The organism is Bradyrhizobium sp. HKCCYLS3013, assembly GCF_051167615.1.
GTDB lineage: Bacteria > Pseudomonadota > Alphaproteobacteria > Rhizobiales > Xanthobacteraceae > Bradyrhizobium.
The window spans coordinates 55766-112183 of the sequence record NZ_JBNPTK010000012.1 but is presented as its reverse complement, the minus strand read 5'-3'; the positions used below and the strand labels follow the sequence as shown (position 1 = coordinate 112183).

The 56418-nt window shown below is 65.6% G+C and carries 51 protein-coding genes and 1 tRNA gene (2 of these 52 only partly in view); 15 read left to right on the top strand and 37 right to left on the bottom strand.

Features of this window, described 5'->3' with window-relative positions:
• The 16 genes from ACQR1F_RS21645 to ACQR1F_RS21570 all read right to left on the bottom strand — a co-directional run.
• Positions 1-598, bottom strand: partial view of an aromatic/alkene monooxygenase hydroxylase subunit beta gene (locus ACQR1F_RS21645; RefSeq protein ID WP_434913827.1) — the 5' portion only. 428 nt of this gene lie to the left of the window's left edge; only the first 598 of its 1026 coding nucleotides appear in the window; its start codon is at positions 596-598; its stop codon lies beyond the left edge, outside the window.
• A gap of 21 nt (positions 599-619) precedes the next feature.
• A complete protein-coding gene (locus tag ACQR1F_RS21640; protein WP_315716254.1) occupies positions 620-919 on the bottom strand; it encodes an MmoB/DmpM family protein in 300 nt (99 codons plus the stop codon).
• A 9-nt stretch (positions 920-928) separates the two neighbouring features.
• Positions 929-1309 (bottom strand): Rieske 2Fe-2S domain-containing protein, encoded by a 381-nt coding sequence (locus tag ACQR1F_RS21635; protein WP_316181163.1) that lies wholly within the window; start codon positions 1307-1309, stop codon positions 929-931.
• Positions 1302-1547: a toluene-4-monooxygenase system B family protein gene (locus ACQR1F_RS21630; RefSeq protein ID WP_316237158.1), complete on the bottom strand. Its 246-nt coding sequence runs from the start codon at positions 1545-1547 to the stop codon at positions 1302-1304. The genes ACQR1F_RS21635 and ACQR1F_RS21630 overlap by 8 nt, the downstream gene beginning before the upstream one ends.
• A 100-nt stretch (positions 1548-1647) precedes the next feature.
• The gene (locus ACQR1F_RS21625) at positions 1648-3132 is read right to left on the bottom strand and encodes an aromatic/alkene/methane monooxygenase hydroxylase/oxygenase subunit alpha (protein ID WP_316181166.1); all 1485 of its coding nucleotides are present in this window, start codon (positions 3130-3132) and stop codon (positions 1648-1650) included.
• A 426-nt stretch (positions 3133-3558) separates the two neighbouring features.
• On the bottom strand, positions 3559-3882 hold the full coding sequence (locus tag ACQR1F_RS21620) for a 2Fe-2S iron-sulfur cluster-binding protein (protein WP_434838024.1): 324 nt from the start codon (positions 3880-3882) through the stop codon (positions 3559-3561).
• Between the two features lie 14 nt (positions 3883-3896).
• Positions 3897-4658 carry an SDR family NAD(P)-dependent oxidoreductase gene (locus ACQR1F_RS21615; protein WP_315804572.1) on the bottom strand — a complete coding sequence of 254 codons (762 nt, stop codon included), beginning with the start codon at positions 4656-4658 and terminating at the stop codon, positions 3897-3899.
• Positions 4655-5269 (bottom strand): HD domain-containing protein, encoded by a 615-nt coding sequence (locus ACQR1F_RS21610; RefSeq protein ID WP_316181168.1) that lies wholly within the window; start codon positions 5267-5269, stop codon positions 4655-4657. The genes ACQR1F_RS21615 and ACQR1F_RS21610 overlap by 4 nt, the downstream gene beginning before the upstream one ends.
• Complete coding sequence (locus ACQR1F_RS21605) at positions 5269-6714, bottom strand: aldehyde dehydrogenase family protein (RefSeq protein WP_434913826.1); 1446 nt, start codon at positions 6712-6714, stop codon at positions 5269-5271. Before ACQR1F_RS21605 ends, ACQR1F_RS21610 begins: the two co-directional genes overlap by 1 nt.
• 15 nt (positions 6715-6729) lie before the next feature.
• Positions 6730-7332: an HD domain-containing protein gene (locus tag ACQR1F_RS21600; protein ID WP_316181170.1), complete on the bottom strand. Its 603-nt coding sequence runs from the start codon at positions 7330-7332 to the stop codon at positions 6730-6732.
• 54 nt (positions 7333-7386) lie between these two features.
• Positions 7387-9195 (bottom strand): PEP-utilizing enzyme, encoded by a 1809-nt coding sequence (locus ACQR1F_RS21595; protein ID WP_434913825.1) that lies wholly within the window; start codon positions 9193-9195, stop codon positions 7387-7389.
• Positions 9196-9237: 42 nt separating this feature from the next.
• Positions 9238-10317, bottom strand: a complete 1080-nt coding sequence (locus ACQR1F_RS21590; RefSeq protein WP_316237153.1) for a PEP/pyruvate-binding domain-containing protein — start codon at positions 10315-10317, stop codon at positions 9238-9240.
• Between the two features lie 82 nt (positions 10318-10399).
• Positions 10400-11656, bottom strand: a complete 1257-nt coding sequence (locus tag ACQR1F_RS21585) for a cytochrome P450 (RefSeq protein ID WP_434847141.1) — start codon at positions 11654-11656, stop codon at positions 10400-10402.
• 196 nt (positions 11657-11852) lie between these two features.
• Entirely contained in the window at positions 11853-13352 is a 1500-nt protein-coding gene (locus ACQR1F_RS21580; protein ID WP_315804565.1) for an AfsR/SARP family transcriptional regulator, read from the bottom strand.
• 298 nt (positions 13353-13650) lie between these two features.
• On the bottom strand, positions 13651-14094 hold the full coding sequence (locus tag ACQR1F_RS21575; protein WP_434913824.1) for a hypothetical protein: 444 nt from the start codon (positions 14092-14094) through the stop codon (positions 13651-13653).
• Between the two features lie 610 nt (positions 14095-14704).
• The gene (locus ACQR1F_RS21570) at positions 14705-16372 is read right to left on the bottom strand and encodes a hypothetical protein (protein ID WP_434847143.1); all 1668 of its coding nucleotides are present in this window, start codon (positions 16370-16372) and stop codon (positions 14705-14707) included.
• 228 nt (positions 16373-16600) lie between these two features.
• Here ACQR1F_RS21570 and ACQR1F_RS21565 point away from each other — a divergent pair, with 228 nt between their 5' ends.
• The 4 genes from ACQR1F_RS21565 (at position 16601) to ACQR1F_RS21550 (ending at position 21735) form a co-directional block, all read left to right on the top strand.
• A complete protein-coding gene (locus tag ACQR1F_RS21565) occupies positions 16601-17731 on the top strand; it encodes a phosphatase PAP2 family protein (protein ID WP_316237150.1) in 1131 nt (376 codons plus the stop codon).
• Positions 17728-19857 (top strand): hypothetical protein, encoded by a 2130-nt coding sequence (locus ACQR1F_RS21560; RefSeq protein ID WP_434913823.1) that lies wholly within the window; start codon positions 17728-17730, stop codon positions 19855-19857. Before ACQR1F_RS21565 ends, ACQR1F_RS21560 begins: the two co-directional genes overlap by 4 nt.
• A 215-nt stretch (positions 19858-20072) precedes the next feature.
• A complete protein-coding gene (locus tag ACQR1F_RS21555; RefSeq protein WP_434893144.1) occupies positions 20073-20501 on the top strand; it encodes a hypothetical protein in 429 nt (142 codons plus the stop codon).
• 115 nt (positions 20502-20616) lie between these two features.
• Complete coding sequence (locus tag ACQR1F_RS21550; protein ID WP_434913822.1) at positions 20617-21735, top strand: alpha/beta hydrolase; 1119 nt, start codon at positions 20617-20619, stop codon at positions 21733-21735.
• A 752-nt stretch (positions 21736-22487) separates the two neighbouring features.
• Here ACQR1F_RS21550 and ACQR1F_RS21545 read toward each other — a convergent pair.
• Positions 22488-22572, bottom strand: a tRNA-Leu gene (locus ACQR1F_RS21545).
• 173 nt (positions 22573-22745) lie between these two features.
• Here ACQR1F_RS21545 and ACQR1F_RS21540 point away from each other — a divergent pair.
• On the top strand, positions 22746-23279 hold the full coding sequence (locus tag ACQR1F_RS21540; RefSeq protein ID WP_315804559.1) for a disulfide bond formation protein B: 534 nt from the start codon (positions 22746-22748) through the stop codon (positions 23277-23279).
• Here the strand turns inward: ACQR1F_RS21540 and ACQR1F_RS21535 are convergent.
• On the bottom strand, positions 23276-24361 hold the full coding sequence (locus ACQR1F_RS21535; RefSeq protein WP_434913821.1) for an AbrB family transcriptional regulator: 1086 nt from the start codon (positions 24359-24361) through the stop codon (positions 23276-23278). The genes ACQR1F_RS21540 and ACQR1F_RS21535 overlap by 4 nt on opposite strands.
• An 83-nt stretch (positions 24362-24444) precedes the next feature.
• The gene (locus tag ACQR1F_RS21530; protein WP_316181207.1) at positions 24445-24756 is read right to left on the bottom strand and encodes a PsiF family protein; all 312 of its coding nucleotides are present in this window, start codon (positions 24754-24756) and stop codon (positions 24445-24447) included.
• A 190-nt stretch (positions 24757-24946) separates the two neighbouring features.
• Here ACQR1F_RS21530 and ACQR1F_RS21525 point away from each other — a divergent pair, with 190 nt between their 5' ends.
• The 3 genes from ACQR1F_RS21525 to ACQR1F_RS21515 all read left to right on the top strand — a co-directional run bounded on the left by ACQR1F_RS21525 (position 24947) and on the right by ACQR1F_RS21515 (position 27095).
• Positions 24947-25441: a hypothetical protein gene (locus ACQR1F_RS21525; RefSeq protein WP_315804556.1), complete on the top strand. Its 495-nt coding sequence runs from the start codon at positions 24947-24949 to the stop codon at positions 25439-25441.
• Positions 25442-25641: 200 nt separating this feature from the next.
• Complete coding sequence (locus ACQR1F_RS21520; RefSeq protein WP_316218004.1) at positions 25642-26427, top strand: sulfite exporter TauE/SafE family protein; 786 nt, start codon at positions 25642-25644, stop codon at positions 26425-26427.
• A gap of 5 nt (positions 26428-26432) precedes the next feature.
• Entirely contained in the window at positions 26433-27095 is a 663-nt protein-coding gene (locus ACQR1F_RS21515; RefSeq protein WP_316218003.1) for a DsbA family protein, read from the top strand.
• Between the two features lie 75 nt (positions 27096-27170).
• On the opposite strand, the gene ACQR1F_RS21510 is transcribed toward ACQR1F_RS21515, so the two are convergent.
• From ACQR1F_RS21510 to ACQR1F_RS21495, 4 genes are all read right to left on the bottom strand, one after another.
• Entirely contained in the window at positions 27171-27377 is a 207-nt protein-coding gene (locus ACQR1F_RS21510) for a hypothetical protein (protein WP_315804553.1), read from the bottom strand.
• Positions 27378-27468: 91 nt separating this feature from the next.
• The gene (locus ACQR1F_RS21505; RefSeq protein WP_434913820.1) at positions 27469-28290 is read right to left on the bottom strand and encodes a hypothetical protein; all 822 of its coding nucleotides are present in this window, start codon (positions 28288-28290) and stop codon (positions 27469-27471) included.
• A 4-nt stretch (positions 28291-28294) separates the two neighbouring features.
• Positions 28295-29659, bottom strand: coding sequence for a hypothetical protein (locus ACQR1F_RS21500; RefSeq protein WP_434887557.1), 1365 nt, complete (start codon positions 29657-29659; stop codon positions 28295-28297).
• Between the two features lie 138 nt (positions 29660-29797).
• A complete protein-coding gene (locus ACQR1F_RS21495; protein WP_434913819.1) occupies positions 29798-30865 on the bottom strand; it encodes a phospholipase in 1068 nt (355 codons plus the stop codon).
• A 352-nt stretch (positions 30866-31217) separates the two neighbouring features.
• Between ACQR1F_RS21495 and ACQR1F_RS21490 the strand changes: the two genes are divergently transcribed.
• Positions 31218-33149, top strand: coding sequence for a calcium-binding protein (locus tag ACQR1F_RS21490; RefSeq protein WP_434913818.1), 1932 nt, complete (start codon positions 31218-31220; stop codon positions 33147-33149).
• 19 nt (positions 33150-33168) lie between these two features.
• On the opposite strand, the gene ACQR1F_RS21485 is transcribed toward ACQR1F_RS21490, so the two are convergent.
• The 6 genes from ACQR1F_RS21485 to ACQR1F_RS21460 all read right to left on the bottom strand — a co-directional run bounded on the left by ACQR1F_RS21485 (position 33169) and on the right by ACQR1F_RS21460 (position 39160).
• Positions 33169-34140, bottom strand: coding sequence for a S1C family serine protease (locus ACQR1F_RS21485; RefSeq protein WP_315804549.1), 972 nt, complete (start codon positions 34138-34140; stop codon positions 33169-33171).
• Positions 34141-34298: 158 nt separating this feature from the next.
• Entirely contained in the window at positions 34299-34604 is a 306-nt protein-coding gene (locus ACQR1F_RS21480) for a hypothetical protein (RefSeq protein WP_315804548.1), read from the bottom strand.
• Complete coding sequence (locus ACQR1F_RS21475) at positions 34588-35691, bottom strand: hypothetical protein (RefSeq protein ID WP_316181214.1); 1104 nt, start codon at positions 35689-35691, stop codon at positions 34588-34590. Before ACQR1F_RS21475 ends, ACQR1F_RS21480 begins: the two co-directional genes overlap by 17 nt.
• The gene (locus ACQR1F_RS21470) at positions 35688-36131 is read right to left on the bottom strand and encodes a DUF4383 domain-containing protein (RefSeq protein WP_315804546.1); all 444 of its coding nucleotides are present in this window, start codon (positions 36129-36131) and stop codon (positions 35688-35690) included. Before ACQR1F_RS21470 ends, ACQR1F_RS21475 begins: the two co-directional genes overlap by 4 nt.
• Positions 36128-37573: an FAD-binding oxidoreductase gene (locus ACQR1F_RS21465; protein WP_315804545.1), complete on the bottom strand. Its 1446-nt coding sequence runs from the start codon at positions 37571-37573 to the stop codon at positions 36128-36130. The genes ACQR1F_RS21470 and ACQR1F_RS21465 overlap by 4 nt, the downstream gene beginning before the upstream one ends.
• Positions 37574-37642: 69 nt before the next feature.
• Positions 37643-39160: an AMP-binding protein gene (locus ACQR1F_RS21460; RefSeq protein ID WP_434913817.1), complete on the bottom strand. Its 1518-nt coding sequence runs from the start codon at positions 39158-39160 to the stop codon at positions 37643-37645.
• Positions 39161-39515: 355 nt separating this feature from the next.
• Here ACQR1F_RS21460 and ACQR1F_RS21455 point away from each other — a divergent pair, with 355 nt between their 5' ends.
• Positions 39516-39920, top strand: coding sequence for a four-helix bundle copper-binding protein (locus ACQR1F_RS21455; RefSeq protein ID WP_315804543.1), 405 nt, complete (start codon positions 39516-39518; stop codon positions 39918-39920).
• A gap of 138 nt (positions 39921-40058) precedes the next feature.
• Here ACQR1F_RS21455 and ACQR1F_RS21450 read toward each other — a convergent pair whose 3' ends face one another.
• A complete protein-coding gene (locus ACQR1F_RS21450; protein WP_315736183.1) occupies positions 40059-40229 on the bottom strand; it encodes a Flp family type IVb pilin in 171 nt (56 codons plus the stop codon).
• 160 nt (positions 40230-40389) lie between these two features.
• Positions 40390-41937 (bottom strand): winged helix-turn-helix domain-containing protein, encoded by a 1548-nt coding sequence (locus ACQR1F_RS21445; RefSeq protein WP_434913816.1) that lies wholly within the window; start codon positions 41935-41937, stop codon positions 40390-40392.
• Between the two features lie 146 nt (positions 41938-42083).
• On the opposite strand from ACQR1F_RS21445, the gene ACQR1F_RS21440 reads away from it, so the two are divergent.
• Positions 42084-43133, top strand: coding sequence for an alpha/beta fold hydrolase (locus tag ACQR1F_RS21440; RefSeq protein ID WP_434913815.1), 1050 nt, complete (start codon positions 42084-42086; stop codon positions 43131-43133).
• An 11-nt stretch (positions 43134-43144) separates the two neighbouring features.
• Here the strand turns inward: ACQR1F_RS21440 and ACQR1F_RS21435 are convergent, their stop codons facing one another.
• Positions 43145-43717 (bottom strand): GNAT family N-acetyltransferase, encoded by a 573-nt coding sequence (locus tag ACQR1F_RS21435; protein WP_434913814.1) that lies wholly within the window; start codon positions 43715-43717, stop codon positions 43145-43147.
• A 325-nt stretch (positions 43718-44042) separates the two neighbouring features.
• Between ACQR1F_RS21435 and ACQR1F_RS21430 the strand changes: the two genes are divergently transcribed.
• Positions 44043-45557 (top strand): hypothetical protein, encoded by a 1515-nt coding sequence (locus ACQR1F_RS21430; RefSeq protein WP_434913813.1) that lies wholly within the window; start codon positions 44043-44045, stop codon positions 45555-45557.
• A 245-nt stretch (positions 45558-45802) separates the two neighbouring features.
• Complete coding sequence (locus ACQR1F_RS21425) at positions 45803-47368, top strand: hypothetical protein (RefSeq protein WP_315804538.1); 1566 nt, start codon at positions 45803-45805, stop codon at positions 47366-47368.
• Positions 47369-47387: 19 nt separating this feature from the next.
• Here the strand turns inward: ACQR1F_RS21425 and ACQR1F_RS21420 are convergent, their stop codons facing one another.
• The 4 genes from ACQR1F_RS21420 to ACQR1F_RS21405 all read right to left on the bottom strand — a co-directional run bounded on the left by ACQR1F_RS21420 (position 47388) and on the right by ACQR1F_RS21405 (position 52041).
• Positions 47388-48647 carry an Hsp70 family protein gene (locus tag ACQR1F_RS21420; RefSeq protein WP_434913812.1) on the bottom strand — a complete coding sequence of 420 codons (1260 nt, stop codon included), beginning with the start codon at positions 48645-48647 and terminating at the stop codon, positions 47388-47390.
• Positions 48648-48818: 171 nt separating this feature from the next.
• Positions 48819-49442 carry a peptide chain release factor H gene (prfH, locus tag ACQR1F_RS21415; protein ID WP_434913811.1) on the bottom strand — a complete coding sequence of 208 codons (624 nt, stop codon included), beginning with the start codon at positions 49440-49442 and terminating at the stop codon, positions 48819-48821.
• Entirely contained in the window at positions 49439-50578 is a 1140-nt protein-coding gene (locus tag ACQR1F_RS21410; protein WP_434913810.1) for an RNA ligase RtcB family protein, read from the bottom strand. Before ACQR1F_RS21410 ends, prfH begins: the two co-directional genes overlap by 4 nt.
• A 479-nt stretch (positions 50579-51057) precedes the next feature.
• The gene (locus tag ACQR1F_RS21405; protein ID WP_434913809.1) at positions 51058-52041 is read right to left on the bottom strand and encodes a phosphotransferase enzyme family protein; all 984 of its coding nucleotides are present in this window, start codon (positions 52039-52041) and stop codon (positions 51058-51060) included.
• An 845-nt stretch (positions 52042-52886) separates the two neighbouring features.
• Here ACQR1F_RS21405 and ACQR1F_RS21400 point away from each other — a divergent pair.
• A complete protein-coding gene (locus tag ACQR1F_RS21400) occupies positions 52887-54116 on the top strand; it encodes an APC family permease (protein WP_434913808.1) in 1230 nt (409 codons plus the stop codon).
• Between the two features lie 25 nt (positions 54117-54141).
• A complete protein-coding gene (locus tag ACQR1F_RS21395; protein ID WP_434913807.1) occupies positions 54142-55419 on the top strand; it encodes an MgtC/SapB family protein in 1278 nt (425 codons plus the stop codon).
• Positions 55420-55430: 11 nt separating this feature from the next.
• Here the strand turns inward: ACQR1F_RS21395 and ACQR1F_RS21390 are convergent, their stop codons facing one another.
• Positions 55431-56418: the 3' portion of a putative bifunctional diguanylate cyclase/phosphodiesterase gene (locus ACQR1F_RS21390; RefSeq protein ID WP_434913806.1), read on the bottom strand. The gene runs 974 nt beyond the window's last position; only the last 988 of its 1962 coding nucleotides appear in the window; its start codon lies off the right edge, out of view; it ends in the stop codon at positions 55431-55433.

Below are 56418 nucleotides of genomic sequence, written 5' to 3'. Positions count from 1 at the left end.
GCGCCTGCGTCCAGACGGTACGGGCAATTCCGCTGTCGGCGAGCTCCTCGCGTCCGGTGTCGAGCGCGAGCGCCTTGGCCAGATAGGCCTGGCGCTGCACCCGGCGCATCTCATTGCCCATCTGGAAGTAGAAAGTGTTGGTCACGAACGCCGACGGCGCCATCTGCGCGACATAGGCCGCGCTCATCTGCATCGCGTGTCCCGGGAAGCGCACCGGCAGATAGGCCTGGCCGAGGAAGTCGAGCCACGGTGCAGACAGCTTACGATAGCTGTCCTGGCGCTCGAACTCGTCGATCAGGTTGTCGCAATACACCTCGCGGTCCTTCTGATCGCCGACGTAGCGGCGATAGGTGTAGGTGAGGGGATCGCGATAGCCCTCCCAGTCGTCCAGCGCGAATTTCGAGCCTTCGCGATTCCTGAGGTAGAACTGGTTGATCGACCAGTTCTCGGACAGCTCGAATGGCGCCGGCGCGCGGCGAAAGTGGCTGTGGAACTTGTAGGTGACGGCCTCGTATTCCGACGGCAGCCGGCGCTCGGTCCACAGGCTCCAAGTTTTCTTCTGCTTGCGCGCAGCCGGCTTCGCGGTCATTGCGGTCATGACGTGTCCTCCCGGGATTTGCTATGTGTGGATGGTCCAGACCCACTCGTCGTCCATCGATTCGAGTCGCCCGCCGAACGACACCAGGCTCGGCTCGATCTCGGCGAGCCGGAACGGCCGCCCCAGCGCCGCCTGCATGCTCTTCTGCGTCAGGCGGAAGTTGCGGTCGGCCTGGACGCGGACGTAGCCGCCGCGGTCCTCGATGACGATCTCGACGTCCGGATTGTCCTGCTCGCTCGCCGCGATCACGGCGTCGATGATGTCCTCGTCGACACCCCTGATGACGGGGCCGACCAGTTTCGGAGCTGCTGTCGTGGTCATGGGCTTGTCCTATGCGTCCTGCTCGGTCTTGTGACGGAGGCGGCGCAGCCGGCCGTCATTCGGCACGCCAACCAGAATGGCTTCACCGTCTTTCTTCACGGCGTAGCGAAAGAGGCGGCAGTCGCGCGGGTTGAGGCCGCGGCCGTCATCCATGCTGAATTCCCATTCATGGGCCGAACATGTGATGGTGCCGGATTCGAAATCGACCTTGCCGTCCGCCAGCAGGATCTCCTGGTGCGGACACATGCCCTGGAAGCAGCGCAAGTCGCCGCCGGGCAGATGCATCACGATCACTTCCTCGCCGTCGACCTCGACGCCGATGAAATCGCCTTCCCAAAGATCGTCCAGCGTTGCGACCTGCGTCCATGTCACGTCGGCATCGTCAGACATAGGCCACCTCGATCCAATCCATCGGCTGGATGCCGGATTGCGCCACCGTCATCGCCGACGGCAGCTCGCGACCGTTGTAGTAGACGCATTTTGGTGCCTTCTGCTCGGCGACGCGAAGTCCGACCGCGTGCTGTGCGACCTTGTCTGCCACGATGCTCATGTCGTCGCCGTCGTCGACAGGGATCAGCAGGACGACGAAGTCGCCGCGGAAATTGGCTTGGAGCGGAAACAGGGCCATGTGTGCCTCCCGGATTGTTGTTATGTCGGTGGTCTTTTCGATTGGAGACGTCGCTCGCGAGCGGCGCCCCTTTCCGTGCTGGCCGTCCGTCGCGGCCGGGTCACTCCGCCGCGAGCCGCGACGCGCCATCCCAGGCATAGGCTTGGGCATCGTTGCCGGCGACATCGGGGGTGATGCCCATATATTGCAGGGCGCCTTCCAGCGTCGGTGGCTGGATATGGCCGGCCAGGAAGCGGTCAACGACCGAGAGATGGGTGTCGTAACGTTCGGGCTGGCTCTTCCACACCCATTCGCAGACTTCGCAGCAGAAGTTCAGCTTGCGTCCATTATGCGTGGTGATCCGCGGCGCCTGGCCGATGCTCGGGCTGCAGATCGGAATGTGGCAGCAGTTGCAGACGATCGGCAGCGTCGCCGGATAGGTCTTCTCGATCCGGCCGGTGCGGACATTGTCGCCGATCACGTCCCACAGCTTGCCGAATCGATCGTTCCAGCCGGGATACTTCTGCTCGAGCCAGTCGCGCTCGGCGGCGGACACGCCGGCGTCGGGATTCCACCACACCGTCGGCCGCCAGAACCAGACGCCCATGTGATAGGCGTGATGGACCCAGTCCAGCTCCGGCAGGAAGTGCTCCTCCCAGTACCATGGCACGTTCATGCCGAGGTCCTTGAACTGGTCCATGAACTGCCGGCAGATCCAGTCCTGCATGAACTCCTTGAACGACATCGTCCGGCTTTCCAGCGGCGTGTAGTAATCCATGGAGATGCCGGTCAGCAGCGCGAACAGCTTCCACGACCGCCAGAACATCTGGTCGACCATTTTCTGCGCCTCGGCCTTCTTGCCGTTCTGGATCATGATCTTCAGCGTCGGCTCACCCTGCTGCGAATGCCGCGCCTCGTCGGTCTGGATCGAGGAGATCAGCGCACCGAACTCGATGTCGCCGACATGCAGCGCGTCGGAGGCCATGCCGAGGAACTGCAGATTGGTGAAGCCGGTCTCGAACGTAAATGTGAGCTGGATGGCCGTCGACACCGCATCATTGGCGGTGAACATGTCATCGAACAGGCTGCGCGCCGCGATCACGCCCCATTCGTTGGTGTGCATCGCCTTGTGAGCCCAGTCGAATTGCGGGTCCTTTCCGAGCAGGCAATAGGGGAAGTAGATCTGCGCCTGGCCGTGGCGGCATTCGTCGAGCGTCCCGAACGCGGCCATGTTGCGCCAGGCTGCGGCGCGGCCGAACCGTGCCATGCGCGCCTCGCCGATCGAGGCGAAATATTCCGGAACCGGGATCGCGCCGTAATGCGCCTTGATCGCCGACTTCCAGCCGGCGTCGAGATTGTCGTACAGATTGGAGCGCGCGATCGTCGAGCGGATCGAGTAGATGCCGTCGTCCTTGCCGGCCTGGTTGTGGACGTATTCGCGATAGGTCAGCTTGTACGGCTCGTCCCAGACCCACCATTCCTCGCCGTGGATGCCGAAGCTCTTGGATAGCTCCTCTGGAAAGACCTCGTCCTCGCTGACGTAGGAGAAAGCCCAGTTCATGTCGCGGGCCGTGTCGTAATAGTCCCGCCGCTGCAGCTTCGGCATGCGTTGCTCCTCCCGAGCTATGTGATCGCGTTCGTTGCTCTTCGTTGCGGTCCGCTGCCGCCCTTGATGGGCGAACGTTGTGCGGCGCGTGGCGATGGCGTACGAGTCAGGCGGTTGGACCTGATAGATCGTCGCGCGATGTTGTACGATCCAGTGTAGGACGCATTCTTTGGTTTTTCTTTAGGCCGCGGATGCGCACGAACATCGAGCGTATTCGGGCGCGATCGGGAGCGCAGGCGACCGCATTCCTGCTGCTACGCAGGTGACGAGATGATGCAATGCGAAGGGAAGGCGGCGGCGAGGATCGGCGCGGCCGTATCGACCAAGCGGGCCGATCTGTTCAAGCGAGCAGCTCGATGCCCGTCATCGTCCCGCTGCCGATGATGCGTGCGGCGGGATCAAAGACCGGTGCAACTCTCCGGCCGTTCAACGGCCGGGGCCGACGACCTGAAGCACCAGACCGTCGAGCTTATCGGTGATCGAAATCTGGCACGCCAGGCGGCTTTCCGGGCGCACGTCGGCGGCCTCGAATTCGAGCAGGTCGGCCTCGATGTCACCGGCGGGGCCGACACGGTCGATCCAGGCCTTGTCGACGTGACAATGGCAGGTGGCACAGATGCAGGAGCCGCCGCATTCGCCGATGATGCCGTCGACGCCGTTGCGTTTCGCCGCCTGCATGGCGCTTTCGGTGAGCTCTGCATCGACTGTCCGTACGGTGCCGTCGGGCTCGATGAAGGTGATCCTGGGCATGAATCTTCGGGTCCCTAGATGAACTGCCGGCCGCCGTCGACGATCAGGGTCTGGCCGGTGATGAAGGCCGCGGCGTGTGACGCGAAGAACAGTGCACCGCCGACCATGTCGTCGACATCGGCCGCGCGCTTCAGGGCGCCGCGGGACACGCCATATTCGGCGGCGTTCTCGATCAGGCCGAGGCTGGCCTCGGTGAGCGTGAAGCCCGGCGCGATGACGTTGACAGTGATCTTGTCGTCGCCGAGCTCGCGCGCCAGCGCACGGGTCATCGCGATGACGGCGCCTTTCGATGAGACGTAGTGAAGCCACATCGGTGATCCGCTCATGACGGTCGCCGACGACACGTTGACGATCGCGCCGCCGCCGGCGCGCCGCATGAGCGGCGCGGCCGCCTTGCTCATCATCCACACGCCCTTGATGTTGACGCGCATGACCTGGTCCCACTCGGCTTCGGGGATCGCCTCGAAGCCGCGACGCGCGAGCCCGGCATAGATCGCGGCATTGTTGACCAGCACGTCGAGGCCGCCCATGCGCGCAAGCGCGAATTGCGCCAGCGCCGCGGTGGACGTCTCGTTGGCAACGTCGACCTCGGCGGCGTGCGCCTTGTGGCCGCGGTCGCGGATCAGCCGCGCGGTGTCCTCGGCGCCGCCGAGACGGATGTCGGCGGCCACGACCTCGGCGCCGGCCGCAGCGAAGGCGAGCGCGAAGCCGCGGCCCAGCCCACCGGCGGCGCCGGTGACGACCACACGTTTCCCATGCAGCTGGAACGCACTCATGCTGAAGCCTCGATGTGCAGCAGATCCGTCATGAAGGCAGACGCTGTGCCCTCGGCGATCAGTGCCTGGGCCATGGTGGTGCCGGCCTCGGTCAGCATCGACGGCAGCACGAAGCTTTCCAGCATCGCGAGCGTCTCCTTCGGCGGCGTATCGAACCAGCCGCCGATCGTCGCGACCCCATGGCCGGTGAAGCGCCACAGCTTGTCGGCGTCCTTCATCAGCGCATCCTCGTGCGAGATCGCCTTCTTGCGGGTGTCGTGGCCGTCGATGATCGCCAGGATGGTCTCCACCTGCAGCCCTGGAATCGCCAGCCGTGCGAACGATTCGGCCGCGATCTTCACGCCCTCGATCTCGTGGGCGCGCTGCAGCTCGGGATATCTGGGATTGGGACCGACGGCGGCGGCGAGCTGCTCGGGCGGGAATTTCTTCCAGCCGACGTCGTGCATGAGGATCGCCGGCAGCACCACGGAGGCGTCCGCTTCGGGATGGATCCGCAACAGCGCCTGACCGAGACGATAGGAGATCAGCGTATGCTCGTCGTTGGAGCGCACGTCCAGCCACGGCCGCGCCGCAAGCCAGACCGGCAAGTCCTGGTCGCGCAGAAAATGCATCACCGCAGCTCCGCGTCGTAGGTGAGATAGATGGTCTTGTATTCGAGATAGTCCTCGATGCCGTAGCGGCCCTTCTCGCGGCCGATCCCGCTCTGCTTCATGCCGCCGAACGGCGCGCGCTGATTCGAGCGCTGGATGTCGTTGACCCACACGGAGCCGGCTTCGAGGCGCTCGGCCAGGGTCAGTCCTGTTGCCAGGTTGCGCGAGAACACGAAGGCGGCCAGTCCATAGACTGTCGCATTTGCGAGCCGCAGCGCCTCGCTGCGTTCGTCGAACGGGGCGACACCAAGCACAGGACCGAACGTTTCCTCGGTCATGACGAGCGCGGAGGGGGACGCATCGGCGATCACGGTCGGCGGCAGGAACCAGCCCTTGTCGTAGAGTCCGCCCGTCAACCGGGCACCGCCGGTCAGCACGGTTGCGCCATTGGCACGGGCATCGGCGATCTGCCGCTCGCTGTTGCGGTAGATCTTCTCGTTGACAACAGGTCCGAGTGCGCAATTCGAGGTCAGCCCGTTGCCGACGTCGAGCTGCGCGACCTTGTCGGCGAGCGCAGCGAGAAAGGCCGCGTAGATGGGGCGCTCGACATAGACGCGATTGACGCGGTAGCAGAACTGGCCGGAATTGGCGAACGCGTGACGGGCGATCGCAGCGGCCGCTGCGCCGATATCGGCGTCGGCGCAGACGATGGCCGGGCACTGGCCGCCGAGCTCGAGCGTGATCCGCTTCATCGTTCCTGCGGCTGCAGCGGCAATCGCCTTGCCAGCTCGGGTGCCGCCGGTGAACGCAATCTTGCGCGGTGTCGGATGCGCGATCATCTGCATGCCGAGGTCGGGGCCGCGGCCGGTGACGACATTGAAGCAGCCCTCGGCAAAGCCGGCGGCATGGAAGATCTCGGCGAGCCGCAGTGTCGACAGCGGCGTGTCCTCGGCAGGCTTGGCGACGACGGTGCAGCCGGCCATCAGTGCGGCGCCGAGCTTGAAGCAGAGCAGCGTCACCGGATAGTTGAAGGGCGTGATCGCGACGACGACGCCGACCGGCTCGCGGGTGATGACGATCTTTTCGCCGGCCACACCCGTCAGCGGCATCTCGGCGTGCAGGCGCAGGCCTTCCTCGGCGTAGACGTCGAGCAGTTCGGCCGAGCGCTGAATTTCGCTGATGGCTCCCGCCAGCGGACGGCCAAGCTCCCTGGTCAGCAGGCGGCCGACCTCACCGGCACTCTCGCGCATCAGCCGCGCCGCGTTCTTCTGCAGGCGGGCGCGCTCTGCCACGGGCGTCGTTTTCCACGATTGGAATGCGATCTCGGCTGCGTGGATCGCGGCATCGACATCCGCGGGCCCGGCCTCCGGAACGCTGTCGATCGTCTCGCCCGTTGCCGGATCGACGACGTCGAAGGTCGCGCCGCCTTGGGCTGCAACCCAGCGGCCGCCGATGAACATGTCCATGTCCGCGTCCCTCGCTCAGATCAGGTCGAGCATCAGCGCGGCCCGGGTCTCGCCCAACGCCGCCTCGGCCATCAGCCGTCCGGCTTCGGTCTCGAGCACGCCGAGCTGGGTCGTCAGGCGCGACGCATATTGACGTGGCGTCATCTTGAACCAGTCGCAGGCCACCGCGACGCCGGTGGTCGTGTAGCGCCACAGCTTGTCGGCGTCGCGCACGATCCGGTCGTTCAGCGAGCGCGGGTAGGGGCGGGTGTCGTGGCCGTCGATGATCTCGCCGACCGCGACGATGATGTCCTCCGGCCAATCGGCCTGTTCGAGGACTTCGCGCGACATGCGGACGCCTTCGCTTTCGTGGAGAAAGCGCACATCGGACTGCATCATGTTGGGGCCGAAGCCCTTCTCGATGATGTCCTTCATGTCGATCGCGTACCAGCCGATGTCGTGCAGGATGATTGCGAGCGAAACGATGTCCTCGTCCGCGTCCGGATAGTGCACGAGCAGCTTGCGCGCGTAGGCATAGGACAGGGGAATGTGGACGTCGTTCTTGCGCGCGCGCATGTACGGCTCGCTGATGCGCCAGACCTCGTCATAGCGGTTGCCGACATCGGACCTATCGAGCATTGCAATGTTCCATATGCGGAGAGAGGCCGGCGCTGCCGGCCTCTCTCGATTGGGTCAGGACAGGATGGTCACTTCGCCGGTCGAGCCGTTGACGCGCAGCATCTGTCCGTTCTTGATCGAGGAGCTGGCGCGTCCCGTGCCGGTGACGGCGGGCAGGCCGTATTCGCGGCACACGATCGCGGCGTGGGACATCATGCCGCCGATGTCGGTGACGATCGCGTTGATCTTGCCGAAGATCGGCGCCCAGCTCGGCGCGGTGACCGGCGCGACCAGGATCTCGCCCTGCTGGATCTGGCCGAGCTCGTCAGCGGAGCGCACCACGCGGGCGCGGCCCTCGACGAGGCCGGGGGAGGCGGCCATGCCGGACAGCTTGGTGGTGTTGGCAGCGCCATCGAGCCATCGGCCGATGCTCTCCGTGGTGATGCCCCACAGCATGATCGTGAACGGCTCGGTGATGACGTCGGGCGGATTGTTGAGCGCGGGCTGCGGCGGTGTCGTCGCGAGCGCAGCCAGGATCTTCTTCCGCCGCTCGATCTCCGGCGGCCAATAGGTCGGACCGATCGCCGGTGCGCCGACGGCCCAGCCATTGCCGTAGTCGAACAGCGCGTCGCGGACCTCCTGACGATTCAGATAGAATAGGTCGTCGGCGTCCTTCCAGAAGCCGGCATCGCGGAAGATGGCGCCGAGCTCGCGCATCTTGCGCCAGAATACGCTCATCGACCAATGCTCGATGTAGAAATTGTGGTTCTCGACATAGGGAAACACGGTCCGGGCCAGGCCCAGCTTGCCCTCGAAGGCGGCGCGTGCATCGGCGTCCAGCATCTCGGCATATTCGGACGTGATGCGGTCGCGCTCCTTAGCGATGGCCTCCGTCGGCCGGTCGATCTCCTCGCCCTGCTGCACGCGGACGACGTAATCCCTGACATAGCCGAGCGGGATGTCGAGATGCTCGATCCAGTACTTGTCGGTTGAGTAGAAGCCGTTGCCGGAGGTGAAGTTGAACCAGGGATCCTGCGCCTCGCTCCAGGCCTTCAGCCATTCGCCGCCGTTCGGCGCACGGCCGACCGCGGCCAGCGCCTCGTCGACCGATCCGCTCTTCAGGGCATCGGCGACACCGAGCGTCACGGCGAGCTTGGCGAGCTTCTTCAACTCGTCGTCCGGACGAAACAGGTCGACTTCCACGCCTTGCACCATCTTGGCGATCGCCTGGTCGGGAATGGTGGGGAATTGCCCCTTCATGAAGCTGAAGAAGTCGAGATAGGCCGCGTAGCCGAGATTCAGGAACTCGAAATGATACTGCCAGGTCTTGTAGAGAAGCTGGATCGCCCGGTCATAGGTCTCCATCAGCGCGTAGGTGTTGTCGAGGCCGACTCCCGCCGTGATCCACTCCAGCGGCACGGCTTCGGGCAGCGGCTCGAAGTTGAGCGCCTCGAGATCGGCGATGTTGGCTCGGACCTTCTTGTCCCAGTTCGCCAGCAGGCGATCCCAGTTCTGGAAGTAGTAGCCGGCGCGCTCCATGAAATGCGGCACGCGGCCTGCGATCAGCTCGGGCGCCACCGCCACCGGGCTCATGTAGCAATAGCCATTGTGGATGCGGTATTCGACGCCGTTCGCCGGCGGGATCAGATAGTGCCGCGTGTTGTACTGGCCGAGGCACTTGACCGCGAATTCGACCGTGACGGCGTCGAACGGCTTGAACGGGCTCGGCCAGTGCTGCGAGTCGCAGAACCAGAACTTGCCGTCCTCCTTGTCGCGCAGGCTGTTCTGGAACTGGAGATAATAGGGGTAGAGCTTCTCCCAGCCCTCGGCGCCGACCGGCGTCTTCAGGTCATAGGGACTTGGGAATTTCGCATGCGCCGTCATTGTCGTTTCCCCTCGGTTATCTGTTGTTTGTTGTCGTGATGCTCACCGCTTGGCCTGGACCGGGGCCAGCAGCGTTCCAAGTACACCCGCAATCCCGGTCTCGTAGATCGCGGTCGACTGCTTCTTCCTCTGGCTCCAGACGGTCTCCGGCCGGCTCTGCAGCGCGACGAGGTTCTCGTCCTCAGGGAGATCGGCATCGATCGCCCATTCGACGTCCTGCGGACAGCCCATGCTGCGCTCGAGCGACTTGGCGAGCCTGGCGACGGCGAGCACCTGGGTATTGGACAGGGAAGGCAGGGTGCGACGTTCCGGCGCGATCACGCGCTCGACGGTCCGGCGCTCGGCGCGATCGGCGACGAGCTCGAAATCCTTTTCGGCGATGCGCTGCTTGATGACCTGCAGAAGCACCTTCTCGACGACGAAATTGTCGGGCGTGATTTCGCCGGAGACCACGGGCTCGCCGAGCCCGAAGGCGGAATCGATCACGATCTTGGTACGGTCGCCGTTGATCGGATCCAGCGTCATCGCCACGCCCGCGGCGGCGGCGTTGACCATCTTCTGGACGCCGACCGACATCAGCACGTCGATCTGGCCGAGCCCGTTCTCGGCACGGTAGGAGATCGCGCGCGCGTTGAAGAGACTGGCCCAGCACGCCTTGACCTTCTCGACCACGGCGTCCTCGCCGACCACCCAGAGATAGGTATCCTGCTGGCCGGCGAAGCTGGCGTCGGGCAGGTCCTCGGCGGTCGCCGACGAGCGAACCGCCACCGGAAACTGACCGTCGGGCGACATCCGGCGATACGCCTCGCGGATCGCCTGCTCGACCGCGCCCGGCATCGGCTGCGCCATGATTGCGTCGCGGATCTCGTGCGACAACTTCTCTTCGTCATCGACATCGTCGAGCACGATCCGCGACAGGCGCTCGCTGATCGTCGCCTCGAGTCCGTTGCTTCGAAGATGAAGGGCGTAGGCGTCGGTCGCGACCGCAAATCCCGCGGGAACGCGCACGCCCTGTGCGATCATGCGCGCCAGGCTCGCGCATTTGCCGCCGATGCGCGGGAAGTCGTCCTCGCGTGCGGCTTCGAACGGCACGATGAAGGATGCGGCTGCGTTGGCGCCCATGCGTCTGTTCCCCACCTTATGGCCCCGATCGGCCCCGGACTTGTTGTTGCTTGTGAAACGCGGCCCAATGACGATCGTCGCGTCAGGTCACGTCCCATTCGATCCGAAGCGCCGTCGGCACGCGGAACGAGATGTTGTGAACGAAGTCGATGGTCTGGTCGGCAGCGAGCCGGAGACCAGGAAGCCTGCGGGTGAGCTCGCCGAGCGCGATCGCGAACTCGATGCGGGCCAGCTGCTGGCCGACGCAGGTGTGAATACCGTAGCCGAAGGCCAGATGGCTTCTCGCGTCGGTGCGCCGGACGTCGAAACGGGTCGGCGCGGAGAACACCGCCTCGTCGCGATTGGCGGAGCCGATGAGCAGGAGGATATTGGAATCCTTCGGCACCGGCACGCCGCCGATCTGGGTGTCATTCAGGGCGCGCCGGCGCCAGGCCACGATGGACGGGCTGAAGCGCAAGCATTCCTCGACCGCCTTCGGAATGAGCTGCGGCTCGGCGATGATGGCTTCCCAGTTGTCGCGCCGCTGCAGCAGCTCGCGCATGCCGTTGGCCATCAGGGTCGTCGTGGTCTCGTGGCCGGCGAACAGTACGCTGTAGAGAACGCCGGCGATCTCCTCGTCGCTGATCTCGGCGCCGTCCTTCTGCAGTCGGACCAGATCGCCCGGCAGATCGTCGGTCGGATCGTCGTGGCGCTGACGCACCAGCGCGCGGCAGTAGGTCCAGTATTCGACCATGTTGCGCGCATGCACGATCTGCTCGTCGTCGCTGAGGTCGCCCCACGTCAGCAGCGCGCGGCTCACCGCCCAGGACTTCACGCGCGGCACGTCCATATTGGGAATGCCGACCAGCTTGAACAGCACCAGCGCCGGCACATCATAGGCGAACTCGCGGAAGAAGTCGGCATGTCCGCGATCGGCGAAGGCATCGATCGCCTGATTGACGATCGCCTTGATCTCCGGCTCGATCGCCCTGAACCGGCGCGGCCCGAAGCAGCCCTGGACCAGCTTGCGGATGCGGGTGTGATCGGGCGGTACCCGCGCCGACAGGCCGGAATAGGCGGTGAAGCCGCCCTCGCGCATGATGCGCTTGCCTTCCTCGCACATCGGGCGAAGCGGGGCCTGGGCGTTCTCCGAGGAGAATGTGCGCCAGTCGTCGAACACAGCCTTGATGTCGGCGTGGCGCGCCACCACGAAATATTTCAGCTCGTCGGAGAAGAAGACAGGCGCCTCGGCGCGGGCCCATTCATAGAACGGGAACGGATCGCGCATCTCGAAGGGATCGAAGTCTTTGGCGGCGTCGCTGTAGGGACACCGCGCCAGCTGAGCTGCCGAACCTGGCATGTCGTCCTCCCATTCGCCGCCCTTGGTGGCGACGTTGTCATGGGCTCACTCTAAGCGGCGGCCTTTGGGTTTTCTTTAGCCCTTAACTCTATGACAATTTGAGACAAATCGTCAATTATGCGGGCGGCGGCAGCCCCATGGCGCATGGCCTGGCCGGCAAAGGTCGCGTTGCCGAGCCGGTCGCGAACGAGCGGCCTTACGCCGTGAGCTTGCGGTGCAGCTCCTGAAGCGAGGCGCTCTTCGGCCGGTTGTCGAAATGCTTGAGCGAGTCGAGGTACAGCTTGAACTGGCGGTCGATCGCCTCGCGTCGTCCTTGCGCCTTGAACACCTGCATTGCCTCGGCATGCGCCATCTCGCACAAGGGATCGATCGCCAGCGCCTTCTGGCAATGCGCGAGCGCGGCCGAGTGGTCGTTGCGTTCGAGATAGATCCGAGCCGCGTCGCGTTGCACCTTGAAGAACATGTCGCGCAGCCAATAGCGCTTGCTCCAGCACCAGTCGCGCTCGCCATCGTCGGCGTACTCGACCGGAATGTCCTCGAACAGGTCTCCGGTGTACAGACGGTCCGCCGCCTGCAGACAGATCAGCGCCTCGTCGCTGGCGCCCGCCTTGATGTGACCCTGGGACTGACGGCAGAGCTGCTCGAAGGTTGAGATGTCGAGCCAGCTGCGCTCCGGGGGCACCAGCACGTAGCGCGATCCCTCGCGTCGGACATAGTTGCGCGTCTCGTCGCGTCCGTTGGGCTGGCCGAGCGCCAGCCGCAGATAGCGCACGGTGTGATAGAGGCGGTTACGCGCGGCCTCAATGTCCTCGGCGTTGGGCCAGAGCAGATCCGCAAGCTCGTCGGTGGCTGCGCCATGGCCGCCCTTCTGCAGCAGATAGGCGAACAGGGTCTTGGTCTTGCGGGTCGCTCCGCCGGGCGGGTCCCAGTTCACCTGGCTGCCGTCGTTGCGATAGATCCGCAACCGTCCGAAGCAGCGGATCTTCCAGCGGTCGCGGCTGTCGAGATGAACTGTACTGGGCTCTTCCGCCGATCGCCGCAACAGCCACATGGGGTCGGCGCCTTCGGCTGCGTGCAGCGCGGCCGCCGATGTCCCGATCCGCAACTCCGGCGCGATCGCGCCGAGCCAGAAATCGACCTGCTCACGCAACGCGCCGCGCGTCTGCAGCCGCGACGGCAGCCAATGCGGATTGTCCACCAGTCCGGCGCTGGTGAGGATCTGCGGATGGCCGCGCAGCGCGACGAGCAACTGCTCGTCGATCAGCACCCGGCGGTTATAGAGAGAGGCGATCGAGACCTCGGACTGCTGGGTGAGCGTTTCAGCAAGTGCGGGCCAACCCTCGAAATTGGCCGTCGCCGAGTTGGTCTCGAGGCCCCAGCTCATGTCGACGACGAGCAGGGCGGGGCCGTGTCTGCGGGTCGGCGCCACCCACCTCTCGATTCGGCCTGCGACATCTCGAAACGAGATCGGCACCCGCAGCAACGCCATCTCGACAAAGCTCTTGCCCTCGACGAATCCGCTCTTGTTGATGCGCTTTGCGAGCTTCTCGACCCGCGCGACCGCGTTGACGTCCGCCGCGATCACGAAGATCCGGCACGGCTGTGCGACAGTCTGGTAAAGCTTGAAGAAGTCCGCAAAAAGAAGCTTTTGCTGCGTCGCGAATAGGGCGAGGTTGACAGAACTATTCTTGGTCATGGGTCCTCACCCGCGACAACCCCATTGCCGTCAGCAGACTGGAGGTAGTCTAAGAGCGGTCGCCGGAAGGTTGCAAGGCCCTGTTTCGCGAGCATTCCAGCAAGCTGGCGAGATCCAAAGGCCGTGAAATGCGGCAGCGAAATGAATAGCCTTCAGCGACGATGCATGTTCGGGTTCGAGGGAGGGGATGCGGATCGAGCAAGCCAGCGGAGCTGATTGTCTCAACGCGAGGCTCCTCTAGACCGGCAGGCGCTCGTGGATTGCCGCTCCATGACCTCTCGGATGAAGGAGGACGCCGCTAGAACTGTCGGGCTGGCAGCGAGTTGATGATTGATGTTCGATGGAGGCCAGCCGCGGGATAGGCTTTATCCCTCAGCTTGTCATATGAGAAGTCTGGCTCCGTTGTCTGCAGCTTGCGAACCATCTCGAAAGAAAGCTCACGGTGCTCATTATGGGCATAGAGAGCTGACAAATATCGCAAGGGTGGAGCAAAGGTCGGAGCAAGAGCATGGCTGGCTTCTGCAAGATGGACGGCCTTGTCCAGTTCTCCCGCCATGGTCCCCGCAATGCAGCTCAGGGCATCGAGCTGAAAACGGAAAGGCGCCGCACCAGCGATCGTACGGGCAAGCAATGTGTGCTGAAAGCCGTCCTCTGGTTTGCCGAGATAGCTCTTTGCGATTCCCAGACAGGCCCAGGCGATCGGGTTGGCGTGGTTCAGTTCGCGCAGCCACCCACGTTCCATCTGCCACCTTCATTCGATGGGACCGAGGGGGCGAACGAAGACCGTGAGTGGTGCGCTCAGTGTTATCGCAGCCGAGTCTGCAGAGCGCAGCATTGAGCGTATTGTCGCCAATCCGGCGACGATAGGCGAAGCGCCAAAGTCGCGGTGGCGAGCATGAAAAACCCCCTTCATCTCAGCGTTTGTAATCCTTGTCTGCCGGCTTCAGGTGCCGGAAATACGGGGCGGACTCGGCCGGTTCGATTCCACCCACGACTCGCGATACCATGACCTCCGCGAACTTCCATCAAGAATACCGGCAGAGGGGGCGGACGCCAGCGAAGGGCAAATGCGGCTTGTCTTTGATGTTGAGGGGCAAACGGCCGACGGCGGATGCGGGCGAACGGTCCAAATGGTGCCCTGGCCGGAATCGAAGCACCGCGAAGAATGCTGTAACCAAGGCTTCCTGGAAGCACCCGAAGTCGGTACTCACAGCCTTACTCACATGATTTATGAGTCCATAGGCCATTCGGCTCTCTTGATGGAGCCGTCCACGGCGGCTCATCTTCATCAACGTTGTGCAATGAGGATCAATGAGATGCTGTGGTCAGCATACCGGTGGACTTCAACGTCATCAAAGTTGTCTCGCCGGCAACGAATCGATGATCGATGACCGATGCAGGCCGGCCGCAGGATAGGCCTTGTCGCGCAGCTTGTCGTATGAAAAGTCCGGTTCGCTGGCCTGCAATCTCCTCACCATCTCGGAAGAGAGATCGTGCTTGCCTTCGTGCGCATAGAGCGCTGAAAGGTAACGCAAGGGTGGTGCGAAGGTCGGCGCCAGCGCATGACTGGCCTCCGCCAGATGGACGGCCTTATCGAGTTCGCCCGCCATCGTCCCCGCGATACAGCTCAACGCATCCATCTGGTATCTGAATGGTGCAGTTCCGGCGATGGTGCGCGCAAGCAGCGTATGTTGGAAGCCCTCGTCGGGCTTGCCGAGATAGCTCTTGGCGATTCCCAGACACGCCCAGCCGATCGGATTGGCGTGGTTCAATTGGATGCTGCGTTCGGCCAGTTCGTATGCGGCGACGTAGGACCGCCGCATCATGGTCTGAACGTGCGCGCTCAGGCCCGCAACATAAGAATTGTGAGGTTCGAGTTCGAGGGCGCGGTACATGAAGTCGAGGGCCTCGGCTTGCAGTGTCTGACGGCAACTGAATTGTCGTTCCGCAAGTAGAAAGGTTCGCAGATAGGCGCGCCAAGCCAGATAGATGCCGCGTGATTCAATATTGAATGCGGCCGCGAAGAGCTTATCGGCCGTCGCAAAGTTGATCTTGCCGAGCCTGAAAAGATGCAGAATCCCCGAATAGCAGAGATCGGAGGCTACCTCGGCATCCGGCCCTCCCGAACGGACCGTGATGAACTGATCGATGGCGACGTTGACGACGAGATTGACGCACCGCATGACATCCGCATCGTTCAAGTCCAGCGCCTGAATGCCGGGTAGCTGCAGCGTGGACGACCACTTCAGGGTATGTTCCGGTCGCTGCGACAATGCGAGGCGGACGATTTGCCTCGTGTGGCCTCCGAACACGTCCGAATGTAGCGAAAGCGTCTTGCGCGGCGCTGCGTCCTTGTCGTCGCAAGCCGGGTCCATCGTATCCCTACAATCGATGACCTCGGCGACGCCGAGTTCCTGTATGGTTTTTGCTACCGAGTCGATCAGGCTGTCCGCGAGCAACGATGCGTCGGACTCTCCAGACTTGGAGTTGCGAACCAGCACGATCCGATTCCGTGGAATCGAACGTCCGCGCACCGGTTCTTCGAGGGCAATGTCCGCAGGGCGATCGGTCCTTGCTTGGCGCGTAGTGCGGCGATCGCTGAAGTTCTGACGTTGCGATCGAAGCCAGTCCTCGAAACCATCTTCGCCAATATCGATGCCTTCCAGGAGTTCGCCGGAGTCGTCCGCTTTTGTGGCAAGATCGAAATCCGTATCAAATAAGGTCGGATCGAGCGCCAGCACATAGCTGTCCGCAAAAAGCACTCCGTGATCGTTTCCAAATGCCTTTCGAATTTCTGACAGGCTTTGGCGAAGGCTTGCCGCGCCCTGCTCCTTGCCTCGACTGCCCCACAGCTTATCCTGGATCCAGACGCGCGATCTCTTGTTTTCAGGCGATAGCGCCAGCATTGCCAGCAGTGCGCATGCCTTCCGTCCCCGCGGCGTGCAATCTTCACCGTTCGAATTGATGATCTTGGGCGGACCAAATAACCGAAGATGCACCTTGGCTGTCGAACTTCGCATGGATCGCTCTTGAGGGTCCTGCCCTGTCTTTCGTAGCCCGCTACCCTCAAAGGTAGCGGAAGACGTTTCTCAACCATGGAGTGAAATCCTGCGGCAAACACCTGTCAACGTGAAATATGCGTGAAATTGCGTTAATTCCGACTGCGGACGACTTGACCGTTCAGGGCTTCGAACTGAGCATCGTGACGTACCTGAGGTTGTTCGTCGGGTTTTTCCGGGGAGGCGCAAATGGCGCGGATAAGCGGCGAGAGCGGTGAAAGTGGCGAGAGCGGCGAGAGCGGTGAAAGTGGCGAAAGCGCGCGCTCCCGGTCGTTCACGGCAGCACGGGCGCTCATCTCGGGTCGCGAGGGCGTGGTGGGGATATGGCGGGATGTTGGTACCCCTCCGGCAAACTACGAAGCCAAACCGTACGCGCTGGACCGCTGGTCGACGCCGGTGCGATTGCGAACCCTGACCGCCGAACTGTTGTCCGGAATCTACTACGATGTCGGAGATTGCAACGAAACAAGCGAGTCCGTTTGCGTCGAATATCGGGGGCGCGGCGAAGACGGTACATGTGCGTTGATTCACATGATCAGGCCAAGTCCATCCGATTTCGCCAAACAACTGATCTTTGTGCATAACTATGCGGCACTTCGGATGGAGCGCAGCGGCGAGATCATGACGGAGATGACGGACATCCTGTCGTTCCTCGGCTCGGTGGGCTTCCTGCACCCGGATCGAACTCGGCGGACGTTCGAGCTGCTGACGCTGGTCCTGAACGTGACCGGCCTAATCGAGATGCGGGTCAAGCATGCGCTGACCTGCCGGCGACCGGTCGAGTACTCGCCCCAGATCCAGCCGATGATTCCAACGCCCGGTCACGGCTCACTGCCAAGCGGGCACGCGACGGAATCCTTTGCCGCCGCTTTCGTGTTCTATGCGTTGCTGTCGCAAGCCAGAAGCGCACGCATCAAATTCGATAGCGACGATCCGACTTTCGAGCAACTGATGCGGATTGCCGAACGGATCGCCATAAACCGGACGGTTGCCGGCGTTCACTTCCCAGTCGACAGTGTAGCCGGCATGAAGCTCGGTCTCGCCTTGGCGGAGTTCTATATTGCGCGTTTCTGCGGCGGCCGTTTTCTGAAGACGCATGCTTTCGATGGGCGAGGATTCGACGGCGACTTCTGCTACGAAGATTGGATCTCTGAATTCGTCGACGACCCCCAGGAGCGAAAGGCCAAGTCCGACAGCGGACGCAAAATATCTGGAAATACGCGCGCCGAAGTGCCGAAATCCTGTGATCTGAACCATCTCTGGGACCAGGCGGTCGCGGAGTGTCAGTTGATGATCGGAGTGGTAGGCAAGTCGCGATGAAGCTTCATTGGAAAAAGACCGCTTGCGACCGTCCCGATCCCTATCTGGACTGGGAATTCCGGACCCGGCGCAAGCCCAACCCGGATCCCTGGTGCTCTGTGCAAATCCAGATCAGGCCGTTGCGCAGCGCTCTTGCGAGCCTTTACGAGCTACAACGCGCCGTCGATGAGGGGTACGTGCCTGACCACGACGTCCCGGCCAAGAAATTCACCATTCGAATGAGCGATGACGAGCGGACTCTCCTGAGTTGGTGGATCAAGGCCCTGGAAGGGCCAAAGCCGCCAAAGATCGATGAAGTCGACATGCAGTTCTTCATCTATCGCAAGGAAACGTTCATCTATCGTGGCGGCAGATTCCGCGATCCCGGATTTTATCGCTCTCTTTTCGTGGGGCCGCCGATCATCGGTTTGCAGTTCAACGACTTCAACCCCCAGCCCGATCCGACCAGCTTCGAACCTTCCTTCCTGGCGGCTACCAAGGTTGCTATCGGCATCATCGACGACGGGATTGCCTTTGCGCACGAAAGATTTCGAGATCGCCGTATGGTCTCGAAGATCGCGGCCATGTGGCTACAGGAGACGGAGAAGCGGAGTCCGGCAGACAACGCCGTCGTATTCGGCCGCCGCCTTATGCATGACGAGATCAAGCAGTTGTTGCAGGAATCCAAAAGCGAAGACCGCATTTACCGGAAGGTTGGTGCGACCGATTTCGGCAAGACCCGCGCCTACAATCCACTGGCCGCACGCGTCAGCCATGGGACGCATTTGCTCGATCTGGCTGCAGGCGGAGGTCGGGGCAGCGAAGGAGTGTCGATCCTCGCTGTCCAATTGCCGTCGGTGGCGACGGTCGACACGTCGGGGCTGACGATGGGAAGCTATGTGCTGCAGGCGGTCAGGATGATCATGACGTGGGCCGATGCATTGAGCGAAGCCGGGAAGCCAATTCCGCTGGTCATGAACTTCAGCTATGGCCTTTTGGCGGGTCCTAAGGATGGCACTCAGTATCTCGAAAAAGCGCTCGCCGGCATGGTCCGCCACCGCAACAAGCGCCATCAAAACCCCAATCTGACCCGCTTGGTCATGCCGGCGGGCAACAGCTATCGCACCCGCGCCGCCGCAAAACTGGAGCTCAAAAAGGAGGTCGAAACCCTGGATTGGGTCATCCACCCCGATAGTGCAGCAACGAACTACGTCGAGATTTGGCTCGATACCGGCGCCGAAGGCAAGCCGGGACAGGCACCGGTGGAGATCTGGCTGACCGCACAGGACGAGAGGACGAGCCCACCCATTCGGCCTAGCGAGGGTTACATTCACCAGGCGACGATCGGTGGCGGTCCGATCGCTGGGATTTATTTCGACCGCATTCAGCACGGAAAATCCGTACGCGAGCTGATCCTGCTCGCTGTCAATCCGACCGTGCGCAACGACGACTGCCGCGAGATCGCACCTTCCGGTCGCTGGAAGCTGTCTCTTCGGAATTTGACCGGGACGGCGATCACGGCACATGTCTACGTCCAGCGCGACGATACGCCGTTCGGCTACCCGCGGCGCGGCCGCCAATCCTACCTCGATCACGCCGGCGCCTATGAGCGCGATCCGCAGACCGGCGATTATCGAATGCAGAGGGACGGTTGTCCAATTAGGTATGCGGACACCCTATCTTCGATCGCAACCGGCTCGATGAATGAGAGCGACCACGTCATCGTTGTCGGCGCCGCCGAGGCATCAGAGGATCATCCCCCTTCCGACTATACATCGAGCGGTCCCACGTTGGTTCGGTCAGGGCCGGATTGCTCCGCCTTCGCTGACGAAGGCCACGCGCTCTGGGGCGTGCTCGCCGCGGGCACGTTCAGCGGCTCCGCAGTCAAGCTCAACGGTACGAGCGTCGCCGCGCCTCAGATCGCGCGGAAGGTGGCAGACGAACTACGGGCAATCGCTCATCCAGCTTCTGACAGCACGGCCGCGCCGGTTTGCATCAATCCGGCCGCGACTAATCCAGTGACGAGTCCCATCGATCCACCCGATCCTCGGCTCGGCAAATACATCTTCCGGCCTGGCTCCGACGGACACATTCCGAGGCGTCGCTATCCGGCGGTGAAGGAGCTATCGGCCGGAACTGAGTCTTAGATTGGCGCAGCGTGCGCCCTTCGCAAAAAAGACCGTGCGTATCGCGATCTTCGCCCACGCGTCGACATTACAGGCCAAGCGCTGTCCGCGCTCGTCAAGAAAAACTTTCGTGGCTTGCGTTTTGACGATTAATTCGCGGTGAGTTGACGCCCGTCTCACGCCGCCCGCGCATCCTGCTTCAAGCCACGCTGGTGTGGCACTTGATGGAGGACGATATGCGCAAATCCGCTATTCTCGCAGCTGCGATCCTTGCTGCGATGCAGTTGCCGGCACAGGCAGCCAAGTACACGTGTACATTTTTTAGAGACGGCAATCCCATTGGACAGCCTTGCTCGCTCGACACGGCAACGTCCGGCAAAATGTGCGAATACAAGTTTAGCTCGACTTTGACGGGCACATGCCTGGCGCAGACGGGCGGGGTCAATTTGCTCGCCTGCTGGCTCTCCGATCCGAACAAGGCGGTGGACCTAGCTCGGGGGCAGGTAAAATCGCAGGCTGATGTTGCACATGTCCTCGCCGAGCAACCGGGATTTGCCGCTGTGGGCGCCGCATTCAGCCTTGGATCGATCTGGCCCAACAATGCTCTTGTTGCCTATCGCGAAAACTTGAGCGGCCCGACGCTGCAGGCCGGCTGTACCGAATGACGTACAGGCAGTGCCAAACTGCGGGGCCGAAGCCGCTAACGCGGCTTCGGCTTTCGGCAGATGTCTATGTTTGATCAGAGCTTGGTGCCCAATCCGCAGCATTCGGAGAAACACTATGACCGACAAAGTCCGAGTTCGATTTGCGACCAATCGAAATCCCATCTCGGGTCCCGATCTGTTCGGGCCAAAGTACAGAGACAACAATCCGAAGCACTATGTCACGGGATCCATCGACGTCTACCGGCTGTCCAACCTTCCGGATACCGGTTGGGTGCCGGACTCCAATTCGGTGCAAATTGATCCGCCGATCGACGCGTCGGTGTTCCAGCCGACCACGCAGAATCACAATGACATCGTGGCGTTCGCGCGCGATCGCGTCGCCGCGGAGCTCGCATCGGCCCGCGCGTCGCAATATGGCCTGATATTGCTGCCGGGTTTCGATTCGACCTTTTTAGGTTCGATGAGCCGTGCCGCGCAGGTCATGTCAAACTACAAAGCGGCAGACATCTTCTGCTTCTCATGGCCATCCCAAGGAAAATTGGATTTGGCGAGCTACAAGGCGGATCGTGATGCGGCCGCCAAGTCCGCCAATGCCGTCGCCGATTCGCTTCGCAGGTTGTTCGCCGTTCTCAGGGCGCTTAAGGCCAACCTCCCGGTCTTGCACCTCGTCCCTCATTCGATGGGAAATTATGCACTTCAAAACGCCGTTCAGCTGATACCCGCGAAAGAACGCAACACTCTGCTATTCGAAAGCGCGTTTCTGATGGCGGCCGACGTAAACTACGATGCCTTGTCGAAGGCCAGCGAACTGAAGCCATTGATCACCCTTGCCAAGAAAGTTCTCGTATACAAGAATGGCGGTGACCTGGCGCTGTCGCTGTCCGGCAGCATTCTTCTCAACAACTATCCTCGCTTGGGACAGTGGGGACCGCGTGATCTGAGCAAGCTTTCCAAGACGGTCAACTCGATCGACTGCTCTGATGTTGGATCAACCCAGGGAGACGACGGCGGGTCCCACTACGGACATCAGTACTACCGTCTGTCTCCCTGGGTCCTGAACGATGTTGTTCAGGTTCTGGCTGGAATACCGGCCAACAAGATCGCGGGCCGCCTTCCCGCGATCCCCGATGAAGGAGGCCGCGCTTGGTGGATTCCGTACGATTCGGGGGCTGCATCTTCAGGACGCGGCAAGCCGCGCAAAAACGAGGGAAAGCCGACCAGACGCAAGAAGTGAGCTGAGGTTGGGTCCGGTGGCCCATGATGGTATGGGGAGTTTCGGTGACGCAATCTTCTCCTAACGGCCACGCATCTCCCCCCCTGCACAAACTGCCCGTCGTGCTGATTCCCCTTGCACCGTCGGGCAAATCACCTGCACATTTTCGGCCATCCCGCCCGCACTGAGAGGGGCGTATCGCGATCGTCACGGGACGTTGCGGCGGGGAGCGGTGGCCGCGGGGCGACGCAGCATCTCATGGAGGTGCGGACGAACGTCGTTTTGCGGACGGTCAAGCCGTGTGGTCCCGACACCCCGACGCTGGTGTCTTGGTCGGCGACGATGTCGATGACGGGGGCAAGCAAGCCGGTCCCCAGGGAGAGCACGGAGCAGCCGTTCAAACCATTGCGCAGGGAAGGCCGGGTTGTTTCCGGCTGAGCCTGTGGTTCCTGCCCCGTGCATTTTTTCCGCACGGGGGCCATGGGTGCCAGTCGGCACTCGGCCTTCCCTGCGCCCTCTCAATTCAAGAGGACGCCGGACTGCAGCAGAGCTCGGGCCTGACAGGTCGCGAGATCGCGGTGGCATGGGCGTCAGTAGCTGCGACGAGCGCAGGCTGTTTGACAGGGTTGATGGGAAATCAGAGTCAGAGAGCGCGGCTCAAGCGAGACTTGGGGGGCTCAAACGTCCGGCTTCGCCAAGAGGCTTCGCCGGACACGCTTCGCCCTGCGGGCTACTCGCGCGGCTGCGCCACGCGTAGCCCGCAGGGCGAAGCGTGGTGCCCCTGGCCGGAATCGAACCAGCACTCCTTGCGGAACTCGATTTTGAGTCGAGCGCGTCTACCAGTTCCGCCACAGGGGCATTCGCCGGGCCTGTGCAGGAACCATAGCGAAGCGGGCGGACTATAGCGGGCGGTCGGGCCGGGTCAACCCGCACGGACGTGATGGGCGCGCATCTCGACAGCTTTCGCGGGCCGGAGTAGGAGCCGGAACGGCCCGGCATGGGACCGGAGGCAGCCCCGTTCGGGAGGACCGATGACCAATACTTCTGTGATGGCGCGCCCTGCGGCGGGGAGCATGAGCCCGGCGGTGGCGGCGGCGCTGCTCGCGGCCGGCATCGCGGCGGCGGCCTTGGCCGGCGCCTGGTACATGCAGCTGGTCTGGGGCCTGCAGCCCTGCGAGCTCTGCCTGAAGCAGCGCTGGGCCTATTATGCGATCGTGCCGCTCGGGCTGCTGATCGCGCTCGCCGCCAAAGGCGGCGCACCGCGCGCGCTGGTGCTCGCGGGGCTCGGCGTGGTCGCGCTGGCCGCGCTCGGCAATGCCGGGCTGGGCGTCTATCATTCCGGGGTCGAATGGGGCTTCTGGCCGGGCCCGACCGAATGCACCGGGCCGATCGGCAATCTCGGCAGCGCCGGCAGCCTCCTGGAGCGGCTCGACAGCGTCAAGGTCGTGCGCTGCGACGAGGTGCAATTCCGCTTCCTCGGCCTGTCGCTTGCCGGCTACAGCGTGCTGATTTCGCTCGCCATCGCCGCCATCGCCGGCTGGGGCATCACCCGGAAGCGCGCCTAGTCGTCGACATCCTCCTGCGGCCGTCCGAACAGATGGACGATGCCGGGGGTGGCGATGGTGACGAACACGAAGCGCGACAGGTGATGCGCGCCGACGAAGATCGGGTCGATGCGCAAGGTCAGCGCCAGCGCCATCATCGCGTCCATGGCGCCGGGCGCGAACGCGACGATGGTGTCGGAGAAGCGCACATGCGTCACCAGCACGATCACGGTGACGAACAGCGCCGAGATCGCCACCGCGATCGCGAACGAGCCGAGCGCGGCCCTGATATGGCCGACCAGGGTCTTCACCCGCATCCGCGCGAAGCGGCTGCCGATCAGGGCGCCGATGCCGACCAGCGCCACGCCGCGTATCCATTCCGGCAGGCCGCCCTCGACGAGGCCGGTGCCGTGCAGGAGGCCGCTGGCGACCATCGCGCCGAACAGCCAGCTCGCCGGAAATTTGATCAGCTGCATCAGCATCGCCGCGACCAGCGAGGCCACCAGCAATGCAAGCAGGCCGAGCGGCGAGGCGACGCTCTGGCCGAGCGAGATCGGCGCGGCCGGTGCGACGCCGGCCACGGCCAGCACCAGCGGCAGCGCCGCCGTCAGGATGATCACCCGCAGCGTCTGCACCACGGCGATCGCCGGCAGGTCGGCGCCGCGCTCGACCGCGAGCATCGTGATCTGCGACAGCGCGCCGGGACTGCCGGCGAGCAGCGCCGAGGTGCGGTCCCAGCCATGGACGCGCTGCAGATAGAGGCTGGAGCCGAAGGTCGAGCAGAACGTCGCGAGCGCCAGCAGGCCGATGGTCACCGGATAGGCGCTGACATGGTTGATCAGCTCGCGCGAGACGACGGCGCCGATCGAGATGCCGAGCAGCAGCAGAACGGTTTGGGTCAGGATCGGCGGCATCGCCAGCGGGCGGCCGGCGATCGCGGCGATCGCGGTCGCGATCATCGCGCCGGAGATCAGCCCGCCGGGCAGATGGGCGACGAGGAAGATCAGGCCGCCGGCGGTGCCGAGCACGAGGGTCTCGATCGCGCTCAGGGTCTTGGCGCGGCTTGGCAGGTCGAAGGGGAGGGAGGAGATGATCTGGCGCACGGCGCCTTATGCCAAAAGCTGCCTGCGCGAACAATTCCCGCCGTTGCGCAGGCGCCATGCGCGCTTGCGTCCGCGGGCGCTGGTCATTTCGGCTTGTCCGGCGTCGGCAAGGGAGCGGGCGCGGGTGTGGTCGCGGCGGCGGCCGCCGCCTTGTCGCGCTTGCAGGCCGAGCGGAATTTGCCGCGTGCCTTGCCCTTCAGCCCCTGCTCGTCGGCCTCCTTGGAGCAGGCGATGGAAATCGTCCGGCGCGCAGCCTTGTCCAGGGTGGCGAACTTGTCGGTGGCGGCATCGGGCCGCGCCGGCAGCGTCAATCCGGGTTGCGCGCGGGCGGGGCCCGCGGCCGACAGGGTGGCCATTGCGATGGCCGCAATCGCCGCCCGGGCAGTTACTCTCATGCTGAAGTCCTCGAACGAAAGGCATGGTGCGATGTCCGGCGATGCTGAACCCGCAGTGAATGGAATGAGCCGGATCGCCGCGCGAGGCAAATTATATTTTCGCGCGGCCACGCTCCCGCCTGCTTTGTCGGTCGCAGGCGTCTCGCTAGAATTACCGTCCCATTCAACATGCTCCACAGGGAGATCTGGGATGAGTTTTCACGCAAAATCATTGGTTGCTTCATCACTCGCCACGCTGGCCGTGATCGGCCTCGCGACGTTCGCCGCGGCGCCGGCGCAGGCGCTCACCGCGCAGGAATGCAGCGCCAAGTACAAGCAGGCGAAGGAGGCCGGCACGCTGGGCGGCCAGAAGTGGAACGACTTCCGCAAGGCCCAGTGCGGCAGCGATGCCACCGCGGCCGCGGCACCGGCGGCTCCGGCCGCACCCGCGGCCGAGGCCAAGCCGGCCAAGGAGGCGAAATCCGACGCCAAGGAGGCCGCTCCCGCGCCGACCGGTCCCGCCGTGTTCCCCAACGCGGTGGACCCGAAATACGCCAAGGAGAAGCCCGGCAAGGCGCGGCTGCAGACCTGCGTCGATCAGTACAATGCCAACAAGGCGACCAACGCCAATGGCGGCCTGAAGTGGATCCAGAAGGGCGGCGGCTACTACAGCGAATGCACCAAGAAGCTGAAGGGCGCTGCCTGATCCGGATTGACGTGACGTTGCCGGCGGGCCGGGGGCATCATGCGGCCGGCCGCCGCTCTCGACGCCATGCATCGCCGCGAGACCGCCGGCCAGACCGGGCTCAACGCCGGTCGCGCGGCGGTCTCGCCGGTGGCGGGGCATTACTGCTCCGGTGATTTTGGGGCTTGCCTTCCGGTGCGGGAAATGACCCTGCTCTCGCCATGATCTCTGCTGTCCAAGGTATGCTCGGCCTGGTTTGCGGCGCGATGGTCGGGTTCTCGCTCGGCCTCGTCGGCGGCGGCGGCTCGGTGCTGGCGGTGCCGCTGATGGTCTATGTCGTCGGCGTGCCCGAGCCGCACATCGCGATCGGCTCGAGCGCGATCGCGGTCGCGACCAACGCTGCCATCAATCTCGCCAATCATGCGCGCGGCGGCACCGTGATCTGGCCGATCGCGGCGCTGTTCGCAACGGCGGGAATCGTCGGCGCCTTCACCGGCTCGCTGCTCGGCAAGATGGTCGACGGCCAGAAGCTGCTGGCGCTGTTCGCGCTGGTGATGATGGTCATCGCCATGCTGATGCTGAAGACGCGCGCCCGCATCGGCACCCCCGATGTGAAGATGAGCATGGCCAACATCCCGGCGATCGTCGGCTTCGGTCTCGCCACCGGCACGCTGTCCGGCTTCTTCGGCATCGGCGGCGGCTTCCTGATCGTGCCGGCGCTGATGGCTGCGACGGGGATGCCGATCATGAATGCGGTCAGCTCGTCGCTGGTCGCGGTGACGACCTTCGGGCTTACCACCGCGGCGAGCTATGCGTGGTCAGGGCTCGTCGCCTGGGATCTCGCCGGACTGTTCATCGCCGGCGGGATCGCCGGAGGTCTTGCCGGCACGCGCCTGGCGCGCCATCTCTCCGAACGGCGCGGCGCATTGAACGTGGTGTTTTCGGTCGTGATCGCGGTGGTGGCGCTGTACATGCTGACGCGCAGCCTGCTGCATATCTGGAGCTGACCTCAATGAAGCGCGTCCCCTCGACTGCGATCATCTCCGCCAGCAGCCGGCGTGACGTGTTGACGCTTCTTGGCGCAACCGCGGCGCTGTCCTTGTGGCCCCGCGACAGTCGCGCCGAGGATGCCGATGAGCCCGACGAGGGCGCGGTGCTGCGCGATCCCGATGCGCCGGTGCTCGGCAATGCCGCGGGCGACATCACGATCGTCGAATGGTTCGACTACAATTGCCCGTATTGCCGCAAGCTCGATCCCGAGCTGCAGCAGGTCATCCATGATGATGGCAAGGTGCGCTGGGTTCTCAAGGAGTGGCCGATCCTCGGGCCAACTTCGGTGGTTGCGGCGCGGATGGCGCTGGCCTGCAAATATCAGGACAAATACGCCAAGGCCCATGACGCGCTGATCGGCGTCAGTTCGAAGCTCACCGAGCCGCGCATCGACGAGCTGCTCGCTGAAGCCGGCGTTGATATCGACCGCGCCAAGCGCGACCTCGCAGCCAACGCGAAGGCCATCGACGCCATGCTGGCGCGCAACGACAAGCAGGCGCGGGGATTGCGTTTCCGCGGCACGCCGTCCTTCATCGTCGGCAAGTTCAGGGTGCCCGGCGTGCTGACCATGGCGCAGTTCGAGCAGGTCATCGCCGACGCGCGCAAGGCCAAGGCGGCCAAATAAGGCGGCCAACTAGCTGGCAAAGCAAAGGCGCCTCGACCGAAGCCGAGGCGCCCTGAAAACGAAGCGTCTTGCGCGTTACTTCGACGAGATGCGAACCCAGTCGTCATGCGCGCGGGTCTTGAGCGAATTCCAGCTGTCCGCCGCGACGTCCCAGTTCACGATGGTCCGGCGCGACTGCGCGCTCGGTCCGTTGGCGACCTCCGAGGTCTGCATCGAATCATGGATGTAGACGCCCAAACCCAGGATGAGGGCCCCCAGGATCATTCCCACGAATGTCCGCATGTCATGTTCTCCAGTGTGACGGCCAACAACGCCGCGGTCGAAACTTGGTTCCGCGCTCGCCGCGGTCCCGGTCCACCGCGATCAGGACATCCTAACTGCGCGATTTTTCAGGCCGCGATTCCGGCGACGAGGTGACGAGATTGAGGGCTTTCATCTCGTCGGGCTTGAACGTGAACAGCTGGTCATGCGGCGTCTCCATCGCATGCACCCAGACCTTCAGATCGATGCCCATCGCGGCGAGGTGGCGCTGGCATCGCGCCGAGATGTTCTGCGCAAGGCTCATGTCGTCGCCGGACCTCACGGTGGTCCCGGACGTGGGGACTGCGGCGATCTGATGCACGCCGATGATCGCCCGCTCGCCGGCCCGGCGCTCGACACCGCCGGCGAACACCAGCGGGCACGACGACGCGCAATATTTTCCCGCCTCCACTTCGGTCGCGAATTTCCGCGCGCGGATCAGTCGCCCCATCGCCAGCGCGTCGGCGACGGAGCCGCCTGGCGAGTTCAGCACGACCGTCTTGATATATTCGCCGTGGCGTTCGACTGCGTCCGCGAAGCTGCGTGCGCTGCCGGGCGTGATCGTGCCGGTCGCGAACAGCCGGCCGCCGCTGCGCAGCTCGAACTGAACAGGCTGCTGCAAGGCACGATCGCCCTGGGGCAGCGGCATCAGCCGCTTCATCAGGGGCGCCAGCACCGATGGTGATTCGGCCGGCATGTCTGGCGCGTCGCGCCGAATGTCGAGCTGAGTCGGGGCTGCATCCGATGGCACCTGCGGAGCATTCAGCTCGAGCAGATCCGCCGCGAGAACTGCGACGGTGACGACGAGGATGCTGCGGAAGACCCAACGCAGAATGCTCTCATCGGGATTGTCCGCGAGCCAGGCATGGACGCATCGGTTCAGCGCCGAAGCCACGGGACTACTTCCCAAGCCGAGCCGACGACAGCGACGTCACGTTCTCATCCACCGCGGCCGGCGCCGGCTCGATGGCTGGCGCGGAAGGCTGCTCAGCAGGCGTTTCGGCAGGCCGTCGCTCGGCCGCCCGCCTGGCATCCTCGACCTCGCGCGCAATCTGCAATGCGGTGACGAGATCGCTGGCCGTCAGGCTGGAGGCGCTCACGGCGGGCAGGCCCTCACGGCGGATGGCGGCATGGACGACGCAGAGGATCAGCACCAGCACCGCCGGCATCAGGTCGATCGAGATCGCGCCCGCCCAGCTCGGGATGAAGTCGCCGGCGTAGCGCAGCACGGCTTCGGCGGGCGACAGCGTCTGGAACCGGGTCGGCTCGATCCGCGGCAGCGCCAGGATCTTGTCGGCGGCGTCGGCGAGCGAGGCGGCCTGCGTGGCGATCGCGCCCTCCACCTTGCCGACGACGGCGGTCTGGCGCTCGGCCAGGTCGCCGCTGCGTCCGCCCGGGGCAGGCGCGATGAATCCGGCCGACAGCGACGTCGCGGCGCGCTTCACCGCAGGGGCCACCGAGGTCTGCTGCAGATTGGCGATCACGCCCATCAGGTTGAGCGACTCCGTGGCGAAGGCATCGCTGCGCGTTGCGATCGGGCCGCGGTCGGAGATCAGCTCGCGCATCCTGGTGAGGCTCTTGCCGCCCTGCTCATAGAGAGCGGAGACGCGCTTGCCCGACTCCTGGACCTGCTGGCCCAGTCCGTCGAGCTGCGTCGACATCTGCGCGAGAAGCTGGACCACGGTGCCCGATCCGGAGGTGCCGGTGAGCGAGCCCGCGCGTTCGGCGTCCGCCAGCTTGGCGAAGCGGGAGGAGGCGAGCTGGATGTCCGGCAGCAGGCTTTGCGCAGCGATGGCCTGGCTGTTGGCCCGGTCGAGGTCGCGCGTGTAGTTCTGCACGGTGATCGCAAGATGCTGCTGGATTGCGGCGGCGCCGGCCAGCGCCGAGGCATTCAGCCAGGACGACATCGCGACGATCATCAGCGAGCCCAGCAACATGCAGCCGGCCATCATCAAGCGCCCGATCGTGCTGGTGACGTGCGGCATGAACTGCATCATGAACACCCAGAAGGCGTAGATGCCGACCGAGACCGCGACCGAGTAGATGACCGCCGCAAAGAACACCGTGGTCGGACTGCCGTTGAGCAATTCGCGGACGCCGAGATAGGTGTAGACGCCGGCGGCTAGCGCCAGGATCGCGGTCGTGAGCTTCAGCGTCACTTCGAGACGGCTGACGCCATTGGCGAGCACGACGGAGGTGGAGGAGCGGGCGGAGGAGACTTGCGCGACGGACGCAGGAGACGAGGGCATCAGCGGCGAGGGCATGAGCGGACCTTCGGCGGCCTCATGGCCGCCCGTATGCAGCGCCCCCGCTGTATGGCCGAGCAGAACCAGTGCGGACAAAATCCGCCGACATTGTGTCGGCGGCATTACCGATCAGCCATGTCGTCGGGAGACGCTGGCTCAGCGCATCAGCCAGCGCAGCAGCTCGACATTAGCCTCGCGCGGATAGCAATGGCTGAGATCATCGATCTCGCGATAGGCGACATCGGCGCCCGCCTTGGCCAGGGCGTCGGCGGTATGCCGCGCGATCTCGACCGGGAACATCCAGTCGAGCTGGCCGTGCACGATCTGGATCGGCAGCCCGCGCAGACGGTCGCGGTCGGCGATCTCAGCCATCAGCGGATGGAACGTCGCGGCCACCGGCGCAAGGTGCGTGAACGGCGAGCCTGCGGCCAGTCCGCTGACGTAGCAGAACGTGCCGCCGTCGCTCATCCCGGTCAGCAGCATGCGGGTGGGATCGATCGCGACGCGGCTGCGGACGAGGTCGAGAATGCGCAGCAGGTTCGGCGTATCGGCGTCTTCGCCCATCAGTGCCCAGGTCGGTCCGGCCGCGGTGGGGGCAACCAGGATGGCGCCGAGGCTGCGCGCGGCGCGCAGCCAGCTCCAGAGGAAGTCGCGGCCGTTGCCGCTGCCGCCATGCAGCGCCATGACCAGCGGCCAGGGCCGGTCCGCCGTGTAGTATTCCGGCACATACAGCGAAAAGCCGCCGCGATTGCCGATCTCGTTATGGTCGTGAAACACGGCGTCCTTGCCTGCAGAGGACGTGGCCAGCAACCGGCGCAGCCCGTCGTCGCCGTCGACGGCGGGATCGAGGAAGAATTCGCTCAGCGGCGGCAGCGTCGCGGCGAGCGGAAACAGCGCCTCGAGTGCGCGCGGCAATTGACGCAGGGCCCTGAACACGTCGACCAGGTCGCCCTCGCCGCGCTGAACGGCGCGCAGGCCGGCAAACGACATCAGCGCGGCGTCCGCTGCGGTGTCGAAAGCGATACGGATATGGGCGAAGTCCGCCGGCCACGACGTGAGATGAATCCGCGCCGTGTGCAGCGCCTGCTCCGGATCGCCGACATCAGCCATCACGCGATCGAAATCCGGCGGATTCAGGTAGCGCGCGACGTAGGACAGGGCTTCGAGCGTCTGCAGCAGTGGCGGCAACACGATGAGAATGTCATCCACCACGGCATCCGTCATGCAGGTCTCCTTGATACGCGAACCGCGGGTCTGGCCGTCTCGTCTGTTTGCCGGCGAGCGCTGTCATGCAACGCAAAATCGGCCGTCCGGGCAATGACCATTTTCCGAACGCGTGTTCGCTCCGCGAAGCCGCAATCTCGCGATGCGGCTCCCGCAAGTCAACATGGTGCGGACGTTGCCGTCGCGCGTGGCAGGTGAGTCGCGCGCGAATACACGCGCAGACGATAGTTGATTGACAAAATTCGGGCGCGATGTCGCACTTGGTGAGAGCCGACGGCGCAGCGGAGGGTTCCTCATGGATCACCGCCCTGGGTCAAAACTGCCGATCGGTTGCCGAGGGGGGATTCGCATCATGACCAAGTCGCCGTCGGCCGCGTTGATCAACGCGGTGCTCGCCATGGACGTCTACAACAGAGGCGTCAACCCGACGCTCGTGGTCAATTTCAACCGTATCGGGAGCTATGAGCTGGTGGCGGCGAGCGTGACGTCGACCGCCGACAATTTCGAGGCCGCGACCTATCAGCTCGCGGGCGATCCATCGACACGGATCATTTCGTTTCGCGGCACCGACAGTCTCGCCGACGTGCCGTCGTGGCTCGGCGGCGCCGGTCTGGCTGGCTGGCCGACGCAGTTCCCGGATGCGGAGTCCTACTACAAGACATGGGCGACATCGAACGTCTCATTGACCGGACATTCGCTCGGTGGCGGACTTGCCGGCTACATCGCGGCGCTCAACGACAAGGTGGCCTATGCGTATGACGCGATGCCGTTCGAATTCGCGGCGGAAGTCCGCTACGACCAGTTGCACGGCTTCTGGGGCGCGCTGACGTCGCACCCGGTCGACCGCTATTCCGACATTCACATGGTCTCCCTTTCTGGCGAGATCCTGCAATATGTGCGGGCAGCGGCGCCGGTGCTGGAAGCGCCGCTGGCGCTGCTGCAGCTCGGACCGGTCGCCGGCGCGCTCGCCATCGCCCATGCTGCGATCGGCATCTCGTCCGAGCAGAAGACCGTGCTCGGCGCGGGCACAGATCTCGGTCTGGATCCGGTCAGCCTGCACTCGATCGCGCTGCTGACGATGATGCAGTGGGCGAGCGACAACGGTGCCCAGGATTGGAAGAAGGCGGCGGCTGTGCTGCTGGCGCCGCTGGAGGATGACGCGATTGCTTCGGCGGTCGGCATTCCCGCGGCCGGTGTGAGCGGCGAAGGCGCGCCGTCCGACAAGATGAAGGACATGATCGCCTATTCGACCGTCACCGATGCGAGCGGCTACGGCAACAGCGCCGTTCAGGCCCTGTTCAACGGCGGCGGCGTGCTCGGCAACAGCGTCAGCGCCGACACCGCGGCGACCTACCTGAAGAACGGCGGGGTCGAGAAGGCGCTGGCCGAGATTGTGGTGGAATATTCGGCGCTGCTGGCGCAGAACCACGACGAGGTCACGGCGACGCCCGGCGTGATCGGCCATGAGCACGGCATTTTCTATCAGGATACGGCCAACAACCTGCTGGTTGCGGATCTGTCGTCCGACCTGTGGTCGCACACCGACACCGGATCTACGGTGGACATCCTCGGCAAGCTCGCGCTGATCGATGCGGTTGCGAGCTTCGAGGGCGATGACGCCAACCTTATCGACATGGCGATCGGCGTGCTGTGGGGCGGCAAGACCGACAATCTCGACTGGCTCAGCGCGGCGCTGAGCGATGCCGCGACCTCGGTCGCGGTCGATCCGGTGCCCGGCGCGATCATTGCCGCCTCCGACGGTGCGCTGCTGATCGCTGGCGGCGGCAACGACACGCTGGCGGGTACCGCCAATGACGACCTGCTGATCGGCGGCGGCGGCAGCGACGTGCTCAAGGGCGGGGCCGGCGACAACATCCTGGTCGGCGGCGTCGGCGCCACCTACGTCTATGCGCCCGGCGACGGCAACGACGTCATCATCAACGGCGTCGCCTCGCTGCCGAAGCCGACCGGCACGCTCGATTTCGGAACGGCCTACACGGCCGACAATTTCTGGTTCGTCAAATCGGGCAACGATCTCGAGATCGACATTCTCGGCACCCATCAGCAGGTCACCGTCGCCGACTGGTTCCTTGGCGGCTCCTATCAGCTGCAGGAGATCAAGGCCGGCGGTCTCGAGATCGATACCCAGGTGTCGCAGCTCGTGCAGGCGATGGCGACCTACGCCCAGGCGCATCCGGCCTTCGATCCCACGGTAGCATCACAGTTGCCGACGGATGCGCAACTGCACGACCAGATCGCCGCGGCCTGGCACGTCAACGCGTGAACGCAGGCCCGCGGCCGCCTCAGTGCAGCCGCGGCGCCTTGAGCAGCTTGGCGCGGTCGGTCGAGGCGATGGTGACGTCGAAGGTGACGCCCTCATGGTGCACCGTTAGCGGCACGTCGACGCCGGCTGCGCCGAGCGCCCAGAGCTTGCGATAGAACTCGCTCTGGCTCGTCACCTTGTCGCCGTTGATGCCGAGGATCACGTCGCCCGCCTTCAGCTCGGCGCGGGCGGCCGGGCCATTGTCGGAGACGCCGATCACGACGACGCGATCGTCGACCTCGGTCGCGTACATGCCGAGCCAGGGGCGTGCCGGCTTGTTGACGCGACCGAAGCGCCTGAGATCATCGATGATCGGCTTCAGCAGATCGATCGGCACGACCATGTTGACGTGCTCGTCCTTGCTGTCGCGCTCGCGCTCCAACTGGAGCGACCCGATGCCGATCAGCTCGCCCTTGGCCGAGAGCAGGCCGGTGCCGCCCCAATTCGGGTGGGCGGGGTGGGTGAAGATCGCCTCGTCCAGCAGATATTCCCAATAGCCGGCGAATTCCTGCTTGGCGATGATCTGGCTCGCGACCGATCGCGTCCGTCCGCCGGCGCCGCCGAGCACGACGTGATCGCCGACCTTGGTTGCCGCCGACGAGCCGAGCGGCAGCGCGGGCAGGTCGAGCGACCCGAGCGCCTGCACCAGCCCGAAGCCGGTGGTGAAGTCGAAGCCGAGCACATGGCCCTCGACCACGCGTCCGTCATTGGGGTGCAGCCAGACGGATTCGGCCTCGGTGATCAGGTAGCCGATGGTCAGCACCAGCCCGTCGTCGATGACGACGGCATTGCCGGCACGCTCGGTCCCGAGCGTTTCCGCGCTGAAGGCGTCGGACGGAATGATGGCATGCAGGCCCACGATCGAGGACAGGGCTTGATCAAGATCGTATTGATAGTCTTCGGCGCGAGGCTGGAAGGCGGAGGGCACTTTCCATTCGGTCAAAGAAGGCATTTCGTTCTCCTGCTCTGTCGATACGCCCGGATGTATCGACCAAGCTTCTGCTTCGTGTCGCGTGACGGCCACAGCGTGAACGCGAGCTTAACATCTTTGGGCGGCTGCGCCAGTTCCGCGGGCCCCGCGCCGGCGCTGGGAGGAACTGCCCGTGCCGACTACCCGCGGCCGCAGCCCCTGCCGATCAGGGGCCAGACCAGCCACGCGCCGGCAGCATACAGGCTGCCGACAGTCGAGGCTCCGGTTCTGGCCGCGATGTGGAAACGTCCGGCATCGAGCAAGGCTCCATCGGAGGCGACGATCGCCGAGATCATACGGTCGGACGGGCCGAACACGACCACCGCATCCGGCTTGATCACCAGGGCCATGGCAGCCATGCCCGCAAACCAGGCGAGGGCAACGGCCAGCACGCCCTTCAAGGGAAGGGCGCGGGACGGGGGAGGCCGGTCAATAGTCGTAGGCATGCTCGAACGTATATCCCGCGGCTTCGAAACGGCCGATGTCCTGAACCAATGACCGCACCGGTACGTCGACGCCGATGCGGCGGGCACCGGGACGCGACTGGATCGGGACGCTGAATATAGGCAGCCCATCGAAAGCTGCCAGCCGTCCGTCGCCCGGCGGCACCATGATCGTGACCAGGATGCGATGGTTGCCCGCGACCTCGCCGAGCCCGGCGCCGTCATGACGGCCGAGCTCCTTGGCGAAAGCATCGAACTTGGCGTAGCGCTCGGTCTCCACCAGCACGCCCTTCATGCCTTTGGCGTCCGTGACCTCACGGATCACCTTCACGCCCGGCATGACTGCAAGCTCGGCGGCAGGCAGGCCGGTGACGACGCTCTGGATGGCCAGCACGGCCGGATCGTAGCCCGCCGCATAGCCGATGACGGCCGCATAGGCGGCGCGCCCGGCATATTGCAGGCTGAGCGAGACGCGCCGCTCCACGGCGCGGAACGACGGCACGAAGGGCGTCTCGCGCCAGAACTGATCGAGCTTGGCGACGAAGGGATAGCGATACCAGGGGGTCTGATACAGGAATGCCGCGTAATCCTTCAGCAGAGCGAGGTTGAAGACGTCCTCTGCCGTCTTGACGCCGTCCGTGGTCTCCCAGCTGATCGCCCCGATGCTCTTCTCGTAAGCGCCCTGCAACGCCATCTCGGCGGTGAAGCTGAAGCCGATGATGTAGTTCGTCAGCTTCTGCTCCGAGGTGGCGGGACCGGAGCCGGCCGCCTGGCGCGTGGCCCGGCACAGGCTGCGCCAGAAGCCGGAGACGCTCGATAGATAGTGGAAGTCGGACTCCGAGGCCTGCCCGGTCACCGCAGCGAGGTCGGCATAGGCGTGGACGATGTACCATTCAGGAAAGGTCAGGAAGCTGTCACCCTGCGACCTCGCATAGGCGGGATCGGTGATGCCGAAGTCGGAGTTCACCACCGGGGTCGGGACGTCGGCCACGCAGACCGTCTCGACGCTGATCACGGTGGTGGCAATGCCGATCGCCGTGGCTGCCAAGACGACGCCGAGAAGATACAGCGCTTTGCGACGCAGGCTCATGCGACGGCAGCCTGTCTACGCCACGGCGACCAGCCGACCGCGATGCCGATCGCGCCGAGCGCGAGATGCGGCAGGCTGGAGAGGACCTTCACCAGCCACGAGGTGTCGCGGATGCCGTCGATGACGATCGAGAGGTCGAGATAGCCCGAGCCGGTGAAGACGCCCATCACGCCGTCCAGGAAATACAGCGAGCCGAACACGCGCAGGAAGAACACCGCGCTGCGGCGGGTCAGCATCGCCGCCAGCGCCCACAGGCCGGAAACGACATGCAGCGCATCCTTGTAGATGTCGAGCTGGAACAGGCCGAACACGCGGCCCTGCGCATCGATGAAGGCAGGGATGTAGTCGGTCGCGGCCGCGAATAGCAGCGCCACGGCGAGCGCGAGCGCGGCGATGCGATAGCGGTCCAATGCGAAGCCGTCTGCTGCTGATGTATTCATGCGAAATAGGCGTCCCACATCGCGTTGCGGAACAGGAGGTTCGGATCATACTGCCGCTTGGCGGCGACGAAACGCGCGGCCGCCGGATAGGCCTTCTCGACCTGGTCGCGGCGGGCATGCAGACGATAGGGCAGATAGAACGCGCCGCCAATCGCGGTGATGCGGTCGATCAGCGCTTCGGTCGTCCGCAGCATGTCGATCTCGCCTTCGGGCGAGGTCGCCTGCGAGAACGACATGACGGCTGCGATCCGGCGCACCGGCGCGATCGTGAGCGCGGGTGTCTTGTCCTCGGCGACGTAGCGCAGGGTGACGTTGAGGAATTCGGCGCGCGCTTTGGGAATGATCTCGCGGCAGGCGGTGAGGAACTCGCCGAACCGCTCCGGCGCCACGAAATATTCGTGCAGGATGTCGGTGCGGTGCATGTCCTTCTGCGCCAGATTGGCGACCGGCTCGGCCATCAGCGAGTTGCGGGTGTAGCGGCTGTCGGAGATGGCGGGGCCGAGCCGGGTCTCCATGAACCAGCGCAGGCCCTTGGCGACCTCCCATCCGGTCTGGGCGCGATAGATCGTGTTGGCGACGCCGGTGAGCTTGCCGGAGCTCACGGCCGCGGGCAGGGTCGCCGGAGCATCGGGGGCGGGGCGGAAGGTGACGAGCAGGGCGTCGTCGAAGAACGCCTTGCGCGACACTGACATCCGTCCATAGGCCATCTTCACATTGGCGTCGCCATCGATGTTGCGTGTGAACTGCTCGGCGAATTTCTCCGGCGCCATGCGCTCGAAGCGCGGCTCGAGCAGCAGGTTCGGCACCATCTCGACCTCGAGATCGACGATGAGGCCGAACAGGCCATAGCCGCCCATCGCGAGCCCGAACAGCTCGGCATTCTCCGTGCGCGAGCACTGCACCAAGGTGCCGTCGGCGAGCAGCATGCGGATCGATTTCACCGTCGAGCCGAACGGGCCGTACGGCACCGGCCAGCCATGGGCATTGACGCAGAACGTGCTGCCGACGCCGAAATCGCTGTTCGACTGCATCACGGCCGGCGAGAAGCCCTTGGGATCGAGCGCGGCGATCACGTCCCACCAGCGGTTGCCGGCCGCGGTCCGATAGGTCTTTGCCGCCGTGTCGAGCTCGATCGCGCCGCCGTCGAGCGTGATTGCCGTGCCGTCGCGCGGCAGGCTCTGGCCGCCCATCGAATGCCGGGCCACGGCCGCGGTCACCGGACGTTTCGCGGCCGCAGCCTCCTTCAGCTCGGCGCGCAGCCGCGCGATCAGATCGTCGGTGGCGGGCTTGCGGATCACCACATGCTTCGCAACCGGCGTCGGGTTGAGCCGGCTGGCGTCGTTGAGGATGGTGCGCAGCTCGGCCCGCGCCCGCGGCATCCGCGCCAGGGGCAGCGCCGCGGCCGTGGCTGCGGCGCCCAGAAACCGTCGTCTCGACATCATGGCGCGGACTCTCCTTCCCCTGACGGAGTCTACGCCGGCATCGTAAACGTTCGAAAAATTTCCGTGCGGTCAGTCTGCGGCCGGTCGTGCCCGGGTGGGTGCGAGACGGAAGTCGCGGCCATCCTTGATCCATTCCGCGCGCTCGTCGCGCAGCAGGGTGCGGCGCACCTTGCCGGAATCGTCGCGCAGCATGGTGTCGACCAGCTCGTAGCTCTCCGGGTGCTTGTAGCGGCTCAGCCGGTCGGCGAGGAACGCGCTCATGCCGTCGACAATAGCCTGTGCGTTCCTGGCCCGGTCGATCTCGACGATCGCATGCACGCGCTGGCCGAGTTCCGGGTCGGGCAGGCCGACCACGACGCAGGAGCGGATGTCGGGATGCGCCATCAGCGCCGCCTCGACCTCGGCCGGATAGATGTTGGCGCCGCCGCGCAGGATCATGTCGGCGAGGCGGTCGCCGAGATAGAGGTAGCCGTCGGCATCGAGCCGGCCGATGTCGCCGAGCGACTCCCAGCCGTCGGCGCGCCGCTTCGGCTCGGCGCCGAGGTAGTGATAGGTGCTGCCGGCGCCATCGGCCGGCAGGAAGTAGATCTCGCCGCTCTCGCCCGGCGGCACGTCGTTGCCTTGGGGATCGAGGATGCGCAGTTTGCAGGACTCGTCGATCTTGCCGACCGAGCCCTTGTGCTCAAGCCATTCGGTGCCGGAGATGACGGTGCGACCCTGGCGCTCGGTGCCGCCATAGAGCTCGTAGACGCGCTCCGGCCCGAGCCACTCGATCCATTTTTCCTTGAGCCATGGCGGCATCGGCGCGGCCATGTGGAACACCATCTTCAGGCTCGACATGTCGTAGCTGTTGCGGACCGCCTCCAGCAGCGCCCAGATCCGGTGCATCATCGTCGGCACGAAGTTGACCCACTGGATGCGCTGCGCCTGGATCAGCCGCAGCGTCTCCTCGGCATCGAACTTCACCATCCCGGTCAGGCTGCCGCCGGCGAACAGCGCGTAGTGCGACACGATGAACGGCGCGTTGTGATAGAGCGGACCGGGATTGAGCAGCGATGCGCCCCTGGGGATTCCGAGCGGCGGCTCGGCGGCGGTGTCGGTCACCGCCGGCTGGTGATCGAGGATCACCTTCGGTCGTCCGGTCGAGCCACCCGAGGTCATCGCCTTCCAATAGCGCGACACCGGCGCGGCGAGTGGCGCGTCGGAAAAGCCCTCGGGCATGAAATCGGCCGGCAGCGCGTTCGGCGCATTCCAGTCGGCCTCGCCCCCGACGACCAGCGACGGCTTGAGGATCTCGAGCACCGCGGCGGCCTCGCCGCGCGGCAGCCGCCACGACAGCGACGTCGGCGTCGCGCCGCATTTCCACACCGCGAAGCTGGTCTCGAACAGCGCATTGCCGTTGGGCAGGCCGATCGCGACGAAGTCGCCGGGCTTCACGCCCTTGGCCGCGAAGGCGCGCGCGCGCGCGTTGGCGCGGCGCTCGAGCTGCTTCCAGGTCAGCGTATCGGTGCCGTGCCGGACCGCGACGCTATCCCTGGGTTTGCGCTCCGCATACCAGCGCGGCACGTCGGCCATCGGAACCAGCATCCATTCCTCCACATCGTCGGCCGCCTCGCTCGGGTGCCCGTTCTTGGTCTGCGGCTCGGGCCGCCGACGTCAGTGACGAGAGGTGTAGTGCCTCAACCGAACCGGGTCGTCCATACGCGCGCGGCGCCAGGTTTCGGATGGCAGTTCTGCGAAATGGCGCTGATACGCATGAGGCAGGAGTGAAAGGCTGGAAGCCGTGACGCAGGTGGACTGATAATTCCGTCACGCGGATCGTAAGACGGTCGAGGTCGCGCCACGGGGAACAGGTCAGGCATCGCACCGAACGGCGCGGCGATAAGAACCTTTGCAGCCGATCTTCATTGTCGCTCGCGGGGTCCAACGGACAGGAGCTCCCATGCACGCTCAACAGATGATCGAAACCCACCCGCACGTCCGCGGCCGAGTCGACGATGCACTCGTCCGCTGCATCGAGGAGTGCTACTCCTGCGCACAGATCTGCACCTCCTGCGCCGACGCCTGTCTCGGCGAGGACAGCGTCGCCAGGCTGACGCAATGCATCCGGCTCAATCTCGATTGCGCCGACGTCTGCAACGTCACCGGCCGGCTTGCCACGCGGCGTACGGGCTCCGACCAGGAGATGATCAGTCGCATGCTCGAGGCCTGCGCGGCGGCTTGCCGGCGATGTGCCGAGGAGTGCGAGAAGCACGCCAAGATGCATGCCCATTGCCGGATCTGCGCCGAGTCCTGCCGTCGCTGCATGAACGCCTGCGAGGAGGCGGGACGCAGCACGACGCACTGAGAGGCCAGTTGCGGCGCTGCTCCATCGAAGAATGGAGGCCCATTAAAAAGACAAAGGCCGGGCGCGAGGCCCGGCCAGTCCGACCATGGCGACCGGATTGCTCCAGTCCTGAGAACGCCATCGCAGACAATCGATCGGTCAGCCGCCGTTCAGCTTCGTGGTCAGGGTCGTGAAGATGCCTTCCAGGGTGAGTCCGAGCTTGTTGAGTATGGTGATGATCGCAAGGGCGATGCCGGCCGCAATCAGGCCGTACTCGATCGCGGTTGCGCCCGATTCATCCTCGTAAAATTTGAGAAGCAATTTCCTCATTAATTCCCTCCGCCGTCCAACGACAGGACCGCCGGACGATGTCCGCGAAACTACGGAATGGAACCTAAGGTAGTATGAACGAGGTCGAGCCAAGTTTCGCAGCTGTGCCGTTCATGTCGAAAATTCCAGTTGCAACATGGTCCACTGCACGCGAACGGGATCATGGCGGCACACCGGCTGCGCGCAGCGCCTCCGCATAGGTTGTGGCGAGCGTCCCGGCCGGAAATGGGATCCGTTCGAGGAACTCGGACACCGTGAGATGCGGTTCGAGGCTCAGAAGCTGACGGGCGACGTCGCCGGCGCGCGCCATCTCTCCGTTCCTGACCAGGGCGACGATCAGGACGCGAAGCGCGACGGCGAAACGCCGGTTCTGCGCCAGCGCGATCTCCGCCCATTGAATGGCGGCAGCGCGATCGTCCTCCGCCACCGCGCAGATCGCCAGCGCTCCGGCTGCGAACCATCCCCGCGGATCGCGCGGGTTCAGCCGCCGCGCCCGTTCGATCATCGCGCGTCCCGCAGCCGTGTGTCCGGCCATGATCTCGATCCAACCGCTCAAGGTCAGCGCCATCGCCGAGTTCGGGTTGATCACAAGCGAGCGGCGGAACAGCTCTCGTGCCGGGGCGATGTCCTCGGCCATGTTCCAGATCGCGAAGGCCGCCATCCACAGCACCTGCGCGTCACTGGGCGCATGCTCGCACGCCTGCCACGCCCGCGCCACGGCAGCCGTGCGATAGTTCTCGTCCGGCACGCTCCAGCCCTGGAAGTGGCGCAGCGCCTGGCAATAGGCCCAAGCCGCCATCGCGGGTGCGCAGGCGGGATCGATCGCCAACGCCTGGTCCAGACAGACGATCGCCGCAGCGAGGCTGTCGGGCGTGAAGGCGTCACGCAGGCTGGCGGCGCGCAGCAGCAGGTCGTAGGCGTCGGGATGCAGCGGCGGCGTCGCCCGCCGCCGCTCGCCTTCCGCCAGTTCGAGCGTCGGTTCGATCGCGGCCACGATGCTTTCGGTGATGCGGTCCTGCAGCGCGAACACGTCGTCCAGCTGACCGTCGAAGCGCTCCGCCCATAGATGCGCGCCGGACGCCGCATCGATCAGCTGCCCGTTGATGCGCAGGCGGGACCCTGCGCGGCGCACGCTGCCTTCGAGAACGTAGCCGACGCCGAGCTCGCGTCCGACCGCCCGAATATCGACGGCCTTGCCCTTGTATATGAAGGAGGAGTTGCGGGCGATCACGGCGAGGCCGCTGCAGCGGGACAGCGCGGTGATGATGTCCTCGGCCATGCCATCGGCGAAATAGTCCTGCTCCGGATCGACGCTCATGTTGGTGAACGGCAGCACGGCGATGGCGGGGCCGTCGAACGCGGGCGCGGCCGACACCGCCGGCGTCTGCACCGCTTCGGCCTGCTCACGGACCTCGCCGACGAAGCGGACACCCTTGCGAGGAATGGTGCGGATGAGGCGCTGCGCCTCGCCGCTGTCGCCGATCGCGCTCCGCGCCGCGCTGATGCGGCTCGCCAGCGTCGCCTCGGAGACGATGCGGCCGCCCCACACCTCGGCGAGGATGTCGTCTCGGCTGACAACGCGGTCCCGCGTCTTGATCAGGAACGCGAGCAGGTCGAACACCTGCGGTTCCATCGCGACCAGGCCGCCGCCGCGGCGCAGCTCGCGGCGGTCGGGATCGAGCACGAAATCGTCGAAGCAATATACCACATGCACCGTCCTGGCCGCCGGCTTCACCTTCGCGTCACGCGATCAGCAAAATCAAGCCGGCCTCAAGGAAAAATCAATGCCTCCTCCAAGCGCCGCGCGGGCGCAAGGCGCACAACAACGGCACATCGGAACCAGGAGCCTCCGCCATGCCGACCGTTCTTCGCCCCAGCCGCCGCTGCTTCCTCACCCTTGCCGGAACCGCCGTTGCGGCCCTTCAACTCGGCTCCAGCGCTGGGCAGGCGCAGGGCTTCAAGTCGGCGTCGAAGCTGCCGGAGATCCGCCCGGGGGCGGGGACGTCGCTCGGACCGATCAAGCAGGTCACGGCCGGCGAGGTCAGCATCGGCTATGTCGAGACAGGTCCAGCCGATGGGCCCGTAATCATCCTGCTGCACGGCTGGCCGTACGACATCCACAGCTTCGCCGACGTCGCGCCGGCGCTGGCCGCGTTCGGCCATCGCGTCATCATTCCGCATCTGCGCGGCTACAGCACGACGCGGCTGCTGTCGCCGTCCGCGTTGCGCAGCGGCCAGCCGGTCGCCGTCGCCGCCGACATCGTCGCGCTGATGGACGCGCTTGCGATCAGGATCGCAACCCTCGCCGGCTACGACTGGGGCGCGCGCACCGCCAACATCATCGCGGCGCTGTGGCCGGAGCGGTGCAAGGCGATGGTCTCGGTCAGCGGCTATCTGATCGGCAGCCAGCAGGCCGGCCGCATGCCGCTGCCGCCGGCCGCCGAGCTGCAATGGTGGTATCAGTTCTACTTCGCGACCGAGCGCGGCCGCGAGGGCTACGACAAGAACCGGCGCGACTTCGCCAGGCTGATCTGGCAGACGGCCTCGCCGAAATGGACGTTCGACGACGCCACGTTCGCGCGCAGCGCCGCCGCCTTCGACAATCCCGATCACGTCGACATCGTCGTGCACAATTATCGCTGGCGGCTCGGCCTCGCGCAGGGCGAGGCGAAATACGATGCGCTGGAGGCGAAGCTCGCGACCTTTCCTGACATCAGCGTCCCCACCATCACGATGGAGGGCGATGCCAACGGCGCGCCGCATCCGGCGCCAGAAGCCTATGCCAGGAAGTTCACCGGCCGCTACGAACACCGGCTGATCACTGGCGGCATCGGCCACAACCTGCCGCAGGAGGCGCCGCAGGCGTTTGCGCAGGCGGTGCTTGACGTGACGGCGAGCGCGTAGCGCCGACGATCTCAGGCGGGAGCGCGTTGCTTTTCTTGGCGTTGCAGCCACGTCTCGCGCCGCACGATCCATTGCTCGGAGCGGGTCTCGCCATTGTGGTGCGCGACCTCGATGAAGCCGACGAACTCGGCGCCCGTCTTCTGCTTGACCCGCCGTGACGCGATGTTGCTCGCGACGTTGCAGACGGTGAACTGATCGAGGCCGAGCGGACCGAAGGCGAAGTCGTTCACGGCGGCGACCGCCTCGCTCATCATCCCGCGATTCCAATAGGGCTCGGCGAGCCAGAAGCCGCGATGGCCCTTCGTCGATTCCATGCGCGGCCGGAAGTGAATGTTGCCGATGGCCTCGCCGTCACCGTCGCGCAGCGCCAGCACCCATTGATACAGCTCCTCGCCGGCCGCGATCCTGTCGAGCTGCAGCCTCACGAAGGTCTCGGCGCCGTCGGGAGGATAGGGCCACGGAACGACGGCTGCGAGGTTGCGGATGACGTTCCAGTTGTCGAACCCACGCTGGATCGCCGGCGCATCGGCGAGCGACAGCGGCCGCAGGATCAGACGGGCGGTCTGCAACGTGGGCGAGAGCATGACGCCATGTTGTCGTTTACCAAGCTCGTCCGCAAGCCGGGGTTGCTCCGCCGCCCGACCCGCATGTCACTGATAATGCGCATCGGGCGTCGCCATTAAGGTTGCCAGGAACTTTCACGCCCGTGCTGGAGCCCGATACTTCCACAACGTTGCATTGCAGTGCATGAATTCGGGCACACGCAACCTGCGCGACTGCAGCGTGCGTACAACCGTCGCAGGAAACTGTGCCGGCTCGGGCTCAGGGTTGCGCCCGAACGTCAACCATTCGTCTGCCGCGAGATCATCACGCAGATCTTGGGCGGGCGCGATTCGGGGTGTCGTGGACATGAAGCGCAAAGCGGCGGATCGTCAGTTACGTCGTCTGCAGGCGGAGCAGAGCTTCGATCCACGCACATGGCGCGATCGGCAGCTCGGCCGTGCCGTTCCGTTCTACGGCTCGGAGCTGTTCCAGCTCGGCTGCCCGCCGCTGGCGTCGTTCATCGCCGCGTTCCTCGGCTGTCTGATGACCCTGCATCTGAGTGCAACCGGGCTGTCGCCGCTGATTGCCTCGGCGGCGGCGGCTTTGCTGCTGTGCGCCTCGCTGATCCTGACACGGACCGCGGATCTGGTGCCGAGCACGTTCTTCTCGTCGGCCTATGGCGGCAGCTTCGTCGGCATGACTCCGGTGGCGCTGTTGAACGCAAGCGTCATTCGCGCCGGCCTGCCGCTCGACGCCGCCTTCGTGCTGCTCTCGCTGTTCTGTGGACTGGTGTTCTGTCTGGGCTGTGCGCTCGACATGTGGCTGCGTGGCGGGCTCGCGCGCGGCTATGGCGGACGACTGGGCGCGCTGGCGGCGGTCGCTTCGTTCCTGTTCGTCGGTCTCGCGCCGCTGCTCGGCACCGAGGGCGAGCTGTTTCCGATCGCGCGCCGCGGCGCGCTGGAGCAGGGGCTCGGCAGCACCGCGCTCACCTTCGCGTTGTGCGCGGTCGGCATGCTGGCGACGATGGCCGCCTTGCGCTGGGCGCCCGTGGCAGGGTCGCGCCGCGCGGTACGCATCTTCGTTGCGGCGTCGGTGGCCTTTGCCGGCCTCGTGGCGCTGCAGCTTCTGCCCAGCGGGGCCCCTGATCTCGACGCCTATTCTGCCGGTTGCTTCGTCGGCATGTCGTCGTCGCGGCGGCTGCGCAGCCTGCCGCAGGCGATGGCTGCGGCGGTGCTGCTGACGGGCCTGTTGATCCTCACCGGTCCCATCCTGCCGAGCGTCGGCGGCAGCCTCGGATACATCGCCTTCGTCTCGGTCATCTTCGTGGATGCTGCGGTTCGTCTGTTCGTCGAGGCAGGGGAATCGCCGTGGCAGACCGTCCTCGCCTGGACGCGGGGACTCGTCGCCACACTCGCCATTTTCGCGGTGCTGCTCGCCAGCGAGCTGATGTTTCAGCCGCCGGTGGCGGAGCCCAACGGTCCGTTCGTGAACGCGGACAAAGCCGCCGCGCCGGTGCGGACCACGATGCCCTTACACGACGAGGATCGGCGCGATGGCGCGGCGTTCGGCGAGCCGGCCTCGGCCGCTGACACAGCGCCGGATCTGCCGCTTCAGATCCTGAATCCGGAGGGCGCCAATCCGCTCGCCCTGCGGCCCTCGAGTGAGCCGGCCCAGGAGTCCGCGTCGCCCGCGTCTGCAGAGCCGTCCCGGCGGATCGGTCGCGATGGTCGGCCGGCGGGCGTCCTGGCTGCGCGGCTGAAGCGCCAACAGACACGGGTGGTGCCGCACGCGACGACCCGACAGCACATCATGGCCCGCCATGAGGTGCAGCAGCCCGTGCCGGAGTGGCGACCTGATCCGTCGACGTTGGCGGGCCCCTGACGGGCCGCGAGCATTTTTGCGGCCATAACCCGACTCGGCCATACCTCCGCACGCGTTTTGCCATGTTTTCACTGCATCGTGCACACAGCGGTGCTTAGCGGATGATGCAGGCCCGTCCGGCTCTTGTCTTATGCTCGTACGTCAGGACGCAAACGACGTGGGATCTTTCGCCCGCATCGCGGCTGTCGTTCGGCGTCAGGAGGAGGTGAGGGCCGAGCCGATCCACATTTGGGGGCGGTTCGCAGATGCAGCAGGCCTTTGATGGTGCGCCATACCGGACGGGCCTGCCGGTCCTGTTCCAGCCGCGTCCTCAGCCGCGGCGTTCTGATCTCCCTGTTGCGCTTGTCGTGGCCTTCGCCGGCGCCTTTCTCGGTTGTCTTGCCACGCTGCATCTGAACGCGCTGGGCCTGTCGCCCGCGCTCGCCTCGGCGGCGGTGACGGTCGTGCTGTGCGCAGGCCTGGTCGTCGCGTCTCCGGACAACCTCGCCGCGACCACGTTTTCGTCCTCGGTCTATGGCGGCAGCTTCAGCGGCATGACTCCGATCGGACAGCTCAGCGAAAGCGTCGCTCGTACCGGATTGCCACAGGAGGCATCGCTCTATCTGCTGTCGATATCCTGCGGCCTGCTGTTCTGCATCTTCACTGCGATCGAAACCCGGCGGCGCGTCGTGCTGTTGCAGGGCTATGGTGGTCGGCTCGGCGTGTTGGCTGCGATCGGATCGCTGCTATTCGTCACGCTCGGGCCGTGGCTCGCCGGACAAGGCGGATCGCTCCGTCTGGGGCATCTGAATCAATTCGACCAGGAGCTCGGTGGCTCGCTCGCGATCCTTGCGGCCTGTCTCGCCGGGACGTTCCTGACCATGGTCATGCAACGGCTTCCGCACGTCGCAGAGTCGGGGCGGGCAGCCCGCACCTTCGTCTCGGCCACGCTGGCGTTTGCCGGAATGGCGGTCATGCGAGGGCTCTGGTCCGACGAACGCTGTCTCGTCGATGCCTATTATGCCGGATGTTTTCTCGGGATGTCTTCGCCGCAGCGGCTGTCAGGCCGGTTGCAGCCGATCGTGGCCGCGCTGACGCTCACCGTGGTTCTGGTCCAGGCTTCGACGGTTCTGCCCCTGGTCGGCGGCAGCCTCGGCCTTGCGGCGTTCATTGCGGTGGCCGGCGTCGACCTGGCTTGGCGGACGGGTGGCGCGATGTCCGTTCCCCCATCCACGAAGCTCGCGCTTGGCCGAAGCCTGGCCGTCGCCGTGACGGCGGCGGGGTTTCTGCTGCCGAGCCATGTTTTTCACGGGCTGGCCGACGAGACGGCCGGCGTGGTCCTGTACGAGCCGGATCCGGCCGACACTCCTTCTGCTGCGGTCCAACCTGAAAGGCAGATCGTGGACGCCGTTCCGGACGCAGGCTCGCCGGCGCCGGTCGGGCCTGCCGTGGACCTCGATCCGGCCCCCGCCGCCGTCACCAAGGCCGAGGTCATTGCGATTGACGCCGCGCCCCTCGCAGTCGCTGCTCCCGCGGTCGGCGAGGCCCCGGCACCGCCGGTGCGCGCAGAACAGACTCGGACCCGGCGGACGAGTCGCACCGTGCCAGGCTATTCGCTGCCGCCTCGGGCGGATTCGGGACCCTGGGGCATCATCCGCAGCGGCGATCCCGGGCGGACCGGCGCGGCTGATGCCCGTCCGGTGCGCGCGAAGCCCGCCGCTGTCCGTGCCGTCGTCCCGACATCGGCGGCGCCGCGCCCGGCGCCGCGCGCCCAGCTTCAGAACGCACCGAAGAAGCCGGCGCGGGCGGCCGCGACGGTCTCCCCCGAATGAGCCATTCCTGAAATTGGCGTCAGCCGAACTTGCGCCGCGCGTCGAGCGCGAGCCCGATGCCGACGCTGCCGAGCAGGTCGGTCTCGGCGATGCGCGCCGCCGGAAACAGCGACAGGATGGCCTGACGCAGCGCCGGCACCATGCTCGAGCCGCCGGTGAGGAAGATGGTGTTGATGGCAGCGGCCTCGACGACGGCATCGTCGAGCAGCTTCGTCACCGTGCCGACGACGCGCTCGACGGAATCGGCGATGGCGCGGTCGAAATCCTTGCGCGTGAACTTGATGCGCGCCCAGTCGTCCTTCTCCGACAGCACCGAGGTCAGCGACTTCGCCGCTGTCAGCGCGATCTTGGCCTGCTCGACGCCGATCGCGAGCGTATGGCCGCGATGCTCCTCCACCACCTTGATGAAGCGGTCGACCAGATCGCGCCGCTCGGCCTCGTAGCGGATCTGGCGCAGCTCGCCGATCACGCCTCTCTTGTAGAGCTGGTTGATGCGGTGCCAAGTGGCGAGCTCGTGGTAGTACAGCGTCGGCAAATTGCGCTTGCCGTCGGCGGTCAGGCTGCCATAGCCGAGATGCGGCATCACGCTCTTCAGACTGAGCAGCCGGTCGAAATCGGTGCCGCCGATATGGATGCCGCCATTGGCGAGGATGTCGTCCTCGCGATGCGCCTTGCTGCGCCGCTCAGGCGAGACGCGCACGATCGAGAAATCCGAGGTGCCGCCGCCGATGTCGACGATCAGCACCAGCTCTTCGTGCGCGACCTGCTGCTCGTAGTCGAGCGCGGCGGCGATCGGCTCATATTGGAACGCGATGTGCTTGAATCCCTGGTCGCGCGCGATTCCCTCCAGCGCGCTCTGCGCTTCCGCGTCGGCCGCATCATCCTTGTCGACGAAGCGGACGGGACGGCCGAGCACGACCTGGTTGATCTCCCTGCCGAGCCTCTTCTCGATCTGCGTCTTCAGATGCGCGAAGAAGAAGCCGAGGATGCCGGCAAACGGCACCGCCTTCTGCCGGATATAGGTCTTCTCGTGAATCAGCGCGGTGCCGAGGATGCTCTTCAGCGCGCGCATGAAGCGGCCGTCGTGGCCGGTCAGATAGCGCTCGATCGCGTTGCGCCCGAACTGGATGCCGTGATCCTCGAAATCGAAGAACATCGCGCTCGGCAAGGTCCGCTGCTCGCCCTCCAGGGGGATGAGCTGGGCTGAGGCATGATCGCTGAGGCCGACGGTGGTGTTCGAAGTGCCGAAGTCGATGCCACAATGGGCCGCTGCCGCCATGCTCGTCTCGTTTCCGTCCGGGGGGCGGTCCGCTTAGCCGTTCGGCGGCGCGATGTCATCCGCCAATATGCGGAGCGGCGCGCATGGCGGTCGTCTGGCGGAGAGATGACTGTGCATCCCTGCCTGTCGAAGGTGCAGTCGGGGGCTCTCACGCCCCCGGCTGTCCGGTGATCATCCCGCCGGCCTGAACGCCGGTCCCTCGAAGCGCAGCCCGGCTGCGCCACGTTCGACGCTGTCATGCGCCGCGTGGATGAGGCGCGCCTCGCCGGCGTCCGCCAGGCGCGCGCGGCCGTCCAGCAATGCGGCGAGACGCGCGAGCGCCAGCGCCTTGTTGCGATGCTGCGAGCGGCCGTCGCGCGCGATCGCGACCAGCCCCGTCGGCACGTGAACCGCGCGCACCGCACTCTCGGTCTTGTTCTGGTGCTGGCCGCCGGGCCCGCCGGCACGAAAGCTTTCGAACCGGACGTCGGTGGCCGCCAACGCCGCCAGCCGCTCCGACAGGGGCAGATCGACGATGCCGACGAACCAGTTCTTGCGGCCGTGATGCGGCCGCAGCGGACTGCGGCACACCCAGAGCAGCGAGCCCTGCGTCCAGCGCCGCGCGAGGTCAGACGCCGTCGACCCGTCCAGCACGACGATCGCGCTGGCCGGCCCATGCCGGTCGGTCTGCTCTCGCGCGATCGCGCATGCGCAATCCGCCGCCTCGGCCTCGTTGGCGAGCCGCTGAAGCGCATGCGCCACCGCGAGCCGGCATTCGGCGGGACCGCGCCCCGCCGTGAGGAGCAGCCGTCTCATCGCCGGTCCTCCTTGCGCGGCCGCTCGACGGCGATCTTCTTCACCGTCACCAGCGGGCGGAAGCTGGCGACGACGCGCGCGAGCCCGAATGCTTCGAGATCGGCGATCACGCCGGCGATCGGCTTGTAGGCCTCCGGTGCCTCCTCGGCGAGCAGCGCGCGGTCCTCGCAGATCACGCGGCCGCCGAACGGATTGCGCGCGAGACGCTCGCGATCCGATCGCGTGGCGCCGACACGGCCGATCATCGATGACCGGTCGAACTTGCGACCGGCGCCATGGGCGATCGACCACAACGCCTCGTTTGGCGCTGACGCGAGCGGCGCGACCAGATAGGACAGCGCGCCGCGCGAGCCCGGCACGACGACGAGCCCCTGGTCGGACGGCGCGGCGCCTTTCCGGTGCAGCACGCCGTCTGCGCGGTGCTCGATGCAATTGTGCGAGCACGCGCAGACCGGATCGGCCTCACAGCGCAAGGCCGCTGCCGCCCGGCGAGCGATCACCTGGCGGTTCAACGACGCCCAGCGCAGCGCGTGGTCATGCGCGGCCAGATAGGCCTGACCGGCTTCGCTGTCGGGGGCGAGCGGCTTCAGCCCGTCCGCGACGTGCCGTTCGAGCAGCGCGTGGCCGAGGCCGCGCGAGCCCGAATGCACCAGCAGATGCGCGCGGTCGCGATCGATGCCGCAGCACGGATCGAACACCTCCTCGACCGCCTGCAGCTCGCAGAAATGATTGCCGCCGCCGATCGTGCCGAGCGAGGCATCGAAGTCGGACGGTGTCAGCTCACATCTCGCGAGCTCGCTTGCGATGTCGCCGTCATAGGGTGTGGCGACGTCGCGCAGCCGGTCGGCCGCCTTGTCGACGCGGATGCGGCGCGACGCGAGGTCGAGCGCGAACAGCGCCATGCCGCAGCCCGCGTCGGAGCCGACGAAGGCCGGGTGGATATGGTCGGCGAGAATGGCGCAGCCGACCGGGCCGAACTTGCCGGGATGCAGGTCCGGCATGCCGGCGACGGCACGCACGCCGGAGATGGCAGCCACCGTTTCGAGCTGGCGCACGGCGGCGCCCTCGATCCAGGAGCTGGACGAGTAGTAACCGTGAATCGGCGCACGGCCGTCCACGCGATGGGAAATGCCCATGGGAGTACCTTGGAGACAGACAGGGAGATATGGTCAGGGATGATCAGCGCGCGCGAAGGCGCACGCAGGCCGCGCCACACCTCGCCTCACGCGAGGATCAGGCCCGGCGGCTCCTGGCGGAGCAACGGATGATCGCAGTCATCGTCTTTCTCCAATCGGCGGAGCGGAATGCTCGACGCCGGTGGCGTACTAATCACATCGTTCGTGGTTTGACAATGCGTCTGATGAGTTGATCTGCTGGCTGTGGCGGACGCGACACGGCAACCGCCGCAGCGATCAGAACAACGTCAGGAAATCGATGCGTCGACGATGACCTTGTCGAAGGACGGTGGCGGATCGATTACCGGGAGCACCCCATGCGACGGAAGCGCTGCGACCTGAGCGACATGTCCGCCACGCAGCCGATGATGCCGAGCCGGCGTACCCGAACGATCGTATCAGTCATGGTTCAAAGTCTCCCATGCTGCCGTCGGTCAAGCTCATATAAGGCGTGCCCCCAGCTGCTGCGCCTCCCAGCCTTCAAGGAATTCACGCTGCTGCGTGATCCAGCGGACCGGCTCGCTGCCCCACTCGCGCGAGCGGCTGGCCTGTTCGCCCATCAGCCAGATGTGCCTGACGATCACGAAGGCATGCGCGGCCTCGAAATCCGCCGCCGAGATCGGGCGGACCGATCGATAGCCGTCGACGAAAGCATGCCACGCCGCGTGAAAGCGCCGACCGAACGACAGCTTGGCCCACAGGAACACAGCCAGGTCATAGGCCAGATAGCCGCGGCCGCCATCGTCGAAATCGAAGAAGACGGCCTCGCCAGCGGCGCCGATACGCGCATTGAAGCCATGGCAGTCGCCGTGACAATGCGTCCACGCCAGGCCTTGCATCGCCTCGATTCCGGCGGCTGTTCGCGCACAGACCTCCTGAAGAAAGCCGCCGTCGTCGGATCCGATGGTGCGACAGAGATTCTCAACGCGCGCGAGCGGCCGGTGCAACAGATGGTCGAGGTCCAGCCGGTAGAGCGGCGCTTCCGGCTGATAAGACATCGCCGCATCGTGGACTCTCGCAAGCGTGACGCCGTTGGCGTGAGCATCGGATTGCGAGGCGACGTCCGGCATTCGTCCATCGATTGCGGGAAACAGCACGCCTTCCCGTCGGCCTTCCGCCGCCTCGCCGCGCACGAACAGGTTGCCGTCGCGCGCCGGAACGGCCGCGGCTACGGGCACGCCGCAGCGCGCCAGATGCGCGAGAAAGTCGGTTTCGGTGCGGACATCGGCCGCGCCTCGGGCGCGGTGATGCGACAGCCGAAAGACGTAGCGGTCGCCGCTCGCGGTCGTGACAAGATAGACGTCGTTGAAACCGCGATTCACCATTCGGCACGCGAGCGGCTCTGATAGCACGTAGTGATGGGCCACGAAGCGTCCGATGCTATCGGCGCTGGTTGTCGTGTAGAGCGGCTCGAATTCGGGCACAGTGCCTGTTCCGGAATGATGCGATGTTGTGGCATCCTAAGCCGCTGCGGCTCGCGGTGGAAGGCGGCGAACGCGCGTGTGATGGAGTCGCTCAGGCGTATTCAGGTCGTGCGGGGCTGCCCGCCGGCCAAATCAGTCAATGTTTCGCGCGCAATCGGCCGACATTGTCCAGAGCCTCGACGAAAAAGATTCTTGTTTCTTGTTTTCGGAATTTGTGGTCATCTATCGCCATCCCGCCTCATGCAGAGGGGCGTACGCGTCGTCACGATACGCTGGGGTGGGGAGTGGTGGCCGTTGCGATGTCGGGCGCGTTCGCGCGCAGACGACTGACGCCGTGACGGACGGTCAAGCCGTGTGGTCCTGGCGCCCCGACGCTGGCGTCAAGTCTGCTGCGACATGACGTGTCGTGCGGATGACGTGGGCAAACAAGCCGGTCCCCGGGGAGAGCGCGGAGCAGCCGTGAAAACCATCGCGCGGGGAAGGCCGGGTCGATCCGGCTGTACCTGTGGTTCCTGCCCCGTGCATTTTCTCCGCACGGGGGCCACGGGCCTCAGCCGAGGCTCGGTCTTCCCTGCACCCTCTCGATTGCAGAGAGGGAGTTCTATCAGCACGGCTCGGGCGGATTGCGCGCGAGAGCGCAGACGCGTGTCTCGGCAGACGCATGTAGCACGAACGCGACTGGGCGCCGGTGCGTCGGCGACCCGCGTTGCGCTGACAGGCGGTCGAATGCTGCAGCCCAGCGGATCTCGCGCAGGTCCCGGTTGACCGAGATCAACAGGGCTCGCGCTTGCTCCCTTAAGCCCCTACAACTCCGTTGTTCGTCGTGATCAGGAATGGAATTCGTGGTGCCGCAAGATCCAATCGTGCCTGCGTCCGGCTTGCGGCGTCGGCTCGGACTGCCGTTGCTCGTGCTCTACGGCACGGGCGTGACCGTCGGAGCCGGCATCTACGTCCTGATCGGCGCGGTCGCCGGCCATGCCGGCATCCATTCCTCCTGGGCGTTTGCGCTGGCGGCGTTCGTGATGACGTTCACCGCCGCCTCCTATGTCGAGCTTGCGACCCGCTATCCCGTGAGCGCCGGCGAGGCCGCCTATGTCCGCGCGGCCTTCAAGTCGCGGCTGTTGTCGACGGCGGTCGGCACGCTGCGGCTCGCCACCGGCATCATTGCGGCGGCGGCGGTGACGCTCGGCGGTGCCGGCTACATCCGGCAGCTCATCGACCTGCCGACGCCGTTGATCGCGATGGCGATCGTGGTCGCGCTCGGCATGGTCGCGTCCTGGGGCATTCTCGAATCGGTGATGCTCGCAGGACTGCTGACCCTGATCGAGACCGGCGGGCTGCTGTGGATCATCGTCTCGGCCGTCCACTCCGGCGTCGCGTTCGGCCCGGCCTTGCTGATCCCGCCGCCGCTCGAGCTCGGCGTTCTCTCCGGCATTACCTTCGCCGGCCTGCTGGCGTTCTTCGCTTTTGTCGGCTTCGAGGACCTCGCCAACGTCGTGGAGGAGGCCAAGCGCCCGCAGCGAAACATTCCGTGGGCGATGGCGCTCACGCTGCTGATCACCTCCGCGCTGTATGTGCTGATTGCCGCGATTGCGGTGACCGCGGTGCCGCCGGGCGTGCTGTCGGCCTCTCCGGCGCCGCTCAGCCTGGTGTTCAATGCCGTCGCCGGCATCAGTCCGGCCACCTTCAATGCGATCGCGATCGTCTCGACGCTCAACACCATTCTCGCCCAGATGACGATGACGGCGCGCGTCGTCTATGGCATGGCGGGGCAGGGCGACCTGCCGCGCATCGCCGGCCGCGTCGATCCCCGCACCGGCACGCCGCTGATCGCAACCGGGCTCGTCATGCTGGCGGTCGCGATCCTGGCGCTGGCCTTCCCGCTCGAGCGGCTGGCCGAGGGCACCTCGCTCGCGACGCTGACGATCTTTGCCATCGTCAATCTGTGCCTGCTGCGGATTCGCATCCGGCGCATCGGGTCGGATGCTCCGCATGTCAGGGTGCCGCTATGGATTCCCGCGCTTGGTCTCATCACATGTCTGTTGATGATCGTCAGCGCGTTCGTCGCGCCGTGAGCAGGTGTGATTCAGGACGATGGCGATGCCGGATGTCATGAGCCTCAGTCCCGAGATCGTCGCGATCGTGGTCGCACTCGGCATCGGATTGCTGATCGGTCTCGAGCGCGAGCGCCGCAAGGGCGAGGGACCCGCTCGCTCGCCCGCGGGGTTGCGCACCTTTGCGGCGGCGTCGCTGGCCGGCGCGATCGGCATGCTGATCGGCGGCAAGCTGCTCCTGGCCGTCGTCACCGCCGGAATCATGGTCCTCACCGCGATCGCCTACTGGCGCTCGCGCAGCGACGATCCGGGACTGACCTCGGAAGCGGCGCTGATCCTGACCGTCCTGCTCGGCGGCCTCGCCACCGAGCGTCCGGCGCTGGCGGCGGGCGTCGCCGTCGTGCTGGCGGTGTTGCTTGCGGCGCGGCCAATGCTGCACGACTTCGTCCGTTCGGTGCTCAGCGAGAGCGAGCTCAAGGACGGCCTGATCTTTGCCGCGGCGACGCTGGTGGTGCTGCCGCTGCTGCCCGATCAGCCGATCGGTCCGTTCGGGGCGCTCAACCTGCGCGGCATCTGGACGCTCGTGGTGCTGATGATGGCCATCGGCGCCGCCGGGCATGTCTCGATGCGGCTGCTCGGCGCCCGCGGCGGGCTCGCCGTGTCCGGCTTCGCCTCGGGCTTCGTTTCCAGCACCGCCACGATCGGCGCGATGGGCGCGCGGGCGCGCAAGGCGCCGGAGCTTGGCGGCGCCGCGGCTGCGGGCGCGGCGTTGTCGACGGTCGCGACCATCGCCCAGCTCGCCGCGGTGCTGGCCGTCACCAGCCTGCCGGCGTTGCACGCGCTGCTGATTCCGCTGTTATGTGCCGGCGTGGCGGCGGCGGTCTATGGCGCGATCTTCACGATCGCCGGGCTGCGGCAGAGCGGCGCCGCCGACCTGCCGCCGGGGCGCGCCTTCAGCCTGCCGGGCGCGCTGCTGCTGGCGCTGACGATCTCGGCGGTGCTGGTGCTCTCGGCCGCGTTGCGCGAGGCATTCGGCGAAGCCGGCCTGGTGGCGAGCGCCGCAGTCGCCGGCCTCGTCGATACCCATGCGCCGGCGGTGGCCGCGGCCACGCTTGCCGCGTCGGGCAAGATCAGCGCCGCCGATGCCGTGGCGCCGGTGCTGGCGGCGCTGTCGGCGAACACGATCAGCAAGATCGTGGTGGCGTGGACCAGCGGCGGATCGTCCTTTGCGCTGCGCCTCGTTCCCGGACTCATCCTCGTGATTGTCGCCGCGTGGGCCGGCGCCTTCGGTCCGGGCCTTGCGCAGATGCTGGTCCTTCCGTGACCGCGCCGCGCCTACGCGCTGCGCGGCAAGGGCTCGCCTGCGGCAGCAGCACCGCTGCGATGCTGGACGAGCCACGCGATCGCGTCGTCCTCCTTCATCGGCTTGCCGTACAGCCAGCCCTGTCCGTAGGAACAGCCGAGCATGCGAAGGCACTCGGCATCCGCCTCGCTCTCGACGCCCTCGGCGATCATGCGGTGGCCGAGCGGCAGCGCCACCGCGGTGATGGCGGCGACGAGCTGCTGGTCCCGGCGGTTGCCGGCGATGCCGTGGATGAAGGAGCGGTCGATCTTGATGGTGTCGATCTCGACCGCCATCAGGTTGGCGATCGAGGAATGGCCGACGCCGAAATCGTCGATCGCAAGACCAAATCCATATTGGTCGATCAGCTTCAATTCGTCGGCGCACCGCCTGGGATCGAACATCGCCTCTTCGGTCACCTCGATCTCGATCCGGTGCGGATCGACGCCGTAGCGCTCGGAGACGGTCTTCAGGGTCTGCGCCGGCGAGTGAAGCGGGAATTCGCGCGGCGAGACGTTGATCGACACCCGGATGCCGTGCGCCTTCTTGCGGTCGAGCGCGCGCAGGAACGCGCAGACGCGCTCGCCCACGAACTCCGTGAGCTGGCCGGACAGGCGCAACCGGATCGCCGCGGACACGATGTCCGGCGGCGGGATCAATCCGGCGCTCGGATGCTTCCAGCGCAGCAGCGCCTCGAAGCCGATGACCTCCTGGGTCGCCATCGCCACCTGAGGCTGGAATTCGACGTGGAGCTCGCGGCGGGCCAGCGCCGCCGGCAGCTCGGCGTCGAGCCGGCGCTGCAGTGTCAGCTCGGACTGCATCTTGGCGTCGAACACGCGCATGCAGGCGCGGCCGTCGTCCTTGGCGCGGTAGAGCGCGACGTCGGCGCGGGCGGAGAGCTCTTCCAGATCGATCGGGCCTTCCGCTTGCGTCGCGATGCCGATCGAGCAGCTGACGGGCAGCAACTGGCCCGCGATCGCG

Coding starts and splice junctions, on each gene's coding strand:
- ACQR1F_RS21570 (WP_434847143.1), bottom strand. CDS start 16,372: ATGCGAAGTTCGACAGCCAAGGTGCATCTTCGGTTATTTGGTCCGCCC.
- ACQR1F_RS21635 (WP_316181163.1), bottom strand. CDS start 1,309: ATGTCTGACGATGCCGACGTGACATGGACGCAGGTCGCAACGCTGGAC.
- ACQR1F_RS21470 (WP_315804546.1), bottom strand. CDS start 36,131: ATGAATACATCAGCAGCAGACGGCTTCGCATTGGACCGCTATCGCATC.
- ACQR1F_RS21455 (WP_315804543.1), top strand. CDS start 39,516: ATGCACGCTCAACAGATGATCGAAACCCACCCGCACGTCCGCGGCCGA.
- ACQR1F_RS21625 (WP_316181166.1), bottom strand. CDS start 3,132: ATGCCGAAGCTGCAGCGGCGGGACTATTACGACACGGCCCGCGACATG.
- ACQR1F_RS21520 (WP_316218004.1), top strand. CDS start 25,642: ATGATCTCTGCTGTCCAAGGTATGCTCGGCCTGGTTTGCGGCGCGATG.
- ACQR1F_RS21475 (WP_316181214.1), bottom strand. CDS start 35,691: ATGAGCCTGCGTCGCAAAGCGCTGTATCTTCTCGGCGTCGTCTTGGCA.
- ACQR1F_RS21530 (WP_316181207.1), bottom strand. CDS start 24,756: ATGAGAGTAACTGCCCGGGCGGCGATTGCGGCCATCGCAATGGCCACC.
- ACQR1F_RS21605 (WP_434913826.1), bottom strand. CDS start 6,714: ATGGACATGTTCATCGGCGGCCGCTGGGTTGCAGCCCAAGGCGGCGCG.
- prfH (WP_434913811.1), bottom strand. CDS start 49,442: ATGAGACGGCTGCTCCTCACGGCGGGGCGCGGTCCCGCCGAATGCCGG.
- ACQR1F_RS21590 (WP_316237153.1), bottom strand. CDS start 10,317: ATGGGCGCCAACGCAGCCGCATCCTTCATCGTGCCGTTCGAAGCCGCA.
- ACQR1F_RS21450 (WP_315736183.1), bottom strand. CDS start 40,229: ATGAGGAAATTGCTTCTCAAATTTTACGAGGATGAATCGGGCGCAACC.
- ACQR1F_RS21395 (WP_434913807.1), top strand. CDS start 54,142: ATGCCGGATGTCATGAGCCTCAGTCCCGAGATCGTCGCGATCGTGGTC.
- ACQR1F_RS21620 (WP_434838024.1), bottom strand. CDS start 3,882: ATGCCCAGGATCACCTTCATCGAGCCCGACGGCACCGTACGGACAGTC.
- ACQR1F_RS21420 (WP_434913812.1), bottom strand. CDS start 48,647: ATGGCGGCAGCGGCCCATTGTGGCATCGACTTCGGCACTTCGAACACC.
- ACQR1F_RS21555 (WP_434893144.1), top strand. CDS start 20,073: ATGCGCAAATCCGCTATTCTCGCAGCTGCGATCCTTGCTGCGATGCAG.
- ACQR1F_RS21595 (WP_434913825.1), bottom strand. CDS start 9,195: ATGACGGCGCATGCGAAATTCCCAAGTCCCTATGACCTGAAGACGCCG.
- ACQR1F_RS21510 (WP_315804553.1), bottom strand. CDS start 27,377: ATGCGGACATTCGTGGGAATGATCCTGGGGGCCCTCATCCTGGGTTTG.
- ACQR1F_RS21630 (WP_316237158.1), bottom strand. CDS start 1,547: ATGGCCCTGTTTCCGCTCCAAGCCAATTTCCGCGGCGACTTCGTCGTC.
- ACQR1F_RS21410 (WP_434913810.1), bottom strand. CDS start 50,578: ATGGGCATTTCCCATCGCGTGGACGGCCGTGCGCCGATTCACGGTTAC.
- ACQR1F_RS21485 (WP_315804549.1), bottom strand. CDS start 34,140: ATGCCTTCTTTGACCGAATGGAAAGTGCCCTCCGCCTTCCAGCCTCGC.
- ACQR1F_RS21600 (WP_316181170.1), bottom strand. CDS start 7,332: ATGCTCGATAGGTCCGATGTCGGCAACCGCTATGACGAGGTCTGGCGC.
- ACQR1F_RS21575 (WP_434913824.1), bottom strand. CDS start 14,094: ATGGAACGTGGGTGGCTGCGCGAACTGAACCACGCCAACCCGATCGCC.
- ACQR1F_RS21490 (WP_434913818.1), top strand. CDS start 31,218: ATGACCAAGTCGCCGTCGGCCGCGTTGATCAACGCGGTGCTCGCCATG.
- ACQR1F_RS21610 (WP_316181168.1), bottom strand. CDS start 5,269: ATGCATTTTCTGCGCGACCAGGACTTGCCGGTCTGGCTTGCGGCGCGG.
- ACQR1F_RS21580 (WP_315804565.1), bottom strand. CDS start 13,352: ATGACCAAGAATAGTTCTGTCAACCTCGCCCTATTCGCGACGCAGCAA.
- ACQR1F_RS21585 (WP_434847141.1), bottom strand. CDS start 11,656: ATGCCAGGTTCGGCAGCTCAGCTGGCGCGGTGTCCCTACAGCGACGCC.
- ACQR1F_RS21615 (WP_315804572.1), bottom strand. CDS start 4,658: ATGAGTGCGTTCCAGCTGCATGGGAAACGTGTGGTCGTCACCGGCGCC.
- ACQR1F_RS21480 (WP_315804548.1), bottom strand. CDS start 34,604: ATGCCTACGACTATTGACCGGCCTCCCCCGTCCCGCGCCCTTCCCTTG.
- ACQR1F_RS21640 (WP_315716254.1), bottom strand. CDS start 919: ATGACCACGACAGCAGCTCCGAAACTGGTCGGCCCCGTCATCAGGGGT.
- ACQR1F_RS21465 (WP_315804545.1), bottom strand. CDS start 37,573: ATGATGTCGAGACGACGGTTTCTGGGCGCCGCAGCCACGGCCGCGGCG.
- ACQR1F_RS21565 (WP_316237150.1), top strand. CDS start 16,601: ATGGCGCGGATAAGCGGCGAGAGCGGTGAAAGTGGCGAGAGCGGCGAG.
- ACQR1F_RS21435 (WP_434913814.1), bottom strand. CDS start 43,717: ATGCTCTCGCCCACGTTGCAGACCGCCCGTCTGATCCTGCGGCCGCTG.
- ACQR1F_RS21440 (WP_434913815.1), top strand. CDS start 42,084: ATGCCGACCGTTCTTCGCCCCAGCCGCCGCTGCTTCCTCACCCTTGCC.
- ACQR1F_RS21525 (WP_315804556.1), top strand. CDS start 24,947: ATGAGTTTTCACGCAAAATCATTGGTTGCTTCATCACTCGCCACGCTG.
- ACQR1F_RS21560 (WP_434913823.1), top strand. CDS start 17,728: ATGAAGCTTCATTGGAAAAAGACCGCTTGCGACCGTCCCGATCCCTAT.
- ACQR1F_RS21460 (WP_434913817.1), bottom strand. CDS start 39,160: ATGCTGGTTCCGATGGCCGACGTGCCGCGCTGGTATGCGGAGCGCAAA.
- ACQR1F_RS21550 (WP_434913822.1), top strand. CDS start 20,617: ATGACCGACAAAGTCCGAGTTCGATTTGCGACCAATCGAAATCCCATC.
- ACQR1F_RS21495 (WP_434913819.1), bottom strand. CDS start 30,865: ATGACGGATGCCGTGGTGGATGACATTCTCATCGTGTTGCCGCCACTG.
- ACQR1F_RS21540 (WP_315804559.1), top strand. CDS start 22,746: ATGACCAATACTTCTGTGATGGCGCGCCCTGCGGCGGGGAGCATGAGC.
- ACQR1F_RS21515 (WP_316218003.1), top strand. CDS start 26,433: ATGAAGCGCGTCCCCTCGACTGCGATCATCTCCGCCAGCAGCCGGCGT.
- ACQR1F_RS21500 (WP_434887557.1), bottom strand. CDS start 29,659: ATGCCCTCGCCGCTGATGCCCTCGTCTCCTGCGTCCGTCGCGCAAGTC.
- ACQR1F_RS21430 (WP_434913813.1), top strand. CDS start 44,043: ATGAAGCGCAAAGCGGCGGATCGTCAGTTACGTCGTCTGCAGGCGGAG.
- ACQR1F_RS21425 (WP_315804538.1), top strand. CDS start 45,803: ATGCAGCAGGCCTTTGATGGTGCGCCATACCGGACGGGCCTGCCGGTC.